A 57671-nucleotide genomic window follows, 5' to 3' on the forward strand; every position below is an offset into this window, starting at 1 on the left:
TGATAGATACCACTTAAAGTTAGTATAATTCCTAATTTTAAGTGGTGCTTTTTATTTTTATATTAAGTTTTGAACACTTATATGAAAGCGTTGTACTAATCGTATACATTTATAAAATAATAAAAATGTATTGGAAATAATTTGAGTTAGTGATAATATGTTTTAGTGTCATTTTCCACAAATTTAAAAAATATGTTTGGGATAAATTTCAGAATGATATAATTTTGATGAATATAAAACTTTGAATTTTGATGAAATATCTCAATGATAGATATTTCTGTAGTTATTTAATGCTAAAGTAAGTTAAATATTAGGGAATATGTTAATAAAAGCATGATTATTATAGTAATAGTCTAATTAATGGGAATAAGTATGTTATACATCGAAGTAACTGGGAAGTTATAAAAGTGAAATATAGATAATTAAAATTATGTCTCTTTGCAATTACGATATTTAAACTATTAAATACGAATAGGAGAGATGTTAATGGGGATACTATATAATGTGAAAAACTTATTGATTAAAAAGTTTGAATGTATAGATCTATATGACAAAGGTAATAAGATTGAAGTTGTTTTCAAGTATAAGAATTTTATATTACCAAAAGAACAAGGATTTGAGTTAAGAATACAAAATAAGAAAGCAGATGCAACGTTTAGAAAATCGAAATTAAATCATTTGATAATGGAAATAAATAAGCATGATTTAGTATTTCAAGAATATGAACCTTTTCTAAAACTAAATTTGTATTATAACAATGAAAAATTGTGGGTTAAAAATATATCGGAAAATGAACTTTACTTATCATTAGATAATGCATTGTGTAAATATCAAATTGGTAAAGATATGTTTATCAAAAAGGTGAATGAATCGTTTCAATTTAAGGATAAACATGTAAAGTGTCAAGCATATATTGAGGGCTCAAATTTAATATTTAAAACAAATAAGAAAATTGAATTTGAGCAACTATTATTAGTAAAAGAAGCGGAAAATAAATTAATTGATTTAAAGCAAATAGGAGATTCACAATTTACTATACCGATTGATAATATAGAATCTTTAGTTATGCAAGATTTTGATAGACTATTTTTAATAAAGAGTGATATTGCCCATAGAGTTAATTTTACAGGGAATTATGAATTTAATCTATATCATTATCATATTGAAATTAATGATAATAAATTTTATGTATTTCATAAAATTTTAAATGTTTCTAATATGATTATTAATGAAGCGCCAGATAAGACAGGATATCTAATTAAAATAGACAAATCGGCATCTAAAGTTATAAGTGAGTTTGAAAATTTAGTACTAATGAATAATGAGAATCATATTATTGAAAAATATCCACTGAAGCGGTTAGGTAACCAACTTACATCGAAGATACCTTTCAGTTCACTTACTAATACAGCTGAAAAAAAGAAGTTATATATTGAAGGAATTGAAGATGATGGTGAAACAAAAAGAAGCGTTATCTATAGTATAAGAGAACAAAACAATGATAGGGTCTTATATCAGTCTAATATCAGTATTAATAACCAATACTATTTATTGGATTTTAATTCAAAAAAAGGGATAGAGCTATTGTATAAAAAGCCATTTTTTAAAAATGGGATAAATTATATAAAAGATGAAAAAATTAATTTCTTTGTTAAAGCTGATGATTTATATTCACATTGTACTTTTACATTATCTTTTGAAGATAGATATACAAATGATTATATTGAATATCAAATTGATGTAGGCGAAACTGAGCTAAAGTTAGATTATGAAACAATTGATCAAGTTATTTCAAAATCTAAGACTGTTATTGATTTATTTATTAATGTTAAAGAAGACGATACTATTGTTAGAAAAGAAAAAATTCGATATAGAACTGTTAAATATAAGAAAGATGCATTTTTCTCTCAATATATTTTTGATACAAATAATGAACGTGTGTTTTATCTAAGCACAATTACACCTTTCAAAAATATAAAATTAGAAAGATTTTCAATTACAAATGAACAAATGAGTGTTATGGATAACGAAAGCAAAGACAATAATATTTGGTTAATATCTGAAAGGTTTGATACAGCACAAGATAACGGCATTGTATTCTTCAATTGGTTACAGCAAAATACATCAGTTGAAGCGTATTATGTTATTGATTCGTATTCAGCAGATTATACTAAAATAAAAAATAATAAAAACGTATTGGAATTCGGATCATTAAAACATTTTGAAATTGCTAATAAAGCTAAGGTGCTGATTTCTACACATGATTTAGAAAATGTTTTACCATATAAACCAGCAAAAGGATTTTATGGATATGAAAACACGATTAAAGTGTTTTTACAGCACGGTGTGTTAGGACGCAAAAATGTGGAATATCATAAAGCCTTTTATGACTTACCCTTTGATATGTTCAACGTAAGTAGTGAAAATGAAAAACAAGATGTTGTTATGAATCAAATGGGGTATCAAGCTGAAAACGTTTATGTTACAGGGCTTTCAAGATTTGATGAATTACCAATTCGTGAAAATGGTAAAAAAATTAAAAAGATATTAATTATGCCTACTTGGAGAGATTGGTTAAATAGTGATATAGCTTTTGAAAATAGTGAATATTTACAAAGATATCTCAATTTGACAAAAAATAGAGAATTGAATCAATTAATAGAAAATAATGATATTGAAGTTAATTTTTATCCACATTATAGAGCGCAGCACTTCTTTAAATTATTTTTAACGAATAATCATATAAAAGTTAAATATGTAGAATTAGGAGAACAAACAGTTCAGTCATTGTTGATTGAACATGATTTACTTATAACGGATTATAGTAGTGTAAGTTTTGATTTTACTTATATGAATAAACCTGTTATTTTCTATCACTTTGATGTTAAACGCTTTTTTAGAAAGGGTATTTTAAGACCTATTCATGAGACTTTCTTAGGAGAAATTGTAAGTGATGAAACAAGTCTCGTTAAATTAATAGGTGATTATATTAAATCGAATAATGAAATTAAAGCCGTCAATAAGCAGTCAATTTTTGAAAATATCGATCAAGATAATAATAAGAGAATTTATGAAAATATTATAGAGCGATTAACAAAATACTAATCTATTTAAATAAATAGCTTGAGTAGTTTATCTGTTAAAAGGGAGCACATCGAAATCGACAAATTTCAATGCGCTCCCTTTATTTTCAAATAATGAAAGAGGAAAATCTATTAAGTGATATTTCAGCGTTACAGCTATTATAAAAAACAATTTTTAGTAGAATGTTTGAACTTCATGTATTAATATCAATGGATAAATATACATAGTGAATTTTTGAATTCACTTTAATGATAAGTAAAATACAGCAATTGTAGTGACTCGAAAACTTGTTGAATTTAAAGTGATTTCATTGAAAATAAGTATTAACTTTTAAAAAATATAAAGTATGCGCTTTATTTCAAATTTCCAACAATATTTTCGTATCAAAATTAAGTATTATATAGTAAAACACCACAATTTATTAAATAGAAACAAATTGTGGTGTTTTATAAAAATTCATAAAAATATTACTATAAGTAAATTATTAAATTAAAATTGTGCTTGGATTGTATATTTGAATGTATAATTAAACAGTTGTCTAAGGTTTAATTATAATAATATTAAAGTCTATGAAAATACAATGGTTTTATTGCCTTCTGTTACAATAACTTTATGTTGTACATGTAGTTCTACAGCTTGTGCTAATACACGCGATTCAACATGGCGACCAATTTTGCGTAAATCCTTCACATTATATCTATGGTTGATACGTGTGACATCTTGATCAATAATTGGTCCTTCATCTAAGTCAGAAGTAACATAGTGACTCGTTGCACCTACAAGTTTAACACCACGATCCCATGCTTGTTTATATGGATTAGCACCGATAAAGGATGGTAAGAATGAATGGTGGATGTTAATAATTTGATTTGGATAGTGGCTTACAAAATTATCAGTTAAGATTTGCATATATTTTGCCAAAACAATAAGTTCAACTTCATGTTTAGCACAAATATCTAAGATGTTTTGTTCAACTTCAGATTTTGGATTCTTACTTGGAACATGATAAAAAGGAATATTAAACGCATTTGCAAAGTGTTTATTATTTTCATGATTACTTACAACACACACGATTTCAGCTGGAATTTCTCCACGTTGTATACGTAATAATACTTCGTTAAACGCATGGTCTTCTTTTGATACAAATAAAGCAATTTTAGTTTTTTTACTATTATCAAATAATTCAAACTCAATATTATTGTCTTCTAATTCTTTTTCTAGTGCATCTTTTACCGTATCAACTTTTTCAAATTCAAATCTTAAATATAATTTTCCTTCTGTATCTTGATCACTATCATATTCTGTAAAATGATCAAGGTGTAGGATATTAGAATTATGTTTAGCGATTATGTTAGTGATTAAAGATGTGATACCAACCTTATCAGAACATGTTGCTAGTAATATGTATTTATCTTTCATTTATATGGACACCTCAAATTTTAAAAGTAATTCAAATTATAATGAAGATTCTGAATAAAGTAAATCAATATAATTATATTTAACAATTTTTAAATTAAATAAGTTTTTAACTGTACGAAACAAGGTTAAATAAGCTATAATGATTATGCTCTTTTTACTTCAAAAAGGTAAAAAGTAACCAAGGATACTTTAATACATATATTATTGATACGCTTACACAACTATAATTCACAAAAGATTATGCCTTATTGCTAATATGATTGATTATTTTGATAATTTCGCCAATAATTAAAAACAATGAAAATTTCATTTCACTCTTTTATTTTATTAAAAATTGTATTAAGATGTAATTTGTGTTTCAAGAAGCGTGTATTTTTGCAATTTCTTGTGTCCGGATAAAATATTCTTTTTATGAAAGGTAGATTAAAGTAATGGATAGACAGACTTTTACAGATTTAATTCAAACAAAATTTAAAATGGTTCGTATCGAAGCAGGTTATACGCAAGATACAATGGCTCAAACTATAGGTCTTTCAAAGAAGACATTAGTTCAAATAGAAAAAGAGAGAGTATTACCTAACTGGACAACATGTGTGTCAATTTGTGCATTATTTAGAGATTCAGATGTATTAAATAGTACATTTGGTTGTGATCCATTAGAAATGGTACAAACAATTTCACGTAATCACTGTGCATATCCAAATCACTCAACTACTAGTGATATATATTGGAATACTATAGATAGTAGAAATGGCTTTATCTTACAAAGTAACAAAGTAAGTGATATTTATCGTGTACTAAATAAAGAAACGCAACCTATTTTTGGTACTTCAAAAATGAGAGAAGCGGAAACATATTTCGGTAGAATTTCTAAAGAAGAGTTAATGCACGTATAGATTGCATTGGAAAAGTGATAGAAGAATCATTATTTATATGATTTAGTTTTAATAAAAGTAAGTGTTTAAATTATATTTGAATGATTTAGTCACTATATTGTAAATTTGACCTAAACAATGATTTAGGTCTTTTTTATTTATTATAAAAATAAAAGCGGTGTTTTATTTCAGGAAATAGTATTATGCTACACAATTAGGTACGGTATGTTATACAATATGATAATAGTTTTAATATGAGTAATATTTTAAAAGTTAAATTAAAGGAGTTAATGTAAATGCATGCATTTTTGATCATAGTATTTATGATGGTTATAGGTGCGCTAATTGGTGGTGTAACTAATGTAATAGCAGTTAGAATGTTATTCCATCCATTTAAAACATACTATATATTTAAAAAAAGAGTTCCATTCACGCCAGGACTTATTCCTAAGCGAAGAGGGGAAATTGCTGATAAAATAGGACAAGTTGTTGAAGAACATTTACTTACTGAGTCAGTTTTCAAATCTAAATTGAACGAACCATCTTCAAAAGAAACAATAGAAGCGTTAATACAACAACAAATTGCAAAATTAAAGGAAGATTCAAGTACAATTCAATATTTTTCGAGCAAATTAGATATTGATGTAACAGGATTTACAAATGATAAATTGCAGCAACTCATTTCTAATAATTTAGATAAATTCTATGTAGAACATAAGGAACAATCAATTCAGAGTATTTTACCTTATGAAATAGAGCAATCATTAGATCATAAAGTTGGATTAGTTCCAGATTTATTATTTAAAAGAGCACGAGTATATTTACAATCAGACAAAGGTGCTACGGATATTGCATCGATGCTTGATACGTTTTTTCAAGAAAAAGGTAAAATAGTCGGCTTATTACAAATGTTTATGACTAAAGAAAGTATTGCTGAACGTATCCAACATGAATTGATTAGATTGACTGAACATCCAAAAGCCAAAAGTATAGCGACACAAGTTATTGAAAGTGAATATGAAACTATGAAAGCTAAATCATTATCTGAAGTCGTAAGTGAATCTCAGTTCAATACAATTAAGTCGTCAGTGAATGAACTTGCAGTTAGTTATCTAGCAATGGACCAAAAATCAAACCAACCTTTAAAACAATTAATGCCAGGGTTTATAACTTTTTTAGAAAATAAAGTTGCAAAAAAACTTACAAACATTATTATTGAAAATGCATCAGAGCATTTGTCGCCAATTATGAAGAAGATAAATTTGAGACAATTAGTCGAAGAACAAATTAATACATTTGATTTAGATTATATTGAGAAATTAATTATTGATATTGCAAATAAAGAATTAAAATTAATCATGTTATTAGGATTTTTATTAGGAGGAATTATAGGCTTATTACAAGGCGTAATTGCTATCTTTGTATAACATATTAAATTATGTTATTGTAGTACCGATGTGGTTTTAACACATAAACACAAAAGGAGTGAAGCAGAATGGCAGTAAATTTACACGATCATGCTAATCAATTAGAACAAGCTTTAAGAGAAAGTGATGAATACAAAGCAATTCAAAACGCTTATGCTAAAGTTAAAGAAAATCAAGAATCAAAAGACTTATTTGACGAGTTCCGTGAAACTCAATTAAGCTTCCAACAAAAACAAATGCAAGGTGAAGAAATCGGTGAAGAAGAGCTACAAAAAGCACAAGAACAAGCTCAAAAAATCGAAAATGATTCTAATATTTCTGAATTAATGGCTGCAGAACAAAATATGAGCCAAGTATTCCAAGAAATCAACCAAATCATTGTTAAACCTTTAGACGAAATCTACGCTGACTAATTTTTAGTCAATGTAGAAGTGATTTCTAAATTAAGGGTAGGAGATTTAATCTTCTGACTCAAGTATAAAACGGCAATTTCTATTTAAATAGAAATTGCCGTTTTGTACGTTAATTTAGAAGATTACTCTGTATATTAAGAATAAAGTTTGAACTAGTACCACCTTAGGACTAATCATGTTTTGTTTATGTAATGAAATAAGGTACGAAATAATAGTGATTTATGAATTTGAATAAGTATTTTTAAAGTGTATATATTTTTGTACCTTATGTGTTTTATCGACTGATGCTTTATCTATGTGGTAAAATATAAAGATACTAGGTGGTGCCATGTATGTATTTTAATAAAGCTATTTTTACTTATAAAATAGAAAAATAGTTATGCATACATAACTACAAATAACCTTTCGATAAAGGAGAACATATATCATATGGTTAAATTTATTCATTGTGCTGATTTACATTTAGATAGCCCTTTTAAATCTAGAAGTTATTTGAGTCAGTCTATATTTGAAGATATGCAAAATAGTGCTTACGAAAGCTTTAAAAAAATTATAGATTTAGCATTGAATGAAGAAGTTGATTTTCTGATTATATCTGGAGATTTGTTTGATCAAGAAAATCGTACGTTACGTGCGGAAGTTTTTCTTAAAGAACAATTTAATAGATTAGCAAAAGAGCAAATTTTTGTGTATATATGTCATGGTAATCATGATCCGTTGTCTGTAAATATCGGTACAGAATGGCCTGATAATGTATCTGTGTTTTCAGAGAATGTTGAAACATACCAAACGATTACAAAAGGCGGGGAAGAAATATTCCTACATGGGTTTAGTTATCAAAATGATGCAAGCTATGAAAATAAGATAGATGCATATCCTTCTAGCCAAGGACAAAAAGGTATACATATTGGTATCTTACATGGAACTTATAGTAAAACAGCTGCTAAAGATCGATATACAGAGTTTAGATTAGAAGATTTAAACAGTAAATTATATCATTACTGGGCGTTGGGACATATACATGAAAGACAAGAATTAAGTGATATGCCACAAATACATTATCCTGGTAATATTCAAGGAAGACACTTTAAAGAACTAGGAGAAAAAGGTTGTTTATTAGTAGAAGGAAACAATTTAAAATTAAATGTAAACTTCATACCTACACAATTTATCCGTTTTGAAAAAGCTACTATAGAAACTGATAAAACAACAAAACAAGGTATATTTGAAGCTATTCAAACATTTAAAGATAAAGTGCGGAAAAATGGCAAGTCCATTTATCAACTTACTGTTGAACTGACTACGGATCAAAACATAACTGATCAAGACTTAATTCAAGTTAAAGAGATGATTAGTGATTATGAAGAAAATGAACATCAATTTGTTTTTGTAGAAGATTTAATTGTCAGAAATAAATTTGATGAACAAAATACGTTAGTAAATGAATTTGCATCAGAGCTAATTGAGGATAATAGTATATTTGATCAAGCAATGAATGATTTATATCTAAATCCTAAAGCTTCAAAATACCTTGAAAATTATAGCGACTTTGATAGACGGAAATTGATTGAACACGCTGAGCTGTTATTAAAGTCAGATTTGAGGGGAGAATAATATGAAAATAAAATCGTTAGAAATATATGGATATGGTCGTTTTGTTGAAAGAAAAGTTGAATTTGATGAACATTTTACTGAGATTTATGGTGAAAATGAAACTGGTAAATCAACAATTCAAGCATTTATACATTCAATATTATTCGGATTCCCTACTAAAAAAGAAAATAAACCACGTTTAGAACCACGTTTAGGTAATCAGTACGGTGGAAAACTTACTTTAATACAAGATGATGGATCTCTAGTTGAAGTGGAACGTATTAAAGGTAGTGCTGTAGGTGATGTGAAGGTTTATTTACCTAATGGTATGATAAAAGATGAAGCATGGTTGAAAAAAGAATTAAATTATATATCTAAACGTACATATCAAGGTATTTTTTCATTTGATGTTCTTGGATTACAAGATATTCATAAAAAAATGGATGAAACACAATTGCAAAATTACTTATTGCAAGCTGGAGCCCTTGGTTCTACAGAATTCACGAGTATGAGAGAACTGGTAAATGAAAAAAAGGATATCTTATATAAGAAAAGTGGTCGCAACCCTATAATCAATCAACAGATTGAACAATTAAGGGAATTAGAAACTGAAATCAGAGAAGAAGAGTCTAAGTTGACGAATTATAAACGTTTTGTTGACGATAAAGATAAGTCGGAACGTAGACTAAATCATTTAAAACAAAATTTAACACAACTTTCAAAGATGCATGATCAAAAACAAAAAGAATTAGCTTTACATGACCAAACACAAGAGTGGAAATCTTTAGAATCCGATTTAAATATAGAGCCTATTCAATTTCCTGAACAAGGTATAGATAGATATGAGTCGGCTAAATTACAAACTCAAAATCTTAAAAGAGATATTGGGTTACGTAAGGAAAAATTAGCGCATTTGAAGGCAGAAAATGAAAATATACATTTGCCAAAGCAAAATGATTTAGATGCTTTTAATCATATTCAGCAACAAGAAAATGAAATTAAACAAAAGGAATATGAACTAAAAGCATTAGAAAAAGAAATTAAAGATAAAGAGCGAGAGAAATCTGGTCTAAAGTCAAATATTGGTTGGCAAGATGTACATCATCATGTAGATAGTTCTGAAGCTATGAAAAGTCATGTCAGCAATCAAATTAAGAACAAGCAAGAACAAACTGCCGTTCTTCAACAATTAGAACGCAATATTGAGGAAAATAAAATCGATAAGGACACAAATGATGCAGAGATGAATGCATTAGAAGCTGATATTGTCCCAGAAGAGAATTTTGAAAAAAAGAAACAATATAATAAAAGAGTATTTGAACTTCAAGAGAAAAATAATTTATATCAAAAAATGAAAGAAGCATTTGATATAGAGCAACGTGAAAATGAAAAAAGACAAAATATGTTCCGTGTGAGCTTAATTGTATTAGCAATTATAGGTGTCGCATTAACTATTTTTTCATTTATCTCATCCAGTATTATATTCGCAATTATATTTGCAATTTTATCAATAGTATTTATAATTGGTATTTTTATGGTTAGAACAAAAGAGGTAGGTCACAGCGAAACTTTCACTAAAGAAATTGATGATTTGCAACATAAAATTAAACATTTAGAAGACAATTATGATTTGGATTTTGATTTAGACGATCAATATAGAATTCGTGAACAATTTCAAAATGCAATAAAAACGAAAGAGGCATTAGACAAAAAGTCTAGTTATTTAACGAATAATCTACAACAAGCTAAACAAAACTATCAAATTGCTGACGATAATTTAAACAAAGTCAAAGCAGATTTATACTTGTCAGACAAAATGTCGGATGAATTAATAATTGATAGTATTGGTACGATGAATAAAATCAAAGACAACGATACACTTGTAAATGAATTGTCAGAACAAGCACGTCGACTTCATGAAGAAATCACAGCGTTTTATAATCATGCGAAAGAAGTTACTAAAAATCAATTTACCTATGCGAGTGATTTATCACTATTCCATGATGTACGTCAATGGTTAAAAGAAGCAACCAACAATTTAGATAAATGGAACAGAAATGATGAGCAAGTAAAATTGATTGAAAGTGAACTATCACAACTTCAAAATCGTTTAGCTGAAAATAACAATGTGATAGATCAGCTTTTTGATTTTGTTAAAGTCAATGATGAAGAATCTTACTACCAACATCATGTTCAATATCGAACATTCCAACAAAAAATGTCACGTTTCAATGATTTATCTAAATATCTTGAAAATCAAAACTATTCATATGACTTAAGTTCTAAGTTGAGTGAAAAGACAGCTGCACAATTACAAGAAGAAGATGAAATTTTATCAAAACAAGTAGATGATTATAATGATCAGTACTTAGAAATGCAGGCTGAAGTAAGTGACTTGAATGCAAAAATAACGGATATGGAAACAGATAAGACTTTAGCTGACTTACGTCATAAATTCCATATACTAAAAAATAAAGTGAATGATGAAGCGAAAGATTGGGCAAGCTTAAGCTACTTACAATCTTTAGTAGAAGGGCACATCAAACAAATAAAAGATAAACGTCTACCACAAGTGATAAATGAAGCGACCGATATTTTTAGCCACTTAACAAACGGTCATTATGTTCAGGTAACATATGCTAATGATGAATTAATGGTTAAACAATACAATGGACAAATGTACGAACCTGTCGAACTAAGTCAATCAACAAAAGAAATATTATACATCGCACTAAGACTTAGTTTGATAAAAATTTTAAAACCGTATTATCCATTTCCAATTATCATAGACGATGCATTTGTTCATTTTGATAAGCGAAGAAAAGAAATCATGATGAATTATTTAAGACAAATGCCTTCGAATTATCAAATGTTGTATTTTACTTGTGTCAAAGATACAAGTGTGCCTTCAAAACAAATAATTACATTAAATAAATATGAGGAAGGCGGTAAATAATGAGAAATGTTGAGAAATTAAATCCAGGTGATTCTGTTGATCACTTTTTTCTAATTCATAAAGCAACACAAGGTGTTACAGCACAAGGTAAAGATTACATGACACTGTATCTTCAAGATAAGAGTGGAGATATCGAAGCAAAATTATGGACAGTAACTAAAGAAGATATGCAAGTATTAGAACCAGAAAAAATTGTACATGTACAAGGCGATGTTATTAATTATCGCGGAAGAAAACAAATGAAAATAAATAAAATTAAACTTGCAACGCCAGAAGATAATTATAAGCCATATGATTTTATTGACGGCGCACCGCTTACTCCAGATGAGATTCAAGATGAAATTTCTCACTTTATGTTAGAAATTGAAAATGCCAGTCTACAACGCATTACGAGACATCTGATACGTAAATATCAAGAGGCATTTTTCACATTTCCAGCTGCAAGTACGCATCACCATAATTTCTCTAGTGGTTTGAGTTATCATGTCTTAACAATGTTACGCGTGGCAAAATCAATTTGTGATATTTATCCTTTACTAAACCGCAGTCTGTTATATAGTTCAATTATTTTACATGACTTGGGTAAAGTTAAAGAACTAAGTGGTCCTGTGGCAACATCTTATACAGTTGAAGGTAACTTGCTAGGTCATATTTCTATAGCTAGTGATGAAGTAGCTGAAGCTGCTAGGGAATTAAAAATTGATGGTGAAGAAGTTATGCTATTGAGACATATGATATTAGCACATCACGGCAAGATGGAATTTGGATCACCGAAATTACCACATTTAAAAGAAGCAGAAATTTTATTCTTTATAGATAATATCGATGCAAAAATGAATATGTTTGAAAAAGCATATAAAAAGACGGATAAAGGTCAATTTACTGAACGTATCTTTGGTTTAGAAGGGCGCCAGTTCTATAATCCGAAATCCGTAGATTAATTGCTAAATAAAGAATCTAAGACATAAAGTACTCGGACAAATATAAAAAGGCAATTTCTATTGAAATAATATAGAAATTGCCTTTTTCAATATTATTTTGAATATGGTTAGGTCGTTGAGCCATATTATTACTCTTTATACATTAGGCACCTCGTTAATTTAGTAGTGTTTATTAAATTATACGAAGGATCTTATTTTTGTATTTTAATGTAAAATTCCATATTTATATAATTTATTTTAGCGAGACTCTTGAGGAAATTGGACAAGCCGAAGACTACAAACTAAAGCTGTCCCATAAAAAAGCGAGATAACAATACGATGTAGTGAATAAAAAATCCCCAGATAAATTGAAATAATTCAATATATCTGAGGGATTTTTATCTGGCATATATGTCCTAGACGCATTTAGTTTATTAAATAAACTGCTAAATGTTCAACTATGATTAAAAAAAGAGTATGATCATATTTCCGTATGATAGAATAATTCTAGTTTATTGTTTAAATCAATTGTAGCGTTGTTCATAATTGTTTCTTCAGACAGTATAGCGGTGCCTTCAGCACGTACAATATCAAAATGGTTAAATGCCATTATTTCTTCAAACATAGCTTTTAAATAACTATAAGAAAACTCAAGTGCTGTATAGCGATCATTGTTTGTATAAACAGAACCACTCGATTGTAATAATAAAGCTTTATAATCATCATCCATTAACCCTACAGAGCCATCTTTAGTATATTTAAATGTTTCCCTAGCAATAAGAATATTGTCCATATAATCTTTTAACTTCGAAGTGATATTAAAGTTATGCATTGGCATAACGATTACGATTCGGTGATGGTCTTTAAACTGTGATATTAAACCTTTCCAAATTTTAAATAAACGTTGTTCATTTTCATTTAATAATTCTTGATTGTTATCTTTATTCCAAATATTGAACAATTGCTTTGTATTTAATTTTGGTATTTCAATTTCGTATAAATTGATTATATTAATTTCGGAGGAAGGGTGTAACCTGTTAACTTGATTTAAGAATAGAGATTGTAATTTAGAAGAATAAGTATCTCTATTTTCATAATTTGGATGTGCATTTACGATTAAAGTTTTCATTTTTGTGTGCTCCTTCAATATTTGATAAGCTTAGTATAATATTTATAGGTGTCATTTTGTGAAACCATTGAAGGAGAAATTTTATGAAAAAAGCAGAAAGACTAAATATGGAATTAATCTTTTTAAGAGATAAAACAACGTTCCATTTAAAAGATCTTATGAATGAATTTAATATATCAAAAAGCACGGCTATTCGAGATATTAAGGATTTAGAGTCAATGGGGTTAGCACTATATGTAGAAAGTGGCAGATTCGGTGGTTATAAAATACTTACACAAAATTTATTAACACCTGTCTACTTTAATGATAATGAAATACTTGCGATTTTTTATGCGCTTAAATCAATGAATGCCCTAACGACGACACCTTTTGAAAAAACATATACACAAATTAATGAAAAGTTATATGCTACAATTTCAGACCATTTAATGAAAGATATATCTCAAACTTTAAATTATATTCATTATCACAGTGTGTCACCTGTTAAACACACGCCATATCTATCATCTATTTTAAATGCTATAAAGAATAATCAAATCATCTCAATTACATATTCACAATATGAACGTGAATTATATGATAGTATACAAGTTTATGAACTATTTTACAGAAGCGGTATATGGTTTTTTAGTGGTATAAATTTAAATACGCAAGCGTGGGGAATATTCCGATCTGATTATATTGATGATTTACAAATTAATGATAATGCTGAAATTAAATATACACGACAACAATTATCAAAATTTGAAGAACATTACGAGTCAGAATATCACGATATTGCTTTTAAATGTGAATTGACAGCGTTTGGTGTTGAATTATTTTTGAAAAAATCGTATCCTAATATGACTTTGGAGTATATAGATAATAAACCCTATATTGTTGGTGGTTATAATCAGTCTGAATTTCAATATATGATTGATTATCTTATTTCTTTAGGAGAAAATGTGAAAATTATTTATCCTAATAAATTAATAAATGGTTATTTAAATAAGGTACGGTCGTTAATTAACAAGTATGAATAATAAACTTTTAAAATTATATTGTACCGATTTTGCAACGTAATGACACATGGAGCGTATGTGTACAGTATTACAGGATCGAACCATATTCTAGATCTAGACTGTACTACGTTCAACATTATAATATTGTAAATATAAAAGCGAGCTAATCATAATAGATTAGCTCGCTTATTTTGAATAGGCAAATTATTGTATTTAAACTTGAAACTAAAAACTACTGACCAGTCGACATGCTAGAACCACTTTGTTGCATAGCTTGTTGCTGTTGTTGCTGTTGTTGTTGCTGTTTAATCTTATCAGGGTCTAGAATTGAGTCTTCAATTGCTTTCTTAATATCTCTATCTTTATAATCTACTTTATATTCATCAAGTAACTCTTTATAAGCATCAGTTAATAATTTAGGCTCTTTTTGTACTTTTTGTTGGATGAATTGTGATTTTAATTTAGATTTTTGTTTATCGAAGTCTGATTCTTTATCAGCTTTAATGATGTGATAACCATAGTCGGTCTTAACTACATTAGATACTTTGCCTTCTTTCAATTTGAATAGGGCTTTTTCAAATGTACTATCCATTTGACCTTTAATAACATAACCTAGGCTACCATCTTTTTTAGCTGATGATGTATCTTTAGATTCTTTTTTCGCAATTTCACCAAATTTATCTGGATTTTTAGAAACTTCTTTTTGAATTTCTTCAGCTTTAGCTTTGGCTTTCTTATCTGAAAGACCTTCTTTATCATCTTTATTTTCTTTAACTTTTATTAAGATGTGAGAGGCTTTCTTAGTATCCTTTTTAATATCTTTATCAGAGATATCTACTTTGTCATTTAACAATGCTTTTTGATAAGCTTGCAGTTTCTTCTGCTCTTTGTAATCGTCAAGAGACATTTTTTGTTGTTTTAACATGCTTTCAAATTGGTCTTTACCACCATATTGCTTTTGTTCTTTTTCTACTTCTTTGTCAATATCTTTAGTATCAACTTTGTCTTTGTATTTGTCGGCTAATAATTTATTTAGCAATATAGAGAATGAACTGTTCGCAATTTGTTCATCACCTAATTTATTCATGACATCTTCGACTTTAACGTCACCAGCTTTAGAAGAAATAATTGTATCATCTTTAGAATCTGTAGCACTATTACCACAAGCACCCAGTAGCAATGCACTTGCTGTAATTGGAAGTAAAACTTTTTTAAATGATTTCATAGTTGGAAACTCCTTTTGTAATAATAACAACGTAAATATAACATATTATCTATTATACACCAATTAGAAACATCAATTATAGGACTATAGTACTAGGTAAGAGGATGAATAAAAAAGCGGGGAACAAATATATTTGAATATGAATCATTTTTACAATAAATAAAATGGAATAAGATAACATAATAATTATCATATTAGGTTGCTCAGATAGGATGTATAATAATTTATTTTGCAAGTTGAGATAAAAAAGAACAGGCTAGGAGAATAAAATATCTCGGCCTGTTCCATCATACCCTTAATAGGTAGAAAAATAATTTTAGAAAAAATAAAAATCTGTCTCACTTTTTAATAAATGATATTAAATGCTCATTAGCTAACGTAAAAAATTATTGTAAATTCTGATTGATTTCAACTTTATTTAATATATTTATGCCAGTTTGGTGTTCTTCGATAAATTTACCTTCATTTGAAAATAAAATAATTTTTAAATATAGAAAATCCATTACAGAATACCCCATGTTTAAAGCTATAATGAACATCAGATAATGTCCATATTGTGGAAATATAGAACTGATATATGCGCAAGTAGGGGTTACTAGTAGTACTGGTGTCATTAAATCAAAACAAAAATAATACTTATTAACCGGAGTGCTGACATACGTATTATAAAAAGGAATATACTTCCCTCTAACAAGTTTATATTTACGAAATGATTTATAATAAGGGAACAAAAAGGCTAAATGAATGGCCTTATGAATTGGATATAAAAATAACACGAAAATTAAGAATACAATAAAGTGATTATCAGTTAATTTTGTATCTGAAAAAAAGTACAAAATTTCATAAGCGATTAAAAATGTGATAATTGTAGTTACAATACTTAGAAAAGCAATTCTAGGTAATCCAAAACGTGCATTTATATCAATTTGTCTAGAGCACAAATACATAAAACACCATACTCCTTTTAATTAATAAGAACTGTTAATATACTTCCGTATTATCTATCTTAATATTCTAAACGTCAAGCTAAATTTTCACTGTTTAATTCATTAATTAACCTAAATAATTGCTTGTATAAAAGTAACTAAATTTAAAAAAACTTACTCCATAAAAAAGAGTAAGTTTTTTAATAATTATTATTTACAGGTAAGCCTAAAATAAGAGTTATTTATCGCTTTCAAATGTCTTGCTAATTTCTTCACCACGATTTTGAAGGTTTTCAATGTGGGATTGTAGACGTTTAATATTAGGATCAATGTCTGATTTGAAATCACCAATCATTGTTTTTACTTCATCGCCGATAGAGCTACCAAATTCTGTACTTTCTGATTTGATTTGAGAAACATAATTCATAATATCATTGACACTTTGTTTGATAGAATTTACTTCTCTATTTAGTTCCGATTCAGCGCCAGTTGGTTTTCTAGTTTGGGCATTTAATTCAATCGACTCTTTTTTATCACGATTCATTAATGCAACACCAAGACCAGTTGCAACACCAGCACTAATTCCTAATAAAATTTGAGCTGTTTTCATAAAAATTCTCCTCATTTCTAAATATCTCTTATTCATTATCATTTTTTATATACCCATTATACTATGCGGTAAGCATGTTTAGTTGAATTGAGCAGTGATTTCTTGTGCAATTTTTGCTTTCTGCTGATCATCGATACTATCTTCATGTGTTGTCCACTTATAGCCAAAACCATCAACATCATTTTCATACCTAGGTAATAGATGGAAATGAAGGTGAAAAACAGATTGATCGGCAAATTCACCATTATTTTGTATAATATTTAATCCATCAGGGTTAAATGCATTTTTGATTGCATTTGCAACTTTAGGGAGTGCCACTCCTATATGTTTCATAGTTTCTTCATCTGTTTCGAAAATATTTGCAGATACCTTTTTGGGTACTAATAAAGTGTGACCTTTAGTTACTTGTGAAATATCTAAAAAAGCATAAACATAATCATCTTCATATACTTTATGGCTAGGAATTTCGCCATTTATAATTTTGCTAAAGATTGTTTCTGACATAAATCTTCACTCCTTCAACGATAGTTAATGCCTATTATAGCATTAGTAGTTTCTTTCCGTCATTTAACATTAGTAAATTTATGAAGAAGACGTATTTTTTGATACAATATAATTATTGGAGGTGCCTCATGACTGTAAAAGTGAAAAATTTAACGGGTGGCTATGGAAAAAGACCTGTAATTAAAAATATGAATTTTGAATTAAAAAAAGGGGAAATTGTAGGCCTTATAGGACTTAATGGTGCGGGCAAAAGTACTACGATTAAACATATGCTCGGCTTATTAACACCAATGGAAGGTGAACTGTCGATTTCTGATATAGATATTAATGAAGATGTTGAAAACTATAGACGTAAATTATCATATATTCCTGAATCACCAGTTATATATGAAGAATTAACACTACAAGAACATATTAATATGACCGCAATGGCATATGATATTGATAGAGAAGTAGCGATGGAACGCGCGACACCACTCTTAAGAACATTTCGTCTTGAAAATGAATTGAACATTTTCCCGAGCCATTTTTCTAAAGGGATGAAGCAAAAAGTAATGATAATTTGTGCTTTTATAGTTGATCCTGAATTATATATTATAGATGAACCGTTCTTAGGGTTAGATCCACTTGGGATTCAATCTATGTTAGATTTAATGGTTGATAAAAAAGAAGAGGGTAGAACCGTTTTAATGAGTACACATATCTTAGCAACTGCTGAGCGCTATTGTGATAGATTTTTAATTATGGATAAAGGTGAACGTGTAGCTTTTGGAAATTTAGAAGAGTTAAGAGAACAAACAGGTCTTTATGGTAAGACTTTAGACGAAATATATATTCATGTTACACAAGGTGGTCAAGATAGATGACCTCAAATGCAAAACAATTATTTATACAACGTAAACGAGAAATAACGAAAGAAAAACAATATTATAATAAATTTATTTTCAATGGTCACTTTTCTGTTTTTCTTGTTATATTACTTGGTGCTTTTATAATGGGATATGCTGGTTGGTTACAACAGATTCCAAAGGGTATAAATTATGCCTTGATTGCTAGTATAGTTATGGCAATTATTTCTATATTTCCTATTCGAACATTGTTAAAAGATGCAGATAGATTATTTTTATTACCATTCGAAAAACATATGACAGAATATATGAAACAAAGTTTACGATATAGCTATTTTTCGAGAATTATTTTACAAATTTTGATGATAATCGTTTTGTTTCCTTTATTCTACGTGTTGAATAATCAAAAAATTGGTTATTATATCTTATTTACGATATTGGCAATATTATTGCCAATGCTTGGACTTATTTTAAAATGGTTGTGGTATAAATATAAACTTGAAAGTTGGTCTTTATACTTATTGCTATTTATAATATTTAGTTCAAGTTATTATGTTGCGTTAGGAGCGAAACATTTTTCTAGCATCACTTCTGTCTTTATACTTGTTGGTTTGATTATATTACTACGGTCTATTAGTGATAAACAATTATTCCCATGGGAGAAGTTAATACAATTAGAAAAACAACATCACATGAATTATTATAAGTTTGTAAATATGTTTACAGATGTTAAACACCTGAAAGAAACAGCTGTGAGACGAAGCTATTTAGATCCTGTATTACGTACTCCGAAAAAGAAAAAATTTAATGCACATTATATGTATTTATATTTATTTGTGCGAAGTTTTGCGAGAGGAAAAGATGCGTTTCACATTATACTTCGGTTGGTAGTTATTGCGGCAATATTAATTGTATGGCTACAACAACCAATTGTTACCTTAATTATAGGAAGTCTGTTTATGTATATTATATTACTGCAAATGGCACAGTTTTATACTCAACAAGCATACGGACTATGGCCGCAAGTTTGGCCAGTTTCAGATAGCAAAGTGATAAAAGGGTATGAACAATTCTTACATCGATTAATGTTTATTGTAGGTATTGTATTATTAGTAATCTATTTAATAGTTAATCCAGCTTTTGGCTTTGCTGGTATATTGTTTTTCCTAGTTGGTTGGTTAACTGTAAATAATGTTATTAAGAAACTAAAATATCAAGAATCGCTTCTAAGAGACTAAAAAAAGAGAAACAACAATACAAAGTATTATAAATAAATAACCAGTAAATGAAATAAAACTCATTTACTGGTTATTTTTCTAGGATTTATGACCCAGATTTACTTTCATTTTAAAATTTAATTATCTTCAATAGGAAATAAATAACGTTCAAAGTAACTTGAATGTTGGCCGCTAGAGCCAAAAAATTGACTTAAAGCAAGTTTGTCGAAGTTATCCTTAAATACTGAAGACTCTTTGAAATCTTCATAAGCAATTCTACTTTCAAACCCAAAATAGATTTTATAAGTCAATCCTTGCTCAGGCTTTAAGAAACGATAACTACGATAACCAGCGTATTGGTTGAAATCTGTAGAAATATTTTCTAATTTTTTCTCCAATTGATATGCATGATCGTCAGAAGTTGGTACAAATATAACTGAAAAGAAATGGTCTTTGTCTAGTTCGCCTTCTGATTTCAACACATCATATACTAATGGTTGCTTTAACACTGATTGTTCTTCTGTTTCTTCTATTATTACGGAAGAATCAGATGCTGAAAATTGTAATAACTTGTGATCAGGATTGTTAAGTCTTATTTGATTTAAATAACCAAACGTACCATATGATGCATAAACTTTCATGAGATTTTCCCCCTTGCTTTGTTTTACAATATAATAGGAATACAATAGTTTTTATATACTTCTATCTATTTTCCCAAATAATTATAAAATATGCTTAGATAACATTATAATTGATTTTCAATAGAAAACAATAGTCAAATGATTGATACTTAGTTTAGCGTTGATTTGAATTTTTTATGACATTTAAGCACAAAGAAATACTTACCATAATTCAATATGGTATTATAGATAAGAATGATTACAATGTAGGAGGGCATTAAGGTGCATAACAAAAACAATACAATATTAAATATGATAAATGGTGAAAATGTCACTCATACACCAGTGTGGTTTATGCGTCAAGCAGGAAGGTCACAACCTGAATACCGAAAATTGAAAGAGAAATACTCCTTGTTCGAGATAACGCACCAACCAGAACTATGTGCATACGTTACGCACTTACCTGTAGATAATTATAATACAGATGCTGCAGTACTATATAAAGATATAATGACTCCTTTACAACCTATCGGGGTAGATGTAGAAATACAATCAGGAATTGGCCCAGTCATTCATAATCCTATTAAAAATATTCAAGATGTTGAAAAATTAGGTATGATTGATCCGAAACGTGATGTACCTTATGTTTTGGACACAATTAAATTACTTACTGAAGAAAAGTTGAATGTACCGTTAATAGGTTTTACAGGTGCACCCTTTACACTTGCAAGTTATATGATTGAAGGTGGTCCATCAAAAAATTATAACTTTACCAAAGCAATGATGTATCGAGATGAAGCAACGTGGTTTGCGCTTATGGATCATTTAGTATCAATGTCAATCACCTATGTATCTGCTCAGATTGAAGCGGGAGCAGAGTTGATACAAGTATTTGATTCATGGGTTGGCGCATTGAATGTCCAAGATTATCGTTATTATATCAAACCAGCAATGGAAAAATTAATCACTGGCATTAAGGCACAACACAATGTGCCTGTTATATTATTTGGCGTAGGAGCAAGCCATTTAATTAATGAATGGAATGATCTTCCTATTGACGTTTTGGGATTAGATTGGAGACTTTCAATTAATGAAGCACATCAAATGAATATTAATAAGACATTACAAGGTAATCTAGATCCTTCAATTTTACTAGCGCCATGGCATGTAATCGAAGAAAGATTAAAACCGATTTTAGATCAAGGTCTAAGCCACGGAAAGCATATATTTAATTTAGGGCATGGTGTATTCCCGCAAGTTGAACCTGAGACATTGAAAAAGGTTACTCAATTTGTTCATCGATATACACAAAGATAGTACGACATAAAATAATACTAGCAAGAGAAACAATTAATTATGTCATGACCATCTATAAATATAATACAAAAGGATGATTTTAAAATGGCAAAAAGAATAGGCTTATTAGTTATGGCGTATGGTACTCCATATCAAGAAAGTGATATTGAAGCTTATTATACTGATATTAGACATGGTAAAAAGCCAACCGATGAAGAGCTACAGGACTTGAAAGATAGATATAAATTTATCGGTGGGTTATCACCATTAGCGGGAACAACTAATAGACAAGCTGAAGCGCTGTGTGAAGCCTTAAATGAAGCTTGTACAGATGTGGAATTTAAATTATATATTGGGTTGAAGCATATACATCCATTTATTGAGGATGCAGTCCAAACAATGCATGAAGATGGAATTGAAGAAGCTGTAACCGTAGTGCTAGCACCACATTATTCTAGTTTCTCAGTAGGTTCATATAACAAACGTGCAGAAGCTGCAGCAGAACATTTGGATATTACGTTCAAGCATGTTGAACATTATTATGAACAACCTAAATTCATTCAATATTGGACTGAAAAAATCAATCAAACCCTTAATGAAATACCGGAAACAGAACATAAAGAAACAGTACTTGTAGTTTCTGCGCATAGTTTACCTAAGGGTTTAATTGAAAGAAATAATGATCCATACCCTCAAGAATTACACCATACTGCAGAATTATTACAAAGAAATTCTAATATTATAAATGTTGCAGAAGGTTGGCAGTCTGAAGGGAATACAGGTACACCTTGGTTAGGACCAGATGTTCAAGACTTAACGCGTTCATTATATAATGAATATGGCTATAAACATTTTATATACACACCAGTAGGTTTTGTATGTGAACATTTAGAAGTACTTTACGATAATGATTATGAATGTAAGGTTGTATGTGATGAGTTAGGTGTTGGTTATTATCGTCCAACTATGCCAAATACAGATCCATTATTTATTGGAGCGATTGTAGACGAAATTAAAAAAGTTTTTTAAAGGAAGCGTGAAATACTGTGAGTAAAAATATTGCAATTATTGGTGCTGGTATCACGGGTTTATCTAGTGCATACTTTATCAAAAAACAACATCCAGAATGTTCTGTGACAATATACGAATCATCAAATCGAGCAGGAGGTAAGATTCAAACTTATCGTAAAGATGGTTATACAATTGAATTAGGTCCTGAATCTTATCTAGGAAGAAAACAAATAATGACTGATATTGCAATTGATATAGGTTTAGGTGATGAACTTGTAACTAACCAAACAGGCCAGTCTTATATTTATGCTAAAAACAAGTTATATCCGATTCCTGGGGGTTCAATATTAGGTATTCCTACAGATATAAAGCCCTTTTTAAAAACTAAATTAATTTCTCCACTAGGCAAGTTACGCGCTGGTAAAGATTTATTTAAACCTTCAATAGAAATAGAAAATGATATTTCTGTAGGAAAGTTCTTCCGCGAACGTTTGGGCGATGAAATACTAGAAAATTTAATAGAACCTTTAATGGGTGGTATTTATGGTACCAATATTGATGATTTGAGTTTAATGAGTACTTTCCCTGAGTTTAAGCAAAGAGAAGAAGAATTTGGTAGTCTCATTAAAGGAATGCGATATGAAAAGGAACAACGTCAAAAGCAACGACAATTGTACCCTGGTTCACCCAAAGGTCAATTTAAACAGTTTAGACATGGCTTAAATTCATTTATAGAAAATCTAACAGATTATGTAACCAAGCAAGGTGTTGAAATTAAATATAATACGCCAATATCTGAGATTAGAAAAAAACAAAAATCTTATGAGTTAATCAATGATGATAGTAATATATATCGACATGACGGTTTATTAATTACAACACCACATGAAACATTTACCAAGTGGTTTGAAAAAGACCCAGCATTTAATTACTTCAAATCAATGGATTCGACTTCTGTCGCTACTGTTGTATTAGCTTTTGACCAACATAATATAGAAAATATTTATGACGGTACTGGTTTTGTAATTGCGCGAACAAGCAATACAGATATTACTGCATGTACATGGACTACTAAGAAATGGCCATTTACAACTCCTGATGGAAAGGTATTAATCAGAGCATATATTGGGAAGCCTGGGGATACCGTAGTACAAGACCATACAGATGAAGAAATTGTATCTATAGTTAGAAAAGACTTAAGTCAAATGATGAAATTTAAAGGTGATCCAGATTTCAGTATTGTAAATCGATTGCCAAAGAGCATGCCGCAATATAAAGTAGGGCATATAGATAAAATCAAATCTATTCAAGCACATGTTAGAGAAACCTATCCACGATTACGAATTACAGGTGCCTCTTTTGAAGCGGTTGGTTTACCTGATTGCATTAGACAAGGTAAAGATGCAGTTGATGAATTGATTGATGAACTAGAATTATAATAATAAAAGTCATTTTTACTCTTTATTTTTAGAGTTTAAATGGCTTTTTAATTTCAAAATTTAAAAAAATATATAAATTATGAGATAATAGTAATTAAATAAAGTGTCTATTAGGATAATGTTTAAATAGAAACCTAAAAATATACCTTATAGAAATAGAAGTAGGGGGACTTTAGATGACAGATATTATAATAGTCCATTCACAATATGGAGATGCAACGAATCACTGGTATGAATGGTTGGCCAACAACTTAATATTAGAAGGGTATAAGGTGACATTGTTTAATATACCAATAGAAGAGCGGGATACTATAGATACATGGGTAAAAAGAATGAAAGAGCAAATCAATGTATGTAAATATGAGACATATTTTGTGACGCATGGTTTTGGTACATTAGCTACTTTAAAATACATTGAACAAACTCAATTGAATAAAATTGAAGGATTATTTAGCATCTCAGGGTTTAAAGAAGATGCACAAGATATTGATGAAAATATAGATTTAGATGTAACAATTGATTACGATCAAGTAAAGTCAAAAGTACAAGATTTTTATGGGTTATGTGCAGTTGATGATAAATATGTGAATTATAATGAAACAAAACGATTAATGGATACTTTAGGTGGTAAGTGCATGGTTTCTAATTATGGAGGTCATTTTTTAGAAACAGATGGATTTAACACATTTAATGCACTTCAATTGAAAATGCAGGCGATTATGTCGAAATAAAACATTATAAACTTAATTCAATTTATTTCATTTCAATCTATATATTACTTTATTGTATGATTTTTACGCAGTTGATATAAACAAAATTTACGATTTTGTTTGTGAAGAAAGCAGATTTTAATATAAATGCCTATAAAAATTGTATAAATAAGGAACTAAAATTAAAATTTTATCGTTATATTCCTTTTTTACACAAAATACTTTCTAGAAGTTGTTGACTATATGGCAAAAACTTTATATACTAAGAAAGTCTTAAGAGATAGGCGATGTCCAAACAACAATTATCGCATTTAATATTGAAGTTGTGATTAAGAAATTGTAAATTATTTTTAAAAAAGTATTGACAATAACTTAACAAACATGATATATTAGTTGGGTAGGCGTTATAAATAATATTAACGCGGGATGGAGCAGTTCGGTAGCTCGTCGGGCTCATAACCCGAAGGTCGGTGGTTCAAATCCGCCTCCCGCAATTACATAGTTTTTTGGTCCCGTAGTGTAGCGGTTAACACGCCTGCCTGTCACGCAGGAGATCGCGGGTTCGATTCCCGTCGGGACCGCCATTACATATATTATGGTTCAGTAGCTCAGTTGGTAGAGCAATGGATTGAAGCTCCATGTGTCGGCAGTTCGACTCTGTCCTGAACCATTACTGATTTTTGTGGCGGGTGTGGCGAAGTGGTTAACGCATCGGATTGTGGTTCCGACACCCGTGGGTTCGATTCCCATCATCCGCCCCTTAATAATTTAATATGCGGGTGTAGTTTAATGGCAAAACCTCAGCCTTCCAAGCTGATGTTGTGGGTTCGATTCCCATCACCCGCTCCAATAATATTTATCCACAGTAGCTCAGTGGTAGAGCTATCGGCTGTTAACCGATCGGTCGTAGGTTCGAGTCCTACCTGTGGAGCCATGGCCCCGTGGTCAAGCGGTTAAGACACCGCCCTTTCACGGCGGTAACACGGGTTCGAGTCCCGTCGGGGTCATACAAACAGAAGTGAAATATCGCTTCTGTTTTTTTAATACAATGATATGGAGAGTTGTCCGAGTTGGCCGAAGGAGCACGCCTGGAAAGTGTGTAGGCGCCACAAGCGTCTCGAGGGTTCGAATCCCTCACTCTCCGTTAATTACATATTTTGAGCTTTTATGAAGCACCGTAATCCTTGGTATAATAGGGTTTCGGTGTTTTTTTATTTTTTAATAAGTACGCTTTGTTTTATCACAAAGTACAACATTATTAAAATGTTTAAAATCACTTTGGACTTAATGATAATAGACTTAACAAAACGAGTGATGCAGTGAATAATATGTAATCCCGGTTAGTGCTATCTTTACTGTTTAATGCCTATTAATGTAGAGAATAACTTTATGAGAAATAGGTAATATATTAAAGTATTGTGTCATGGAAATGTATTAGATTCTTAAAGACTAAGTGATCTATCTGAACAACTTACAAAATATATCTTAATCAAAATCTTCAAGCTTACCTTAGCCACCATCGCATAAATAATTGAGTGTCTATTATTTATACATAAAAGTTATGTGCGTGTTAAAAAAGTATATCATTTGTATATTTGAATATGGTATTATGTGAAAGTTATTTTAACAATGAGGAGGAATGAACTTTGAAAACTCTGATAGAAAACCATTATAAAAATATTATTATATGTTTAATAGGAACTTTTATAAATGCAATTGGAGTAAACGGCTTTTTGTTAGGGTCTGATTTAGGGGATGGTGGCACTGTTGGTATATCATTGGCACTAAAATACTCACTTGGTTTATCACCAGCATTAACATCATTAATTATAAATGTAATCCTTATTATTATTGGTTGGAAATACCTAAGTAAAACAGTTGCAATTTATACAGTTATATCCAACACAGCATTATCATTGTTTTTAGAATTAACTAAAAATGTTAATTTGGGTATTGATGATTTCGTAATTAATTCAGTATTTGGTGGAGCAATTATTGGTATAAGTGTTGGTTTTGTATTGTCTACAGGAAGTACAGTAGGCGGTCCCGCTGTTGTTGCTAGAATATTTAATAAATACTTTGGTTTTAAAACGTCTAAAACTATTTTTTTATTAGATAGTTTAATTGTTTTGTCATTCCTTATTGTTTTGCCTTTAAGAAATGTACTATTTACGATTATCATGTTATTTATTACTGAAAGAGCAACATCTTTTATAATTGAAGGATTTAATCCTAAGAAAGCTGTAACTATTATTTCTGAAAAAAATGAAGTGATAGCAGATAAAATTAATAGTTTTACTGGCAGAGGAACTACCATATTACCAAGTAAGGGTGGATACTCTAAAAATGAGTCAGGCATGCTTTATGTGGTAGTGCATCAATCTCAAGTGACTAAAATTAAAAATTTAGTTTATCAAGAAGATGAAAAAGCATTTTTAGTAATACATGATGTTCGAGATGTATTGGGCAGCACATTCATAAATAACGTAACATAAGTGAAAATATTAAGGTACAAACAGATATCCTCAGAATTGAATATTTAATCCAAAGCATAATATTTTAATTTTATAACTTAACTTCACAGTTAGTGTATTGATATGTTTCTTTTCTAGTTTTTGTATTAAGTCTTTATCAATTTATTTTTGGTTACAACTATATGCATATAAGTGTGCATGTTGTACACCGAACTAAATTAAAAATTTGATATAACAAATGAGAAAGGGGAGTGTATGATGTTACGAAAAATATATGGAATAAATGAAGTTCCGTTTGAATTATTGTTAACGGCTGATCCTTCTGAGAAACATTTGAAAAAAAGCTTAGAAGAAGGTAATTGTTATGTGCTAACTGATAAAGATAATGTTATAGGTAGTTTTATTATTAAACCATTATCAATAGATAGTTTGGAAATCACAAATATTGCAATTGTTGAAAGTAAACAAAATCAAGGGATAGGAAAATATCTAATTGATAAAATTTGTAAAATATCTTTAGAAATGGGATATAGCACTGTAATCGTTGCAACAGGCAATTCTAGTATTGGTCAATTGGCATTTTATCAAAAGGTAGGATTTCGTATAGTTGATATTGAATTTGATTATTTTACAAGAAATTATAGTAAGCCTATTTATGAAAATGACATTCTTTGTAGAGATTTTATTAAATTAGTTAAATTTCTTTAACCCCTAAATTATATACAGTATTATTTTAAAAAATAGCTGATGATAAATTTAAGTATAAAACAGCTTTCTATAAATAATATTGTATGCTAAATTAAATAAATAAAATCAATTCGTTAGGATGTTGTATGTTCAATGAATAACATGAATTATAAATATATTAAGATTATATCAGATATCATTGGTTGGATATCTTGTATGGGTATTTTGGTAACGCTAATTTTAAACTTTTATTATGAAACCAGTGAAACAGTCCTGTTTAATGTTGGTTTTAAAATAACTGATACATCATTAGTGTATTTCTCAATTTTTGTAGTGATCTTGTTTTTAAGTGTTACTATCTCACATTTTGCTAAAAAATTTGTATCAAACCACTAATCTTAAAAGAAAAATGCCAAATATACATAATTTGGCATTTTTTTGTATAGTCAAAACGAGATAACTATAAATGATTTTTTATTAAATAAATTATCAGTAATAGAACGACAAATGAAAGTATTAGTAAACAAATTGAAAATATTTTCATCCTTAAATGTTGTTTTTTAAAGGCTCTTATTTCAAAACTTTCCATTGAATCAAAATTAAGTGAATGTTTATAATGATGCTGATTAATAAAACTATAGCAACTCGTAGTAATTAAAAATAAGCTTACACAACTCATAATTATAATGAAATAAATCATGACAAAATCCCCTGACATCTAACTTTAGGTAAATACATAAAGTGCTATTTTACTGATTATACCTATAATTTTATATTGTTCTTCACAATTTATTATAATTAAAATGTTGTGCAAAATCAAAATGAATGTTATGATTCATTGGATTCACAATTTAAACTTAGGAGTGAAATGATATGGGATTCATAATAATGATTATTGTTGGTGGGCTAATAGGTTGGCTAGCTGGCGTAATTCTTGGTAAAGATATTCCTGGTGGAATTATTGGAAATATCATTGCTGGTTTAATTGGTTCAGCGATTGGTAGTAAATTATTAGGTACATGGGGTCCTGTATTAGGAGGAGTTCCAATTTTACCTGCTTTAATCGGTGCAATTGTTTTAATTTTAATCGTGTCACTGATTATAAAGGCGCTCAAAAAATAAATTTAGAAATTTATAATTAAAAAAGGCATCGGCTCAAAAAATTGAGTCGGTGTCTTTTAATTTATTATCTGTTTAACGATTTAAATGATTACTGGTATATTGCAATCTACAATTTTATATAAACTATATTATTTGATATGTTTTGTTGTTCTGTATGTTCTGTTATTTTTTGATGATACTTTTATTAAAACTTCCATTCAAATGGTTGGTAAATAAAACCATTATTTTTATTTACGTTCAGTTCTTTCGACACTTAAGTTTTGTTACTTATTATGCCTTGAAAGTACATAATCGTGATGAATATATTTCAATATAGAAAAATGAATTTGATATCCTGTCAAATAGAATAAAACAAGTTATAATAATGAATGAGATGGAGGAATGTTAACGTGGAATTTTGGTTGAAAAAGCAGGCAGAAATTAATGGAGATGGGATATTTTTAGATGATGGCAACGTACGATATAACTTTTATGATACGTATCAATATGCCTCAAAATTGGCATTTGTTTTATCAAAACTTAATCGAAATCGTATAGGGTTATATATTGATAATACGATTAAATCTGCTTTGCTTATTAATGCATGCTGGGTGGCAGGTATAGAAATTGCATTATTAAATACAAGGCTAACAAAGCGTGAAATGCAGGATCAAATGGCATCTGTAGAAATCGATACGATTATAACGATAAATGATTTGAAAATTGATGGTTTTCATATTGCAAAGTTTGAAAGTCTTGAAGCTGAAATAGCTGAACAGTATTTTGAGACAACATTTTCTTTAGAAAATATCGCATCAATTATGTTTACATCTGGTACAACTGGTCCGCAAAAAGCAGTGCCACAAACATTTTCAAATCATTATGCAAGTGCATTAGGGTGTAAAGAAAGTTTAGGTTTTAATGGACAGACTAAATGGTTGTCGGTATTGCCTATATATCATATTTCTGGATTAAGTGTGCTCCTAAGAGGATTGATTGAAGGTTTTACAGTTCGTTTAGAAAAAAAATTCGACACGATCTATATGCTCAAAATCATAAAAGATGAACATCCTACACATGTTTCACTTGTTCCACAAACTTTAAAATGGTTAATGGAAGGTGGATTAACTGAACCTTATCAAATTGAAAAAATATTGCTAGGAGGAGCGAAATTATCTAGTTCGCTAATTGAACAGGCATTAAGTTACAATTTACCTATATACAATTCCTTTGGAATGACGGAAACATGTTCACAGTTTTTAACAGCTTCACCAGACATGTTAAAAGACCGTTTTGATACTGTAGGAAAACCAAGTGGAAATATTGCTGTGAAGATTAAAAATCCAAATGATCAAGGTCATGGAGAGTTGTTAATTAAAGGGGATAATGTAATGAAGGGTTATTTATATCCTAAGCATATATCTAATACGTTTGATGAAGAAGGTTATTTCAAAACTGGCGATATTGCCGAAATTAATCATGAAGGATATGTTATGGTTTATGATCGTCGCAAGGATTTAATTATAAGTGGCGGAGAAAATATTTACCCTTACCAAATAGAAACGATTGCTAAACAGTATCCGGGTATTGAAGATGCATTATGTATAGGAATGAAAGATGATGAATGGGGAGAGGTTCCTATGCTTTATTATGTTTCGAATTATGAAGTGTCAAACGAAGATTTAATGCGTCATTTTGAAAATAATGTAGCGAAGTTTAAAGTACCTAAACAATTTAATCATGTAAAATCATTACCCTATACATCAACTGGAAAATTGCAACGGAATCGTTTTAAAAAATAAACAGGAGTGCATATGAAATTACTCAAATTAGAACTTTATGAATATGAACAGGAGTTTAAGCATCCTATCAAAACACCGAAAATAAACTTGGATTACCGAAAATCGTTATTCATAGGGCTTTATATGAGCAATGGGAATTGGTATTTTGGTGAATCTAATGCGTTTGAAACAAATTGGTATGCCAATGAAACAATTGAGGACGTAAAAGGTAAAGCAATACAATGGTTTGAATTGAATCATAATAAAGATTTTTATGATTTGAAATCTGTGCAAAAAGCGTTAAATATGCTTGAACAATATCCGGCTACACGAAGTATGTTGGTTATGGCATTTTATCAAATGTTCAATCAATTAAACACATTTAACGTTCCATATGGTGCAACGATTAGTGGAATGTCTGAAGCTAATTTGAAACAACTAATAGATACAAAACCACAAAGAGTTAAATTGAAATGGTCAGATAATATTTTAGAGGATGTACAAAAAATTCAAAATTTACCGATAAATTTACAAATTGCTATTGATGCTAATGAAAGTTTAACGGATAATGAACAGAATAAATTAGCTCGATTAAGTGAGGAAAATATTCTTTATATAGAAGAACCTTTTTATAGCATGGAAAAGTTACAGAACTATTATGCATCGAATCTTCCTCCAATTGCATTGGATGAAAAAGCATCTTCTGAGAAAAATATCATTTCTGCTATTAAAGATTTTAATATTAAAGTTATTATTATTAAGCCATTTAGATTAGGTGGCATTGATCGAGCGTTGTATTTAATTCAGTTAATTAGAGAATTAGGTGCAAAAGTTGTAATCGGTGGAATGTATGAGTTTGGATTAAGTAGATACTTTACTGCGATGTTAGCGCAGTATGCAGATTATCCAAGTGATATTACACCTGAAGGTTATTATTTCAATCAAGATATTGTTGCAAATTCAGGTATATTAAAAGGAGGCTCAATAGAATTTGAACCTCCAAATGTACTTGTATCAAACATGAAACGGATATATTAATCTTTGGATGATTTCTTCTTTTTTAGTGGGACCGGATCGAATCCACCTTTGTGTAAAGGGTGGCATTTAAGTATACGTTTGATACCTAACCAAGTACCTTTAAAAGGACCATAGACTACGATTGCTTCACGTGTATATTCTGAACACGTAGGATAAAACCGGCAAGTCGCAGGCGTGACTGGTGAAATATAATGTTGATAAATATAAATAAGTCCTAGGAAAAATTTTTTCATATAGTTTGCCTCCAACTAATAACTTAGCAGTGTTAGTTTAACATAGAAATAGGAAGAGTGATGAGCGTGAAGTTTATAGATAAAGAAAATGATAATGTATATTTAACATATAAAAATGATAACGATAAGGCTGATGGGGAACACGTTCTAATTATTCCAAATTTTCAAGGGAAATTGTTATTTACGCAGCATAGTCAAAGAGGGATTGAGTTTCCAGGTGGTAAGATTGAACCGGGTGAAACAAGTGTAGAAGCTGCAAAAAGAGAATTGCATGAGGAAACAGGTGGAAATGCCAAAACATTTCATTATGTTGCGCAGTATTATGTAGAAAGAACTTGCGGCAAACGATTTACTAAGGATGTATTTATGGCGATTGTAGATAGTTTAGAAGAACAACAAGATTATTTTGAAACGAAGGGACCGCTATGTTTCGAGCGAGTGTCCGACATTCCTATTGAAGAAAAAAGTTTTCTATTGGAAGATGCTGCGATTTTACAATGTTTAGAAAGAGTGATGGAGATTGGTTTTTATAAAAAATAAACGCATGCCAGTTGAATCGTCAGAACATATATTTGAAGAGGTAACATATGTAGTGGACCATTTGAAAGTAAGAGGATTATTGATGAAACCAAAATTATCTGTAAAGCGCATAGTCATATACTTGCGTGGCGGTAAAGGTCAAGTTGGTAAGGTTAGAACTGGTCGACTAATGCAATTTGCAGATACAAATACCTTAGTGTTTGGACCATATTATCGAGGTAATAATGGTAGTGAAGGTAAAGATGAGTTTTATGGTGGTGATTTGAATGATGTTCGAGAAGCAATACATATATTACATAAATCTTATCCAAATGCAGCCATCCATATGATAGGTTTCTCTCGCGGTGGATTGCAAGGCTTGTTAACATTTCAGGACTTACCTGTATCTAGTTTGATTTTATGGGGAGGGGTATCAAATATACATTTAATGTATGAGGAACGTGTTGATTTACGAGGTATGCTACGTCGAATGATTGGACACCCCAAAAAGCAAGCAGAAGCATATGAAAAGCGAGATGCTATTGCTCAAATTCATGAAAATAGCCCTCCAATATTTATTGTCCATGGTGGTAAAGATAAACAAGTTGGTATTCATCAAGCTAAATTTTTAGAAAATGAGTTGAAACGTATTGGCACTACATACCGAACATATTATCAAATGAGTGAAGGCCATGTACCTCGACCAGCGGCAATGAAATTAACATTAAATATAGTGAAGCAATGGATGACTGATGTCGAAAACAATCAGATAAAGCAAACTTATATGAATTGAGAATAAAAATAATAATATAAGCAATAAAAAACAGTTGAACTATAAAGGGAGCATAGTTCAACCGTTTTTAGTTAGTATACAAAGCGGACTATTATTAAATGGTTGTCTAAGTTAATTAAACAAATGATAGTTTTTACGTTTAACTTAGCTTTTCCAAAATGTTGTTATTTAAAACCGCCATTTTTTGCTATATCGGAAACATCTTCGCCAAATTTTTCAAAATTATGCTTGAAGCGATCAATTAAATCTTGTGCTTGTGCTTTATATTCATCAGATTTACTCCAAGCATTAATTGGATTTAATAATGTTTGTGGTACATCTTCAATGTGAATTGGAATGTTTAATCCGAACATATCATCTTTTATATATTCAGCATCTTTTAATTTACCTGTAATTGCTTGGTTAACCATTTGTCTCGTATAGTTTAAGCTAATTCGTCTACCAACGCCATATTTACCACCAGTCCAACCAGTGTTTACTAGATATACATCAACTTCGTGTTTATCAATTAAGTCACCGAGTAAATCAGCATATACTTTAGCGTTTAATGGTAAGAATGGAGAACTGAAACATGTTGAAAATGATGGTTCAGGTTCAGTTACACCGCGTTCTGTTCCAGCTAGTTTAGCAGTGAAGCCACTTAAAAAATGATACATAGCTTGATCTTTTGTCAATTTTGAAATTGGAGGTAATACGCCAAATGCATCAGCAGTTAAAAAGATAATTGTATTTGGATGCGCAGCTTTTGAAGGTGTGACAATATTTTCAATGTGATTGATAGGGTAGGCAGCACGAGTGTTTTCAGTATAAGTATTGTCATCAAAGTCAACATCGCCATCTTCATCAACTACAACATTTTCAAGAATAGTTCCATATTGTATTGCATTATAGATTTGAGGTTCTTTTTTATATGAAAGATTAATTGCTTTTGCGTAGCAACCACCTTCGATGTTAAAGATGCCATTATCATTCCAACCATGTTCATCATCACCGATTAATTTACGTGTTGGATCAGCTGATAATGTTGTTTTACCTGTTCCTGAAAGACCGAAAAATAATGCAACATCGCCTTTTTCGCCAACATTTGCAGAACAATGTATGCTCATAATATCATCTTTCGGCAAAAGGTAATTCATTACTGAAAAAATACCTTTTTTCATTTCACCTGCATATTCAGTACCACCTATTAAAATAACTTTGTGTTTAAATGAAGTGATGATAAATGTTTCAGAATTTGTACCATCTATTTCAGGATTTGCTTTAAAATGTGGTGCTGAAACAATTGTGAAATTTGCTTTGATTTCTTGAGCTTCTTCTTTAGATTTTGGACGTATAAACATGTTTTGGGCGAATAAATTATGCCAAGCAAGTTCATTGATAACAGTTAATTTGAGTTGTGATGCTTCATCGCTACCTGCATAACCATTGAATACATAAAGTTCGTCCTTTTTATCTAAATAGGCAAGAACTTTATCATATAAATTTAGAAAAGTTTCTTCTTCGATTGGTTGATTAATATTGCCCCAATCAATTGCATCTCTATAAGATGGTTCTGTTACTATAAATTTGTCCTTAGGTGAACGCCCAGTATACTTACCGGTCTTTGCATTAATTGCACCTAGTTCAGTTAGTTCACCTTCACCATTATTCAAAATTTTGTTATACAACTGTGTTGTTGAGAGTTGAAATAATGATGATGTTTTGCCCAAAATGTTTTCGATTTTATTAGTGTATGTGTATGTATCTACAGCCATACTCAATCCCTCCAAAGTTATTTATTTTGTAAGCCTTTACAATTAAAAAGTATAACACATATGATTTATTAGTACACATCATTTTAAAGGGAATTTAAAATAAATATTAATAAATGTTAAATTGACAATATATCTCATATTCGGTACTATAGTGATTAACGGATTCTCTTATCCTGAGAGGCGGAGGGACATGGACCCAATGAAGCCCAGCAACCTCTTCTTAATACGAAGAAAGGTGCCAAACCGTTTGCAGACATATATCGTCTGAACGATAAGAGCGAATGGACGTATTAGGGCCTTCTCTCTATTTAATATAGTGATAAGGTCCTTTTTTAATGAGCTCAACAGTATAGAGAATATTCGTAATTTAAAACTAAAGGAGCAAATTATGACTTACAATAGAAGATTATTCACTTCAGAATCTGTTACAGAAGGACATCCAGATAAAATTGCTGACCAGGTTTCGGATGCAATATTAGATGAGATACTTAAAGATGATCCAAATGCTAGAGTAGCTTGTGAGACAACAGTTACAACTGGTATGGCTTTGATTTCAGGAGAAATATCAACAACGACTTATGTTGATATCCCTAAAGTAGTGAGAGAAACAATCAAAGAAATTGGTTATACACGCGCGAAATTTGGCTACGATAGCCAAACGATGGCGGTGTTAACTGCAATTGATGAACAGTCACCAGATATTGCTCAAGGTGTGGATACTGCATTAGAATATCGAGATGACTTAACAGAGGCTGAGATTGAATCCACAGGTGCAGGTGATCAAGGATTAATGTTCGGATATGCTACAAATGAAACAGATACGTATATGCCATTACCAATTTTCTTATCACATCAATTAGCTAAAAGGTTATCAGATGTCAGAAAGGATGGTATTTTAAACTATCTTAGACCAGATGGTAAAGTTCAAGTTACAGTTGAATATGATGAAAATGATGAGCCAAGTCGCATCGATACAATTGTTGTTTCAACACAACATGCTGAAGATATTGAATTGGACCAAATTCAAAATGATGTTAAAGAACATGTCATTTATCCTACAGTACAAAAAGATTTATTAGATGATAATACGAAGTTTTACATTAATCCTACTGGACGTTTTGTTATTGGTGGACCTCAGGGTGATGCTGGTTTAACTGGACGTAAAATTATTGTAGATACGTATGGTGGTTATGCACGACATGGCGGTGGTTGTTTCAGTGGTAAGGATCCAACAAAAGTGGATCGTTCAGCTGCATACGCAGCACGTTATGTAGCAAAAAATATCGTTGCAGCAGGTTTAGCTGAAAAATGTGAAGTACAACTTGCTTATGCTATAGGTGTTGCAGAACCAGTATCAATTTCAATTGACACATTTAATACTGGCAAAGTAAGTGAAAGTGTATTAGTCGAAGCAGTTAGAACACATTTCGATTTAAGACCAGCAGGTATTATTAAAATGCTTGACCTTAAACATCCAATATACAAACAAACAGCAGCATATGGTCACTTTGGACGTACCGATGTATTGTTACCTTGGGAAAAGCTTGATAAAGTCAACTTGCTGAAAGATTCTGTTCAGGCATAATAATTTAATGTCAGTGTAGAGTTTACACTCGAATAAACAGGCGATTTCCATTATAATTAAGTTAGCGAACACATAAAGGAGCGTTATTGTTATGAACTCATTGGGACCTTTAGAAATTGGTTTAATCGTGGCAATTATCGTAGCAATTATCGTAGCAGTTATTTGTTTAATATTATTTATTGCTGCTTTAAACAGTAAGAAGAAGGCACAAAAAAAGGTTGAAGAACAATATCAATCGAAAGAACAAAAATTAAAAGAATCACATGAAGAAGAATTAGAAAAAGAACGTATTGAAAATAAAAAAACAGTAACAAAACAAAAAGAAGAGTATGATGCTGCGGTTAGTACTAAAGACAGAGAAATTGATGCATTAAAGCTATTCTCTAAAAATCATAGTGAATATGTAACAGATATGCGATTAATAGGTATACGTGAACGATTAGTTAACGAAAAGAGAATAAGACCAGAAGACATGCACATTATGGCAAATATCTTTTTACCTAGAAATGAATTTAGCGACGTTCAGCATATTAGTCATTTAGTATTAACGCGAACTGGATTATATATCATTGATTCACAATTGTTAAAGGGTCATGTTTATAACGGTATTAGTGCAAATCAATTTAAAGATCAACCAGTAATTGAACAAGTATTTGAAACTTTAGATCTTGATAAACAAAAAGCACAAACTTTAGTACTCGATCAAAATGATGACAAAAAATCATTGAATTTTGTAAATTATACAGAGCATATAAATGAAATTGAAAAACTTGCTGGAGATATTCAAACTGAATTAAATCTTAAGTTTACTCCAACTACAATTCTGTACTTTAATCCGAAAAATGAAGGTGCAGTGACGATTACCAACTATGCTCAAAGTTCAAATTCTAAGGTCCTAGTTGGACCTGAACAATTAGATGAATTCTTTAATAAATTTGTTTTCCATGGTCGAATTCAATATACAGTTGAAGATTTACAGCGTATTATGGATGAAATTGAATCATTTAATTAAATGTACTTACTGAAAGCGGCTTGAAAATAGAATATAATAATAAGCTTATATACGGCGATTTCTTTTGATAGTAAATAGAAATCGCCGTTTTGTTTGGTTAATGTAAAATTTAAGTTTAAAATATTGTTTTTTCGTGTAAATCTAAAGTTATATAGACACAAAACAAAGCATATTTATAAATATATCAAATTACAAGATGTATTAATTTAACTTATCTTAGATATTGTATATGATATTAAGTAAGTAAAACAAAAAGGGTGAATTAAATTGGAAAATATTAAATTTTATAATGGAAATGAAATGCCAATTTTAGGTTTAGGAACATTTAGAGTGGATAACAGTGATCAATGTAAAGAGGCAGTAAAACATGCGATTGAAAATGGTTATAGACACATAGATACAGCAATGATTTACGAAAATGAAGAAAAAGTAGGCGAGGGTATTGCGGAAGCTTTAGAATCTACTGGAATTGACCGTAGTGAATTATTTATAACTTCGAAATTATGGTTAACAGATTATGGTAGAAGTAATGTAGCTCAAGCTTATGAGACAAGTATTAAAAAATTAGGTTTAGATTACCTTGATTTATATTTAATGCATTGGCCTGGCACTGACGAAGCCTTAATGATTGATACTTGGAAAGGGATGGAAGATTTATACAAAAATGACAAAGTTAAAAATATTGGAGTAAGTAACTTTGAACCTAATCATTTAGATGCGTTATTAGCACAAGTTTCAATCAAACCTGTAATTAATCAGGTTGAATTCCATCCATACCTATTACAAGAAAAATTAAGAAGTTATTTAGAAGTACAAAATATTCATGCTGAATCATGGTCTCCTTTAATGAATGCGCAAATTTTAGAAGATGAAACTGTAAAAGCAGTAGCTAAAGAAGTTGGTAAATCTGCTGCGCAAGTTGTAATTCGATGGAATATAGAGCATGGTGTTGTTGTCATTCCTAAATCCGTTACACCTTCAAGAATTGAAGAGAATTTAAATGTGTTTGACTTTAAATTATCTGATTCACAAATTGAGCAATTAGATAATTTAAATGAAGACAAAAGAATTGGACCGAATCCGCTAGAAGTTACTGGAGAATAAATCAATGCCCCTACACTAGTTATTTTTTTACTAGTGTAGGGGCATTTTTTTATGTATGTGATTGATAGAAATGTTTTAATTATTAACAGACTAAACTAAATTGTATCCGAGCAAACATGCAATTAACGAACCAAGATATTGTATGATTGAATAGACAAAAAATCGTATGAAAGCATACTCATTTCTTAAAATGTGTACTAATTCAGAAGATAATGTAGAAAATGTTGTTAAGCCGCCTAATACGCCTATGACAAAGAATGGATTTACCCATTCTGTATGTATTGACATCCCCATTATACAACCAATTAATAAACTACCAATGATATTAACGATAGGCGTTGCAATTGGTAATTTTGAGTTGAAGTTATGTGTGAAATAGTTTGTGAGGAAACCTCTAATTACCGCACCTACGCCTCCACCAAACATTATTAAGAAAATAGTTATCATGTTATATTTTCCCCCAATTTTATACCTATATAGCATACAATTATACCAACTAAATAAGATGTGACAGCATACAATAATAGCAAAAGATACAGATGATGTTCTAACATTTTTATTAGTTCAAATTGAAATGTAGAAAATGTTGTAAATGCGCCAATAAAGCCAGTGGTAAGTCCTTTTTTTAACAAAGCATTATTTGCAAAATATCGTATTGCTAAACTTCCTAGCAAGCCCATTAGGAAAGAACCAATGATATTTGCTATAAATGTGCCAATAGGAAAGCCATGTTCTGGGTTTAAAAAAGAAATCCAATATCTTAATAATGCACCAAACGCACCACCAAGAAATATATAAAGATATTGCAATAGTTTCACACATCCTTTCCAAAAATAAAATACTACAAAAGTATTTTACCTTTTGTAGTATAATTTAGAAAATAATACCGAATGTTGAAAGAGAAGACAAGATGTGTATGATTATCACGATTAATATAATAAATGGTAATATCTTACTTGCTTTTCTAATCCAATCTGAATCTTCGTGTAAATGTTTTATGGATTTATCTGCAAAAATAATTGAAATTATTAAAATAATAGCGTTTATAATACTACAAACAAAAATAAGTTTAATTATAGAATTAAAGTGCATATTTAGTAGAGGGTTTCTAGTATTAAAATAAAAACTAATAATAATCAATAAACTAGATAAATAAAAATAAAGTTTTGAACGTGCCATATTTACCTCCTAGTGCAATTCATCTAATAATAATACCATATTTTTACATAAAATTAACTAAATTTACAATTAAAACAAAAGCATGCCTTTTTAAAAGAACGAAATAAACTGTTATTAAGCTAAGTTGTTAGCCAAAATAGGTATTATTTACTCAAAAAATTTTGACAATTCAAGCAAAAAATTAGAATTTCATCATAATTGGTGGTATAAATGAGTTGAATGGTTAATAACCGTTATAAAAATAATTCTTTATAGAATTATTTATTTTAGTCAGGAGGAATTTTTAATGGCAAAATTAAATGTTGAAGTGTTTGCAGATGGTGCAGATATTGAAGAAATGAAAGCTGCTTATAAAAATAAACAAGTGGACGGTTTTACGACTAATCCAAGTTTAATGGCAAAAGCAGGCGTAACAGACTATAAAGCATTTGCTGAAGAAGCTGTACGTGAAATTCCAGATGCTTCTATTTCATTTGAAGTATTTGCAGATGACTTAGAAACAATGGAGAAAGAAGCTGAAATTTTAAAACAATATGGTGAAAATGTTTTTGTTAAAATTCCAGTTGTAAACACTAAAGGTGAATCAACAATTTCTCTAATTAAAAAATTATCAGCAGATAATGTACGTTTAAATGTAACTGCTGTTTATACTTTAGATCAAGTAAAAGAAATTACTGAAGCTGTTACAGAGGGTGTACCTACTTATGTTTCTGTATTCGCTGGTAGAATTGCAGATACAGGTGTAGATCCACTTCCATTAATGAAAGAGTCAGCAGAAATTACACACAGTAAAGATGGTGTGAAATTATTATGGGCAAGTTGTCGTGAAGTGATTAACGTTATCCAAGCTGACGAAATTGGTGCAGACATTATTACATGTCCAGCAGACGTAGTGAAAAAAGTTAATACGAACCTTGGAAGAGATATCGAAGAACTATCTGTAGATACAGTTAAAGGCTTCGCTAAAGATATTCAATCTTCAGGTTTATCAATTTTATAATCAAGTTCCCCTATAAACTCAATGTTTATAGGGGTTTTTTATGTTTGTATTTATGCTCAATTTTGTAAGTGTTATTAAATGATGCTTCTTTTAACCTATCTATCCATATCATATAATTTAAAATGTAAGTTGATAAATGAGTGAAATGATTGGACTTTAAAACGTCTGTTTTTATAATTTTTGAAATTATACTATGCAAATGTAATATTTAATATATAATTAATGATTGTAGCTTTATATTAATGAGGAACTGTAGATAAGAGTTAGGTAAGGGTGCTAAAGGAGTACAAAGAATGAAAGTAAATATTTTTAAACAAAAAGTAAAAAAACAATTGTGGTTTTTAAATAAAAAAGAAAAAGAGAAATTAGATTCGGTTTTAAATTCAAGTATAGAAAGTGAAGCAACAGGTGAATTGAATCGTCCGATAGCATTTTCAAATCAATTTTTAAAAGAACATATTTTTAAAGAGAAAATTACATCAACATCATATTTATTCATGATGTTAATTGGTATTTTAATAACTTATATTATATTATTAGGATTGTTTTTGTTTGGCTTTCTTGCAAGTCTATCTTCTGTTCAATACTTTATTAAGCCAGAAGTTCATCTATCCAATACAGTAGTGATCTTGACTTTAATAGGATCAATTTTATTGATTATTTTGTGTTTGTATACCATTAAGCAAGTGACTGCATATTTTACTAAAAAATTGTTAGAATATAAACATAATAAAGATTTGTAAATAACGTATTAAATAGAATGGTGGGAAAGTGATATACTTTCTTGCCATTTTTTATATACAAAAGTATATGGAACTTTGACTTCTATGCACGTGTTATTTTCAAAATAAATAATAGTATTATATTGTAATGATTTTAAACCAATGATTGCCATTGCATTAATATAATATTGAATGGGTGCTCTTTTAGAATTTAATGGAAATAAAATCAATTCATTATTGATATACAATGGCAAAAATTTCCGTATTTTAAGTGTTTGTTTAGCTTGTTTTATTTGAAGGTTTAATGATAAATGTTGTATTTCAAAGATGTAATTTAAGGCTTTATCCATTGTAGTAGGATAAAGAACATAGTAATTCGAAAAATGACAAGCAGTATATATTTGAGAAGTAATATATGTTTTGAAATATAATAATTTTGTATTCATTTTCATGTTTTAATAACCTCTTTATTTGGTATAGTAAGTTAAATATTTAAATTTGATATTTTTTTGATAGGTTTTCAAAGTTGAAATGGAACAATTTAATAATTTTGCTAACTCTTTTTGTTTATATCCAGCCAGTTTGAGTTCTAACCAATTCAGTTCTTTATGTGTTAAGCTTGAAAGAAATGATTTGTATAGTAAGTTTTGTTCAGGAGATATAGATAGGCTTTGGTTGGGTAATTCTAACAAATCGGATTCAAGAGGTTGGAACGTTTTAAGTGAACGAAAAAGGTCTATAAGATAAAATTGTAATCGTGTATAAAGGTAGGATATTAAGGGGACATGGTAATTGGGATTATAATCACGGAGTAATTCCCACATTCGAATAGATAATAGTTGTGAAAATTCATCATAATTGTACTTTATATGGTACTTATTTAACAATGTAGATATAATATAATTATACTGAGTAAGTTTTGATTCATTCATGATATTTTGCTCCATAGTTATATATATAACTGTTATTTCCGGATGTAATCATTTTATTAAAAAAAACAAAAATTTTCATTTGCTAAATTGTAATAATAGGTGTTAAATAGTAGTCATAGATAGATAAAGTTTAAGTTTAATGACATTAAAGCGTATTCAACTTAAATATACTGCATTTTTAGTATAATGTTATCTTCGGACTATTTTCAGGAGGTTTATATGGACTACGCACATTTGAATTTAGAGCATTTTTTTGCAAAGCATAATGATTTAGATACGATAAAGGATAAATCAGATTTTGTAATGATTAATAATGTAACTAAAGAAATGAAATATCGAGATGGTGAAATTGAGGGAACAATTGATCTTAACAGATATTTTTATAAAAATAGATCACAAGCAATGAGTTTTATAATGATGGAATATAAAAGTCAAGAGTAATGAAATTAAAATTTCATTACTTTTTTTATGAATATGTAACAACCTATGTATTAAATTGTCTGTTCAACTAAATAGTGTTAAAATCTAATATCGGATAGCCTTAACTTATTTGGTTTTTGCACGATGATAGGGCTAAATTTTTAATTATTACCTATGAGGTGTGAACATGACGAAGCATAAAAAAGGGTCTTTGTTATCAATAGTAGGATTGTTGATAGTGTTAGGCGTGGCTGCAGTCATTGTTTTTTCAATGATTTCAGATCAAATATTTTTCAAATCTGTTAATAAGCAAGAAAGTGTTGAAAATCTTAAAGTGACATTAGATAAAGCATCTAAAAAACAAATTGATAATTATACGAGTCAACAAATCTCTAGTAAAGATAATAAAACATGGAGAGATGCATCATCAACTGAAATAAAAGATGCTATGGATAGTAATAAATTTATAGATAGTGATACTCAAAAATATCAATTTTTAGAATTAGATCGCTATCAAGGAATAGATAAAAATAGAATTAAACGTATGTTATTTGATAATCCAACATTATTAAAACATACAAATGCATTTATTAATGCTGCGAAAGAAAAACATGTAAACGAGGTTTACTTGATTTCACATGCACTATTAGAAACAGGCTCTGCGAAAAGTGAATTAGCAAGTGGTGTTGAAATAGATGGCAAGAAATATTATAACTTCTTTGGTGTTGGTGCATTAGATGAAGATCCAATCAAAACGGGTTCAGAATATGCTAAAAAGCATGGTTGGGATACGCCAGAAAAAGCAATTAGTGGCGGCGCAGATTTCATTCATGGTCACTTTTTATCTAATAAAAATCAAAATACATTATATAGCATGAGATGGAACCCTAAAAATCCGGGTGAACATCAGTATGCTACAGATATCAAATGGGCAGAAAGTAATGCAAGCATTATGGCAAACTTCTATAAAGATATGAAAACAGAAGGAAAATACTTTAAATATTTTGTGTACAAAGATGATAATAAACACAAAAATAAATAATTAATATTCAAACAAAATGAGTCAGGGGCATAAATACCCAATCTTAAAAAAAGAGGGCTAATCCTTTATGGATTAGTCCTCTTTTGATATAAAATCTTACGATTTTGACCGTGCATGCTTGCCTGGGGTATGGTTCGAGCCTGTAGTCTCTCACTCATACGATTCCCCTAGGCGTCAGCACAGTACAAAATCGGTACAATATATCGTTTGTTATTCAAAAAAATAAGCTCCTTTCTTAACCAGAAACTAAAAAACTAGATTTAAAGAAAAATTGACGTAGAATCAGTTTTTGGATTTATGAAGGCTATTTTGAGTGTCATTCGTATGTCTATTCTAGGGATAAATAAGGTTAAACGAGAACTCGGTTTTATCTTAATGTCACTAAACATTAGAAAAATAGTAGCTCACCAAGCTACAAAATCTTATAAAAACAAAGAAAACGTCAAGTTCTATATAATTTCAATAGAAATTGACGTTTATTCTTTAATCAGAGATGCTTATGCTTAAGACGCTTCTTTATCGAATGAAATAAGGGTAGTAGTTTGTAGTCTGGGTTTGTATTGGAAATTTAGATTAAAACATTACTGCGCTTTGTTTTTCTGACTAATTAATAAAAATAACATCAATGAAGAAATAAAAACTTTTAAGGTTAATTTCATATTCTCACTCCTTAAATCTATAAATGATAAATTAAGTTCTGTAATATACAAATAATAAATGGAAATCTATTTTTTATCAAAATAATTATGCTGTTTTAAGAAATCCTGTGCAACGACTGCTGGTTCTTTACCTTCGCCATCTGCCTCATAATTCAGTTTTTGCATCTCTTTTGTATTTATTTTATTATCTAATTTATGAATTGTATGTTTGATTTCTGGATGTTTATTTAACAGTTTATTTGGTGCAACTGCACTGGCATCATAAGGTGGAAAGAAATTTTTATCGTCTTTTAATACGACTAAATCATATGCTGCTATTCTGCCATCTGTAGTGTAACCTAAAGCAACATCTAACTTTTTATTTTTTAAAGCATCGTAAACTAACCCGATTTGCATTGGCTTAAGGTTGTTGAACCCAAAACCATAATGTGATTTGAATGGCGCGTAACCATCACCACCGCGTTTGATCCACGTTGTATCAGTACCTACTTTCACTTGATTCTTCACTTTTTTTAAATCAGATACATTATGTAAATTATATTTTTTTGCTGTTTCTTTTGTGACCATAAAGGCAAATGTATTTTCAAAACCATAAGAGTTGAAAAATGTCTGGTTAAATTTTTTGTCAAAACCATGTTGTGTCAGTTGCATCGCTTTGTTTGAGTTTGTGATGGGCTTTTGCTTTAATACACCAGTTAAGTCGGTCCCAGTATAACGGGTGCTTGATATATCAGCATCACCTTTAAGCAATGCATTATGTTGGATTGTAGCTGAACCTAAATTGTTAATTATCGAACCATTAATTTTTCCTTTAGTATCATGCTCAATAAGTTCTTTCAACATATACGCCATAATTTGAGATTCACTTGTGGCTAACGCTGAAATTTTCACAGTTTTATTTGTTTGACTACCACCTAATCCTGGCAAGGCACAGCTTGAAAGAAAAACAGTGCAAGCAATAGATAAAATTAAAATATATTTAGTAAAATTCATGATTTTCCCCTTTGAATTTAAAATATCAAAAATTAAATTAGTTATTAATTTAAGATTAACACATTTGGGTAAATTGAGTAACTTAGTCTTTTCATTATTTGCAATACAATAAAATGTAATTACATTCAGTTGATTGATATAATATATATAATTATTAGATGAGGTGGAGGTAATTATGAAAATAGCAATAATAGGAATGGGAACTGCCGGTGTCACCGTTTTAAAGGAGTTAGCAAAATCAGATAAATTTCAAGAAATGCATATTGATGCATATGATAATCCGATAAATATGGGGCAAGGTGTGCCTTTTCAAAATGATAGTGACCAATTACTTATCAATTTACCGGCAGCTCAAATGTCGTTGAATTTGGAAAATAGACATGAATTTGTAGATTGGTACCAACAGCAATCTACATTTAAATTTTCAAATCCAGAATACTTACCGAGATTTATCTTTGGACATTACATGAAGGCGTATTTAGATGAAATTAATAACAGAAATAGAAATGTAACATTAATTAAAGAGGCAGTTTCTGAAGTGTTTATTGAATCAAAGATAGGTCAAACAGATGTGACATACCATGTTTGTACATCTTATGATATGGAGCGATGTAAATCATATGACGTTGTCTTTTTAACGATAGGTACTTTATCTTATCATGATCCTTATCAATTGAAAGGTACTCCAGGTTATATTCATACACCTTATCCAACGTATAATACATTAAATAATGTTAAAGACACAGATCAAATTGCCATTATGGGAACAGGATTAGCGAGTTTAGATGTTATAAGGTATGTTACTGACCATCATAATAATTTTCCTATAGTAGTAACTAGTAGAAAAGGACATTTACCAAGTGTAAGAGGTGAAATGCCTGATATTACATTTAAATATATAACGCCAGAGCGATTTAATAAAATTAAAGAGAAAAATTTTGGTAATGTTCCATTAGATGATGCAATAGCTTTATTTTTAAAAGAATGTGCGTTGTTCGAATTGCCTGTGGAGAACTTGGTAAATAGAAAAAAAGGAAATCCAATCGAAGATTTAAAATATGATCTTGAACATTCTGAAACATTAGGAAAATTTCAAAGCATATTAGAATTAATTAAAGAAAATTTAAATTGGATTTGGAATAGTTTTAATAGAAATGATCAAAAAGTATTTTTACAAAAATATCAGCCAATTCTTAAAGCAAATTCTAATCCTATGCCACCGAGAACAGCAAAATTATTGATTGAATATATAGAACAAGGATTAGTACAAATACGTGATGGTTTAGAAAATGTTAACTATGAAAATAATAAGTATCATTTTGTGTTTGAAAATCAGACACTTGATACGTTTGATATAGTAATAAACGCGACTGGATCTAAAACACAACTGAAAGATTTAGATAGTGATGATCAACTAGTTGTAAATATGGAGAATAGACAGGTAGTACAAGCACACCCTTTAGGTGGTATACAAATAATTGCAGAAACGAATCAAGTCATTAGTCCGAGATATGGTACGCTAGATAACATGTTTGCATTAGGTCAATTAACAAATGGTATAAACCAATCAAGAAACGGTGTGACAATGATTGTTAAACAAGCAACAGACATCGTAAATAGACTGTTAGAAAAATAATTCAAGATAAAAATTAACCGATACTATACTTTAATTTAATAAATGAAAGTATAAAATTTCAAATAAATTCTCTTTATCATATAAATAGAGGGAAACGTTGTTGCGAAAGGATTTATTAAAGGTTTAAAAAGAAAAAATAATAAAAAATAAAACCGACTTAAGTAATAAGAATTGTTATTTCTAAATGATTGTAGTATTATATTCTTGTAACTTAATTAAGGTTACTTGACTCAAACATCAATTTACAATTTCATATATTCTTTCGGGGCAGGGTGAAATTCCCAACCGGCAGTAAATTAAGCCTGCGACCTACATTTGTAATCAAATGTAGCTGATCTAGTGAAAATCTAGAGCCGACAGTAAAGTCTGGATGGGAGAAAGAATAACGTATAACTATAAAGGCACTAAAATTAGTGTTTATTTAGCATTCACTTATATCATTAATTGGATAAGTGTATTTAAAACTAAGTATATAATGTTATAACGCATAAATCCCACACCTGAAATTTATTTATTTCAGGTGTTTTTTTATTTTTTAGAGGTGATTATATTGAGTCAATATTTAAATTATGCTATTGAATTAGCGAAAATGGTAGATGGACAAACTGGTTTAAATCCACCTGTTGGAGCTGTTGTTGTAAACCGTGGACGTATTGTAGGATTAGGTGCTCATTTGAAAAAAGGTGATAAACATGCTGAAGTGCAAGCTTTAGATATGGCGAAAGATGCAGCCAAAGGCGGTACAATTTATATTTCCTTAGAACCATGTACACATTTTGGTTCAACACCACCATGTGTGAATAAAATCATTGAACATGGTTTGAAGAAAGTAGTATATGCTGTTAAAGATACAACATTACCTTCAAATGGGGATGAAATTTTAAATAGTCATGGTATTGAAGTAGAATTCAGACCACACAATGAAGCTGAGGCGTTATATAAAGATTTCTTTATTGCCAAAAATGAAGCGATACCGCAAGTTACTGTCAAAGTATCATGTAGTTTAGATGGTAAACAAGCAACTGATATGGGTGAAAGTAAATGGATAACAAATAAATCAGTTAAACAAGATGTATTTAAATTACGACATCAACACGATGCAGTTTTGACAGGTAAAGGCACACTTGAAGCTGATAATCCTCAATATACAACACGTATAGAACAAGGAAGAAATCCAATACGAGTAATATTATCTAAATCTGGTCAAATTAACTTCGATTTAGATATGTTTAACCATCCATCTGAACAGATTTGGATTTATACAGAAAATGACAATTTAGTTAGTAATATTGATCGAGTAACTGTTATAGCATTAACAGACTGTTCAATTAAAAATATTTTAGAAGATTTGTATGAAAAAGGTATTGGTCGATTACTAGTGGAAGCTGGTCCGACTGTAACTTCTTTATTCTTACAATCAAATTATATAAATGAACTCATCATATATTATGCCCCGAAATTAATAGGTGGTTCAGGTCGTAATCAATTTTTCCATACCGAAACAGTGGTGGAATTGGCCGAAGTACCACAATTTGAAGTTGTTAATTCCGATATGCTTGAGCAAAATATTAAATTAGAATTGCGAAAGAAGTGAAATCAATATGTTTACTGGAATCGTTGAAGAAGTAGGAACAATAAATAAAATAACGACACAACAATCCATAGTTAACTTAACAATTGGTTGTCAGACAATATTATCAGATATGCATATCGGTGATTCTATAAGCGTAAATGGTGCGTGTTTGACAGTAGTTGAATTTGATAGTCATTCATTTTCAGTGCAAGTTATAAAAGGAACTGAAAATAAAACGTATTTAAATCAATTAAAGCAATCTCAGGAAGTTAACTTAGAAAGAGCGATGAGTGGGCAAGGTCGATTTGGTGGACATTTTGTTTTAGGCCATGTCGATGAAGTTGCTAAAATAACGAGAATAAAGGCTTCTGATAATTCTAAAATTGTTACTATCAAACCTAACTCGACACATTTAATAAAGCAAATGGTTCAGCAGGGTTCAATTACAATTGATGGTGTTAGTTTGACAATTTTTAAATTAAAAGACTCTGAATTTGATATTCATCTTATTCCTGAGACTAGAAAATCAACGATATTGAATGATAAACGTGTTGGTGATCCAGTACACATAGAGACGGACATGCTATTTAAATATGTTGAAAGAATTATAGAAACAACTGATTCAGGTTTAACATCCGATAAACTCAAAGCGTTTGGATTCTAGGAGGGGCTTATATATGAAATTAGATAAAATAGATGATGCACTTAAAGCGTTGAAAAATGGTGAAAGTATCATAGTTGTCGATGATGAGAATAGAGAGAATGAAGGCGACTTGGTTGCTGTTACACAGTGGATGGATGATAATACCGTTAATTTTATGGCAACGTATGGTAGAGGTTTAATTTGTGCACCAATCAGCAAACAAATTGCCGATAAATTACATTTAATGCCAATGGTTAATCACAATTCGGATATTTATGGTACGCAATTTACAGTAAGTGTTGATCATATCTCTACAACAACAGGAATTAGTGCAGCTGAAAGAATGCTAACTGCTAGAGCATTAATAGATGATGATGCACAGCCATCTGATTTTAATCAACCGGGTCATTTATTCCCATTGATTGCACAAGATAATGGTGTATTAGCTAGAAGAGGTCATACTGAAGCTTCGGTAGATCTTGCGAAACTTACAGGTGCAAAACCAGCAGCATTAATCTGTGAAATAATGAACGATGACGGTACAATGGCAAAAGGTAGTGAGTTAGAAGCATTTAAAGCACAACATCAACTTGTAATGATTTCGATTGAAGACTTAGAAAATTACCGTAAAAAGAGTGATGCTTCAATTGAAGCAAAAGCAAAAGTTAAAATGCCTACACCATTTGGTGATTTTGATATGTATGGGTTTACTACGAATCACAATGATGAAGAACTCGTTGCAATCGTAAGTGGTGAAATTAGATCAACAGAGAATGTTCGTATTCACTCTTCATGTGTGACGGGAGATATTTTTCATAGTCAGAGATGTGATTGTGGAGAGCAACTTGAAGCTTCTATGAAATATATAAACGAACACGGTGGAGTAATCTTGTATTTACCTCAAGAAGGTAGAGGAATAGGATTGATTAATAAATTAAAAGCTTATGAATTAATAGAACAAGGTTATGATACTGTAACAGCCAATATTGCGTTAGGATTTGAAGAAGATTTAAGAGATTATCAAGACGCTGCACATATATTGAAATACTTTGGAATTGATGAAGTCAATTTATTGAGCAATAATCCTAAGAAGTTTGAAAGTTTACAAAATTATGGTGTGAATATTGCGAAGCGAATTGAACTAGTTGTTCCAACGAATAAATATAATAAAGATTATATGGATACAAAAAAAATAAAAATGGGTCATTTAATATAGGAGGAAAAAATCATGAATTTTGAAGGTAAATTAATAGGTTCGGATTTAAAAGTTGCTGTAGTGGTAAGTAGATTTAATGATTTTATTACAAACCGTTTATTAGATGGTGCGAAGGATACATTAGTGCGACATGAAGTTCCTGAAGAAAATATCGATGTTGCATATGTACCAGGTGCATTTGAAATACCTCTTGTTGCTAAAAAATTAGCTCAAAAAAATGAATACGATGCTGTAATTACATTAGGATGCGTTATTAGAGGAGCAACTACTCATTATGATTATGTATGTAATGAAGTTGCAAAAGGTGTATCAAAGGCAAATGATGCATCTGATACGCCAGTTATTTTTGGTATTGTAACAACAGAAAATATTGAACAAGCAGTTGAGCGTGCCGGCACTAAAGCAGGTAATAAAGGTTCAGAAGCGGCTGTTAGTGCAATCGAAATGGCCAACTTATTAAAAGAGTTAAAATAGGCTTCAATCGGTAGTAAAGTATTTTAAGAACTAACAAATGTGTATATAAGTGATAGTATTCTGTGATTGATATAAATTACTGTCTTATAAAATATTAAAAAGGATTAAACGGATGTATATCCGTTTAATCCTTTTTTTACTCGATACGATTATTATAATTTATTTAGATGAAAATTTTTTAATCAAAGCAACTGTCGTACCTAGAGCTGCAACACATGCAGTAACCAAACCGGCTTTTTTAAGCATAGCAGGCTTCGTGAATTCTTTAAACATCAAATTAAGGTTTTGAGGTCTTTCTGCCAAACGTCTCATAAAATAACCAAACCAGTCATTGCCATATGGTACATATATACAGAAATTATAACCATCTTTTGTAATTTCTTCAGCCAAGTCAGTTCTAAATCCATAAAGCATTTGGAATTCATATCTATGTTTTGGTATATTATTATCTTTTATAAATTGTAGGATATGTGTAATAACACGATCATCATGTGTCGCAATTGATGTAACATTCTTAGCCGTCAACAATCTTTTCTTGATTAGACGTATGTAGTTCTCATCAATTTCTTCTTTCGTTTGAAATGCAATGTTATCTGCTTCTTTATAAGCACCTTTTACCATTCTTAATCTCAGTTCTGGATATTTATCTACAAGTGCATCAGCTTTATATAAATATGCCTGGATAACAGTACCAACATTTTTAAATTCGCCCTTTAATCTGTCTAACACTTGTGTGATATCGAATAGACTATCATACTTTTCAGTATCAATATTAATATGCATATTATTAAACTCATTTGCTTTTAATAATATTTCACGTAAATTACGATAAGCTAAATCTATATCAAACTCTGAACCTAATTGGCTCAATTTAATAGACATATGTCCATTTAAGTTATGATTATTAATTGCATACATAACTTCTAATATTTGATCTTTAGCTTGTATCGCTTCGCCTTCGGTGTCGACAAATTCACCTAAACAATCAACAGTTACTGTAATTCCTTTACCGTTTAAACGTTCAATTGTGTCCAACAAAGCAGGTATTGTATTACCAGCTACAACTTTATTAGCTCCTAACATTGGTCCGATTTCTTTTGCTGCATTATTTAATAAAGTATTGTTAGATAGTCCTATAAAAAAATTTTTCACAATTGGCATATTAATTCCTCCCATTCTGCTAATAGCTTACCTTTCTATAATAGTGTAGCATGAATCAATAGTGAAAGAAATCGTTTACAATAAAATATATTACACTTTATATTTCTTATTGCACTCATAGATTCACAATAGAAGTATTTTTAAATATATAATGAGACAAAAATTAAATCTTTCACGACAAAGCATAGGTTTAAAATGGAAATAGGGCATATAATTTTGATACAATAAATGTAATGATTTGAAATTTATGTAGAAGGGGAAGTAGCAATTATGTGGAAATGGGAAACAGAAAATGAAGCCAAAGGCGTCATCGTCATCGCTCACAATATGCTTGAACATACAGGTCGATATGCATATGTTATTACAATGCTTCGACGTAATGGATACCATGTGATTATGGGTGATTTACCTGGTCAAGGCCAAACTTCTCGTTCTAACAAAGGCCAAATAGAAAACTTTGATGTATACCATGAGCATATACTCGAGTGGATTAGAATTGCGAATGAATATAAGATTCCTACATATGTTTTAGGGGTTGGCTTAGGTGGTTTAATCATGCTGAATTTACTTGAAAAGGTAGAAGTCCCGATAGAAGGCCTCATGTTGATTTCGCCATTATTAGAATTTAAAAAAGGTAATAAAACTAGAAAAGATAAAATTATATCAAATGTAGGTAAAATGGCTAAAGATAAGCGTTTTAAAATTGGCATTAAACTTGAAGATTTAACAAGAAATAGTGAAGTCATTGAAGAAACCGAAAAAGATCAACTAATGTTACAAAAAGTGACATATAATTGGTATAAACAGATTGTTGATATTATGAAAGAAACTGTGTCACATTTAAAAGATATTGATCCATTGCCATTATTATTAATGTATGGAGAAGCTGATAAAGTAGCAGATGTATCTGCAATGGAACTTGTCAAGGACAATGTTGCAACGAAAGAGTTGTATTATAAAGCATGGAAAGGTTTATACCATGAGGTACATAATGAGCCTGAAAGAGATGAAGTTATGAGGTATATCCTAGCTTTTTTAAATAATAGTGCTAGTAATAATGGTTTTGTAATTCAGGATGAAAATGAACCTTCATAGTATATAGAAAGACACAGAGGACGATTTGTTCTTTGTGTCTTTTTTAATTATAAAATACTTGGAATATAACTTTAACTAAGGGTATAAAATTATAATAACTATATTGTGATTGTTTTCACAAAAAACTATTGCAAAAATTAAAAGTGTTTGATATATTTATTTTGTGAAAAATATCACATAAAAAATATGAGCTTTTGAGGGAGGCAGTATTATTATGGAAATGTTTAAAGGTAATAAAGTGGTATTAGTAGGTGACGGTGCAGTAGGTTCAAGCTATGCATTTGCAATGGTTGCACAAGGTGTTGCAGATGAATTGGTTATAATAGATTTGGCAGAAGAAAAAGTAAGAGGGGATGTATTGGATTTAAATCACGGTGCGCCTTATGGAGATTCTCCAGTAAAAGTTAAAGCAGGTAATTACAGTGATTGTAGTGATGCTGATTTGGTTGTTATTACAGCAGGAGCAGCTCAAAAACCAGGTGAAACTAGATTAGATTTGGTTGAAAAAAACACTAAAATATTTAAATCTATCGTTAGTGAGATAATGGCGTCAGGATTTGATGGAATCTTTTTAATTGCAAGTAATCCTGTTGATGTCTTAACTTATGTGACACAAAAAGTTTCAGGTTTACCTAAAGAACGCGTTATAGGTTCTGGTACAATTCTTGATACTGCACGTTTCAAATATGAATTAGCACAAGAATTTGGTGTATCTCCAAATAGCGTAGAAGGATCAATTATAGGTGAACACGGCGATTCTGAATTAGCAGTTTGGTCTCAAGCACATGTGGCAGGTCAACCTTTATATAAAATCTTGAAAGACGATGTGAATAAACAACATAGAATTGAAGAAATATTTATCAATACACGTGATGCTGCTTATGACATCATTCAAGCAAAAGGAGCTACGTATTATGGGATAGCTATGGGACTATTGCATATTACAAAAGCTATTTTGAAAAATCAAAATGTAGTGTTAACTGTATCTAGTTATTTAGATGGTGAATATGGTCAAGAAGATTTATATATTGGTGTTCCAACTTTAGTAAATAGAAATGGTGCTGTGAAAGTATATGAAACACCATTAAGTGAAGAAGAAACTAAATTATTTGAACATTCTTCACAAGTTTTAAAAGAAATGCAAAATAAAATCACGGATATAATTGCATAATTCACCGTTTATATTTAAACTGTAAATAAGATTAATTTTGTTTTAAAATCAATTATTTATATAGAGTAGATTTACTATTCTAGGGGAATGTGATTTTTCAAGTTAATCTAATATATATCATTTACTATGATTGGGGGAGTACTCTATGGGAAAGACACTTGCCGATAATGTTGATGGTGTATTGAGATTAGAATTCGTATTGCAAGACATCAATGATATCTTTAGCAAAGTTCAAAAGCAGTACAAAATGTCTAAAGAAGAAATCTTAATACTTCTTACTTTATGGAAAGAGGGATCTATGACTTTAAAAGAAATGGATGGATTCGTTCAAATTAAATCATATAAACGTACACGAACATATAATGATTTAGTTGAAAAAGCGTGGATTATTAAAGAAAGACCACAAAACGATGAACGAACTGTTATCATTCATTTTAACGAGGACCTAAAAGATCAAAGGGAAGATCTTTTAGCATTCTTTAAAGAAGAAATTGATTCAAAATCATCAAGCATGCAAAACAGTCTTAAATCTATTTTAAATTTATAGGGAACGTTAAAGCTTTGTGAAAATATTTTACTTATGCTTTATCCTGAAAGTATGATTAGAATTTAAAATGCTTGTATTTATGAGCTAATTCAATTCGGTCGATACTACCTAAAAAGAAGCAGGCTAAGTCACATTTATGACTTAGCCTGCTTCTTTATTATAATCGGAAATGACTACTGTCTATCTTTTTTCTATGGCACAAATAAAAGGTGGATCATTTTGTTGATTAATAAATTGATATTGTAATACATGTGCTTTATTTTGATCGAAATTTGTTAAAAAATCATGCAGAGCATCTTTTTCAACTTTGCCTTCTGGATGCCCATGATAAATAACTAAAATAATTATACCTTCAGTTGATAATAAATCGAATATATTATTAATTGCAGCAATTGTTGTTTCAGCTTTTGTAACAATTGACTTATCTCCTTTAGGTAAATAACCTAGATTAAAAATGGCAACATCGATATGACCATAGTCATCATTTGAGATGTATTCTTTCACGCGTTCATGGCCATCTTGAATTAAACTAACATTATTGAGGTGGTTTGTTTTCTCAGATGTGTTTTGTAGTGCAGTTGACTGGATGTCAAAGCCGTAAACCTTACCGTTTGGTACTTGTTCAGCTAAAAATAATGTGTCATGACCATTGCCACACGTCGCATCTATAACGATACTATCTTCATGTGTGTGACTAGTAATTAAAGATTTTGCGAAAGGTAAAATTCTTTCTATTTTCATGATTGCACGGTACTTTCAAAATATTTACCTTGATAAGAGTTTCTTTTTTCTAATTCACTATCAATTTCGTTAAGCACTTCCCATTTATTTACGCTCCACATTGGTCCAACCATCAAGTCTATAGGACCATCTCCAGTAATTCGGTGTACAATCATTTCTTGAGGTATGATTTCTAATTGGTCACAAACGAGATTTGTATATGCTTCTTGTGACATGAATTCTAACATGCCTTTATCATATTGTTTAACCATAGGCGTACCTTTTAATAGATGCAATAAGTGAATTTTAATGCCTTGAACATCCATTTTTGCTACTTCACGTGCAGTTTCCATCATCATATTGTAATCTTCACCCGGTAATCCATTGATGATATGTGTGCAAATGTTGATATTGTGCTTTCTTAATTTAGCGACGCCGTCATGATATGTTTGCATATCATGAGCTCTGTTAATTAAGTCAGAAGTTTCTTGATGTACAGTTTGCAAACCGAGCTCTACCCATAAATAAGTGCGTTCATTTAATTCTGCTAGGTACTCTACAACATCATCTGGTAAACAATCTGGTCGTGTAGCAATTGAAAGTCCAACAACACCAGGTTCTTTTAATACTGCCTCATATTTTTCACGCAATACTTCTACAGGTGCATGGGTATTTGTGAACGCTTGGAAATATGCGATATATTGACCCTCATGCCATTTTTCATGCATACGTTCTTTAATTTGCTGAAATTGTACTTCCACAGGATCAACTCGATTCCCTGCGAAATCACCACTACCTGCGGCTGAACAAAACGTACATCCACCATGAGCTACTGTGCCATCTCTATTGGGGCAGTCAAATCCGCCATCAATTGCGACCTTGAATATTTTTTGTCCAAATTTATTTTTCAAGTGGTAATTCCATGTATGATATCTTTTGTTTTCAAATGCGTAAGGGAAAAATTGACCCATAAGACATTTTCCTTTCTAAATTCATTCTAGTTAAAGATTTTAACATATTTTAATGCTATAGTGTTTAGAGTGAATTGAGAAAATTTAAAAGAGAGGAGCCTTTTAAATGAAAATGCCTAAATCAGTTTGGTGGTTAGTTATAGGAATGGCATTAAATATAACTGGCTCAAGTTTCCTTTGGCCTTTAAATACGATATATATGAATGATGTGTT

General features: G+C 30.1%; 55 protein-coding genes, 8 tRNA genes, 1 pseudogene and 2 riboswitches (1 of these 66 running past the window's edge). Of the genes and pseudogenes, 46 read left to right on the plus strand and 18 right to left on the minus strand.

What is annotated here, in order from left to right:
- Window positions 1-486: 486 nt before the first annotated feature.
- A complete protein-coding gene (locus MHZ36_RS03505; RefSeq protein ID WP_239229648.1) occupies window positions 487-3105 on the plus strand; it encodes a CDP-glycerol glycerophosphotransferase family protein in 2619 nt (872 codons plus the stop codon).
- Window positions 3106-3651: 546 nt separating this feature from the next.
- Here the strand turns inward: MHZ36_RS03505 and purU are convergent.
- Complete coding sequence (purU, locus tag MHZ36_RS03510; RefSeq protein WP_239229649.1) at window positions 3652-4503, minus strand: formyltetrahydrofolate deformylase; 852 nt, start codon at window positions 4501-4503, stop codon at window positions 3652-3654.
- Window positions 4504-4934: 431 nt separating this feature from the next.
- Between purU and xdrA the strand changes: the two genes are divergently transcribed.
- From xdrA to yhaM, 6 genes are all read left to right on the plus strand, one after another.
- Entirely contained in the window at window positions 4935-5399 is a 465-nt protein-coding gene (xdrA, locus tag MHZ36_RS03515) for an XRE family transcriptional regulator XdrA (RefSeq protein ID WP_239229651.1), read from the plus strand.
- A 275-nt stretch (window positions 5400-5674) separates the two neighbouring features.
- Entirely contained in the window at window positions 5675-6805 is a 1131-nt protein-coding gene (locus MHZ36_RS03520) for a DUF445 domain-containing protein (protein ID WP_239229652.1), read from the plus strand.
- Window positions 6806-6873: 68 nt separating this feature from the next.
- A complete protein-coding gene (locus tag MHZ36_RS03525; protein ID WP_239229654.1) occupies window positions 6874-7218 on the plus strand; it encodes a YlbF/YmcA family competence regulator in 345 nt (114 codons plus the stop codon).
- Window positions 7219-7647: 429 nt separating this feature from the next.
- Complete coding sequence (locus MHZ36_RS03530; protein WP_239229655.1) at window positions 7648-8832, plus strand: metallophosphoesterase family protein; 1185 nt, start codon at window positions 7648-7650, stop codon at window positions 8830-8832.
- A gap of 1 nt (window position 8833) precedes the next feature.
- Complete coding sequence (locus MHZ36_RS03535; protein ID WP_239229657.1) at window positions 8834-11767, plus strand: ATP-binding protein; 2934 nt, start codon at window positions 8834-8836, stop codon at window positions 11765-11767.
- Window positions 11767-12708 (plus strand): 3'-5' exoribonuclease YhaM, encoded by a 942-nt coding sequence (yhaM, locus tag MHZ36_RS03540; RefSeq protein WP_239229659.1) that lies wholly within the window; start codon window positions 11767-11769, stop codon window positions 12706-12708. The genes MHZ36_RS03535 and yhaM overlap by 1 nt, the downstream gene beginning before the upstream one ends.
- Window positions 12709-13168: 460 nt before the next feature.
- On the opposite strand, the gene MHZ36_RS03545 is transcribed toward yhaM, so the two are convergent.
- Complete coding sequence (locus MHZ36_RS03545) at window positions 13169-13816, minus strand: FMN-dependent NADH-azoreductase (RefSeq protein ID WP_239229661.1); 648 nt, start codon at window positions 13814-13816, stop codon at window positions 13169-13171.
- A gap of 83 nt (window positions 13817-13899) precedes the next feature.
- On the opposite strand from MHZ36_RS03545, the gene MHZ36_RS03550 reads away from it, so the two are divergent.
- Window positions 13900-14838, plus strand: coding sequence for a helix-turn-helix transcriptional regulator (locus MHZ36_RS03550; protein ID WP_239229663.1), 939 nt, complete (start codon window positions 13900-13902; stop codon window positions 14836-14838).
- A 211-nt stretch (window positions 14839-15049) separates the two neighbouring features.
- On the opposite strand, the gene prsA is transcribed toward MHZ36_RS03550, so the two are convergent.
- From prsA to MHZ36_RS03570, 4 genes are all read right to left on the minus strand, one after another.
- Window positions 15050-16042: a peptidylprolyl isomerase PrsA gene (gene prsA, locus MHZ36_RS03555; RefSeq protein ID WP_239229665.1), complete on the minus strand. Its 993-nt coding sequence runs from the start codon at window positions 16040-16042 to the stop codon at window positions 15050-15052.
- A 386-nt stretch (window positions 16043-16428) separates the two neighbouring features.
- Complete coding sequence (locus tag MHZ36_RS03560) at window positions 16429-16989, minus strand: DUF3267 domain-containing protein (RefSeq protein WP_239229667.1); 561 nt, start codon at window positions 16987-16989, stop codon at window positions 16429-16431.
- Between the two features lie 217 nt (window positions 16990-17206).
- Window positions 17207-17578 (minus strand): YtxH domain-containing protein, encoded by a 372-nt coding sequence (locus MHZ36_RS03565; RefSeq protein ID WP_239229668.1) that lies wholly within the window; start codon window positions 17576-17578, stop codon window positions 17207-17209.
- A 78-nt stretch (window positions 17579-17656) separates the two neighbouring features.
- On the minus strand, window positions 17657-18082 hold the full coding sequence (locus MHZ36_RS03570) for an HIT family protein (protein ID WP_239229670.1): 426 nt from the start codon (window positions 18080-18082) through the stop codon (window positions 17657-17659).
- Between the two features lie 128 nt (window positions 18083-18210).
- Here MHZ36_RS03570 and ecsA point away from each other — a divergent pair, with 128 nt between their 5' ends.
- Both ecsA and ecsB read left to right on the plus strand, forming a co-directional pair.
- Complete coding sequence (ecsA, locus tag MHZ36_RS03575; RefSeq protein ID WP_239229671.1) at window positions 18211-18948, plus strand: ABC transporter ATP-binding protein EcsA; 738 nt, start codon at window positions 18211-18213, stop codon at window positions 18946-18948.
- Complete coding sequence (gene ecsB, locus MHZ36_RS03580; protein WP_239229672.1) at window positions 18945-20168, plus strand: ABC transporter permease EcsB; 1224 nt, start codon at window positions 18945-18947, stop codon at window positions 20166-20168. Before ecsA ends, ecsB begins: the two co-directional genes overlap by 4 nt.
- 116 nt (window positions 20169-20284) lie before the next feature.
- Here the strand turns inward: ecsB and MHZ36_RS03585 are convergent, their stop codons facing one another.
- A complete protein-coding gene (locus MHZ36_RS03585) occupies window positions 20285-20788 on the minus strand; it encodes a signal transduction protein TRAP (RefSeq protein ID WP_239229673.1) in 504 nt (167 codons plus the stop codon).
- A 261-nt stretch (window positions 20789-21049) separates the two neighbouring features.
- On the opposite strand from MHZ36_RS03585, the gene hemE reads away from it, so the two are divergent.
- From hemE to menC, 17 genes are all read left to right on the plus strand, one after another.
- Entirely contained in the window at window positions 21050-22084 is a 1035-nt protein-coding gene (hemE, locus tag MHZ36_RS03590) for a uroporphyrinogen decarboxylase (RefSeq protein ID WP_343237198.1), read from the plus strand.
- Between the two features lie 84 nt (window positions 22085-22168).
- Window positions 22169-23092 (plus strand): ferrochelatase, encoded by a 924-nt coding sequence (gene hemH, locus MHZ36_RS03595; RefSeq protein ID WP_239229674.1) that lies wholly within the window; start codon window positions 22169-22171, stop codon window positions 23090-23092.
- 17 nt (window positions 23093-23109) lie between these two features.
- Window positions 23110-24513, plus strand: coding sequence for a protoporphyrinogen oxidase (gene hemY / locus MHZ36_RS03600; RefSeq protein WP_239229675.1), 1404 nt, complete (start codon window positions 23110-23112; stop codon window positions 24511-24513).
- A gap of 176 nt (window positions 24514-24689) precedes the next feature.
- Window positions 24690-25244 carry an alpha/beta hydrolase gene (locus tag MHZ36_RS03605; RefSeq protein WP_239229676.1) on the plus strand — a complete coding sequence of 185 codons (555 nt, stop codon included), beginning with the start codon at window positions 24690-24692 and terminating at the stop codon, window positions 25242-25244.
- A 399-nt stretch (window positions 25245-25643) separates the two neighbouring features.
- Window positions 25644-25717: transfer RNA gene (locus MHZ36_RS03610), tRNA-Met, on the plus strand.
- A 14-nt stretch (window positions 25718-25731) separates the two neighbouring features.
- A tRNA-Asp gene (locus MHZ36_RS03615) sits at window positions 25732-25807 on the plus strand.
- A 13-nt stretch (window positions 25808-25820) separates the two neighbouring features.
- A tRNA-Phe gene (locus tag MHZ36_RS03620) sits at window positions 25821-25893 on the plus strand.
- Window positions 25894-25908: 15 nt separating this feature from the next.
- Window positions 25909-25981 (plus strand) — tRNA-His (locus MHZ36_RS03625).
- A 17-nt stretch (window positions 25982-25998) separates the two neighbouring features.
- Window positions 25999-26072 (plus strand) — tRNA-Gly (locus tag MHZ36_RS03630).
- Window positions 26073-26082: 10 nt separating this feature from the next.
- Window positions 26083-26157, plus strand: a tRNA-Asn gene (locus MHZ36_RS03635).
- Between the two features lies 1 nt (window position 26158).
- A tRNA-Glu gene (locus MHZ36_RS03640) sits at window positions 26159-26230 on the plus strand.
- A gap of 48 nt (window positions 26231-26278) precedes the next feature.
- A tRNA-Ser gene (locus MHZ36_RS03645) sits at window positions 26279-26367 on the plus strand.
- 502 nt (window positions 26368-26869) lie between these two features.
- On the plus strand, window positions 26870-27718 hold the full coding sequence (locus MHZ36_RS03650) for a YitT family protein (protein WP_239229677.1): 849 nt from the start codon (window positions 26870-26872) through the stop codon (window positions 27716-27718).
- Between the two features lie 237 nt (window positions 27719-27955).
- On the plus strand, window positions 27956-28405 hold the full coding sequence (locus tag MHZ36_RS03655; protein WP_239229678.1) for a GNAT family N-acetyltransferase: 450 nt from the start codon (window positions 27956-27958) through the stop codon (window positions 28403-28405).
- Between the two features lie 852 nt (window positions 28406-29257).
- The gene (locus MHZ36_RS03660; RefSeq protein ID WP_239229679.1) at window positions 29258-29506 is read left to right on the plus strand and encodes a GlsB/YeaQ/YmgE family stress response membrane protein; all 249 of its coding nucleotides are present in this window, start codon (window positions 29258-29260) and stop codon (window positions 29504-29506) included.
- Window positions 29507-29895: 389 nt separating this feature from the next.
- Complete coding sequence (gene menE, locus MHZ36_RS03665) at window positions 29896-31287, plus strand: o-succinylbenzoate--CoA ligase (RefSeq protein WP_239229681.1); 1392 nt, start codon at window positions 29896-29898, stop codon at window positions 31285-31287.
- Window positions 31288-31299: 12 nt separating this feature from the next.
- On the plus strand, window positions 31300-32304 hold the full coding sequence (gene menC / locus MHZ36_RS03670) for an o-succinylbenzoate synthase (protein WP_239229683.1): 1005 nt from the start codon (window positions 31300-31302) through the stop codon (window positions 32302-32304).
- Here menC and yidD read toward each other — a convergent pair.
- Window positions 32301-32537 (minus strand): membrane protein insertion efficiency factor YidD, encoded by a 237-nt coding sequence (gene yidD / locus MHZ36_RS03675; protein ID WP_239229685.1) that lies wholly within the window; start codon window positions 32535-32537, stop codon window positions 32301-32303. The two genes, menC and yidD, sit on opposite strands and share 4 nt — an antisense overlap.
- Window positions 32538-32597: 60 nt before the next feature.
- On the opposite strand from yidD, the gene ytkD reads away from it, so the two are divergent.
- Together ytkD and MHZ36_RS03685 are read left to right on the plus strand one after the other, a co-directional pair.
- A complete protein-coding gene (gene ytkD / locus MHZ36_RS03680; protein ID WP_239229687.1) occupies window positions 32598-33077 on the plus strand; it encodes an RNA deprotection pyrophosphohydrolase in 480 nt (159 codons plus the stop codon).
- Complete coding sequence (locus tag MHZ36_RS03685) at window positions 33058-33849, plus strand: alpha/beta hydrolase family protein (protein ID WP_239229689.1); 792 nt, start codon at window positions 33058-33060, stop codon at window positions 33847-33849. The genes ytkD and MHZ36_RS03685 overlap by 20 nt, the downstream gene beginning before the upstream one ends.
- Before the next feature lie 164 nt (window positions 33850-34013).
- Here the strand turns inward: MHZ36_RS03685 and pckA are convergent, their stop codons facing one another.
- Window positions 34014-35603 carry a phosphoenolpyruvate carboxykinase (ATP) gene (gene pckA, locus MHZ36_RS03690; RefSeq protein WP_239229691.1) on the minus strand — a complete coding sequence of 530 codons (1590 nt, stop codon included), beginning with the start codon at window positions 35601-35603 and terminating at the stop codon, window positions 34014-34016.
- 165 nt (window positions 35604-35768) lie between these two features.
- Window positions 35769-35881, plus strand: a riboswitch (SAM riboswitch).
- Window positions 35882-35991: 110 nt separating this feature from the next.
- On the opposite strand from pckA, the gene metK reads away from it, so the two are divergent.
- From metK to MHZ36_RS03705, 3 genes are all read left to right on the plus strand, one after another.
- Window positions 35992-37188 (plus strand): methionine adenosyltransferase, encoded by a 1197-nt coding sequence (metK, locus tag MHZ36_RS03695; RefSeq protein WP_239229693.1) that lies wholly within the window; start codon window positions 35992-35994, stop codon window positions 37186-37188.
- A 91-nt stretch (window positions 37189-37279) separates the two neighbouring features.
- A complete protein-coding gene (locus MHZ36_RS03700; protein ID WP_239229695.1) occupies window positions 37280-38200 on the plus strand; it encodes an NERD domain-containing protein in 921 nt (306 codons plus the stop codon).
- A 267-nt stretch (window positions 38201-38467) separates the two neighbouring features.
- Window positions 38468-39304: an aldo/keto reductase gene (locus MHZ36_RS03705; RefSeq protein WP_275432136.1), complete on the plus strand. Its 837-nt coding sequence runs from the start codon at window positions 38468-38470 to the stop codon at window positions 39302-39304.
- A 90-nt stretch (window positions 39305-39394) separates the two neighbouring features.
- Here the strand turns inward: MHZ36_RS03705 and MHZ36_RS03710 are convergent, their stop codons facing one another.
- The 3 genes from MHZ36_RS03710 to MHZ36_RS03720 all read right to left on the minus strand — a co-directional run bounded on the left by MHZ36_RS03710 (window position 39395) and on the right by MHZ36_RS03720 (window position 40483).
- Window positions 39395-39751: a fluoride efflux transporter FluC gene (locus tag MHZ36_RS03710; protein WP_239229697.1), complete on the minus strand. Its 357-nt coding sequence runs from the start codon at window positions 39749-39751 to the stop codon at window positions 39395-39397.
- Window positions 39748-40113 carry a fluoride efflux transporter CrcB gene (gene crcB / locus MHZ36_RS03715; protein WP_239229698.1) on the minus strand — a complete coding sequence of 122 codons (366 nt, stop codon included), beginning with the start codon at window positions 40111-40113 and terminating at the stop codon, window positions 39748-39750. The genes MHZ36_RS03710 and crcB overlap by 4 nt, the downstream gene beginning before the upstream one ends.
- Window positions 40114-40177: 64 nt before the next feature.
- On the minus strand, window positions 40178-40483 hold the full coding sequence (locus MHZ36_RS03720) for a hypothetical protein (RefSeq protein ID WP_239229699.1): 306 nt from the start codon (window positions 40481-40483) through the stop codon (window positions 40178-40180).
- 286 nt (window positions 40484-40769) lie between these two features.
- Here MHZ36_RS03720 and MHZ36_RS03725 point away from each other — a divergent pair, with 286 nt between their 5' ends.
- Window positions 40770-41483 carry a transaldolase gene (locus MHZ36_RS03725; RefSeq protein ID WP_239229700.1) on the plus strand — a complete coding sequence of 238 codons (714 nt, stop codon included), beginning with the start codon at window positions 40770-40772 and terminating at the stop codon, window positions 41481-41483.
- Between the two features lie 293 nt (window positions 41484-41776).
- Complete coding sequence (locus MHZ36_RS03730) at window positions 41777-42226, plus strand: hypothetical protein (RefSeq protein WP_239229701.1); 450 nt, start codon at window positions 41777-41779, stop codon at window positions 42224-42226.
- An 8-nt stretch (window positions 42227-42234) separates the two neighbouring features.
- Here the strand turns inward: MHZ36_RS03730 and MHZ36_RS03735 are convergent, their stop codons facing one another.
- A complete protein-coding gene (locus MHZ36_RS03735; RefSeq protein WP_239229702.1) occupies window positions 42235-42657 on the minus strand; it encodes a competence protein ComK in 423 nt (140 codons plus the stop codon).
- A 15-nt stretch (window positions 42658-42672) separates the two neighbouring features.
- Window positions 42673-43152, minus strand: a complete 480-nt coding sequence (locus MHZ36_RS03740) for a sigma-70 family RNA polymerase sigma factor (protein WP_343237199.1) — start codon at window positions 43150-43152, stop codon at window positions 42673-42675.
- A gap of 204 nt (window positions 43153-43356) precedes the next feature.
- On the opposite strand from MHZ36_RS03740, the gene MHZ36_RS03745 reads away from it, so the two are divergent.
- The 3 genes and pseudogenes from MHZ36_RS03745 to MHZ36_RS03755 form a co-directional block, all read left to right on the plus strand.
- Window positions 43357-43578 (plus strand): hypothetical protein, encoded by a 222-nt coding sequence (locus tag MHZ36_RS03745; protein WP_239229703.1) that lies wholly within the window; start codon window positions 43357-43359, stop codon window positions 43576-43578.
- A gap of 166 nt (window positions 43579-43744) precedes the next feature.
- Window positions 43745-44599, plus strand: a complete 855-nt coding sequence (sagB, locus tag MHZ36_RS03750; protein ID WP_239229704.1) for a peptidoglycan release complex glucosaminidase SagB — start codon at window positions 43745-43747, stop codon at window positions 44597-44599.
- Between the two features lie 264 nt (window positions 44600-44863).
- Window positions 44864-45106 (plus strand): annotated as a pseudogene (locus MHZ36_RS03755) (IS5/IS1182 family transposase); the annotation flags it as partial.
- Between the two features lie 218 nt (window positions 45107-45324).
- Here the strand turns inward: MHZ36_RS03755 and MHZ36_RS03760 are convergent.
- A complete protein-coding gene (locus MHZ36_RS03760) occupies window positions 45325-46251 on the minus strand; it encodes an osmoprotectant ABC transporter substrate-binding protein (RefSeq protein ID WP_239229705.1) in 927 nt (308 codons plus the stop codon).
- Window positions 46252-46426: 175 nt separating this feature from the next.
- Between MHZ36_RS03760 and MHZ36_RS03765 the strand changes: the two genes are divergently transcribed.
- The 5 genes from MHZ36_RS03765 (at window position 46427) to ribH (ending at window position 51793) form a co-directional block, all read left to right on the plus strand.
- Window positions 46427-47887: an FAD/NAD(P)-binding protein gene (locus MHZ36_RS03765; protein ID WP_239229706.1), complete on the plus strand. Its 1461-nt coding sequence runs from the start codon at window positions 46427-46429 to the stop codon at window positions 47885-47887.
- A gap of 254 nt (window positions 47888-48141) precedes the next feature.
- A riboswitch (FMN riboswitch) is annotated at window positions 48142-48273 on the plus strand.
- Between the two features lie 164 nt (window positions 48274-48437).
- Entirely contained in the window at window positions 48438-49481 is a 1044-nt protein-coding gene (gene ribD, locus MHZ36_RS03770) for a bifunctional diaminohydroxyphosphoribosylaminopyrimidine deaminase/5-amino-6-(5-phosphoribosylamino)uracil reductase RibD (protein ID WP_239229708.1), read from the plus strand.
- Between the two features lie 7 nt (window positions 49482-49488).
- On the plus strand, window positions 49489-50124 hold the full coding sequence (ribE, locus tag MHZ36_RS03775; protein ID WP_239229710.1) for a riboflavin synthase: 636 nt from the start codon (window positions 49489-49491) through the stop codon (window positions 50122-50124).
- A 13-nt stretch (window positions 50125-50137) separates the two neighbouring features.
- Entirely contained in the window at window positions 50138-51319 is a 1182-nt protein-coding gene (gene ribB / locus MHZ36_RS03780; protein ID WP_239229712.1) for a 3,4-dihydroxy-2-butanone-4-phosphate synthase, read from the plus strand.
- Window positions 51320-51331: 12 nt separating this feature from the next.
- A complete protein-coding gene (gene ribH, locus MHZ36_RS03785) occupies window positions 51332-51793 on the plus strand; it encodes a 6,7-dimethyl-8-ribityllumazine synthase (RefSeq protein WP_239229714.1) in 462 nt (153 codons plus the stop codon).
- Between the two features lie 159 nt (window positions 51794-51952).
- Here the strand turns inward: ribH and MHZ36_RS03790 are convergent, their stop codons facing one another.
- Window positions 51953-52954: a proline dehydrogenase family protein gene (locus MHZ36_RS03790; protein ID WP_239229715.1), complete on the minus strand. Its 1002-nt coding sequence runs from the start codon at window positions 52952-52954 to the stop codon at window positions 51953-51955.
- Between the two features lie 270 nt (window positions 52955-53224).
- Here MHZ36_RS03790 and MHZ36_RS03795 point away from each other — a divergent pair, with 270 nt between their 5' ends.
- The 3 genes from MHZ36_RS03795 (at window position 53225) to MHZ36_RS03805 (ending at window position 55767) form a co-directional block, all read left to right on the plus strand.
- The gene (locus tag MHZ36_RS03795) at window positions 53225-54049 is read left to right on the plus strand and encodes an alpha/beta fold hydrolase (RefSeq protein WP_239229717.1); all 825 of its coding nucleotides are present in this window, start codon (window positions 53225-53227) and stop codon (window positions 54047-54049) included.
- A gap of 214 nt (window positions 54050-54263) precedes the next feature.
- Entirely contained in the window at window positions 54264-55220 is a 957-nt protein-coding gene (locus tag MHZ36_RS03800; protein ID WP_239229718.1) for an L-lactate dehydrogenase, read from the plus strand.
- Between the two features lie 145 nt (window positions 55221-55365).
- Window positions 55366-55767 (plus strand): transcriptional regulator, SarA/Rot family, encoded by a 402-nt coding sequence (locus MHZ36_RS03805; RefSeq protein ID WP_239229720.1) that lies wholly within the window; start codon window positions 55366-55368, stop codon window positions 55765-55767.
- A 180-nt stretch (window positions 55768-55947) separates the two neighbouring features.
- Here the strand turns inward: MHZ36_RS03805 and mnmM are convergent, their stop codons facing one another.
- Complete coding sequence (mnmM, locus tag MHZ36_RS03810; protein ID WP_239229721.1) at window positions 55948-56508, minus strand: tRNA 5-(aminomethyl)-2-thiouridylate-methyltransferase MnmM; 561 nt, start codon at window positions 56506-56508, stop codon at window positions 55948-55950.
- Window positions 56505-57458 carry a tRNA modification radical SAM protein MnmL/YtqA gene (mnmL, locus tag MHZ36_RS03815; RefSeq protein ID WP_239229722.1) on the minus strand — a complete coding sequence of 318 codons (954 nt, stop codon included), beginning with the start codon at window positions 57456-57458 and terminating at the stop codon, window positions 56505-56507. Before mnmL ends, mnmM begins: the two co-directional genes overlap by 4 nt.
- A gap of 106 nt (window positions 57459-57564) precedes the next feature.
- On the opposite strand from mnmL, the gene MHZ36_RS03820 reads away from it, so the two are divergent.
- Window positions 57565-57671: the beginning of an MDR family MFS transporter gene (locus MHZ36_RS03820; protein WP_239229723.1), read on the plus strand. 1069 nt of this gene lie beyond the right edge of the window; only the first 107 of its 1176 coding nucleotides appear in the window; its start codon is at window positions 57565-57567; its stop codon lies beyond the right edge, outside the window.

Origin of the sequence: Staphylococcus sp. ACRSN (assembly GCF_022346615.1) — a bacterium.
Lineage (GTDB): Bacteria > Bacillota > Bacilli > Staphylococcales > Staphylococcaceae > Staphylococcus.

Excerpts from the sequence above, each read along its gene's own strand:
- MHZ36_RS03505 (WP_239229648.1), top strand. The coding sequence starts at position 487 with ATGGGGATACTATATAATGTGAAAAACTTATTGATTAAAAAGTTTGAA.
- purU (WP_239229649.1), bottom strand. The coding sequence starts at position 4,503 with ATGAAAGATAAATACATATTACTAGCAACATGTTCTGATAAGGTTGGT.
- xdrA (WP_239229651.1), top strand. The coding sequence starts at position 4,935 with ATGGATAGACAGACTTTTACAGATTTAATTCAAACAAAATTTAAAATG.
- MHZ36_RS03520 (WP_239229652.1), top strand. The coding sequence starts at position 5,675 with ATGCATGCATTTTTGATCATAGTATTTATGATGGTTATAGGTGCGCTA.
- MHZ36_RS03525 (WP_239229654.1), top strand. The coding sequence starts at position 6,874 with ATGGCAGTAAATTTACACGATCATGCTAATCAATTAGAACAAGCTTTA.
- MHZ36_RS03530 (WP_239229655.1), top strand. The coding sequence starts at position 7,648 with ATGGTTAAATTTATTCATTGTGCTGATTTACATTTAGATAGCCCTTTT.
- MHZ36_RS03535 (WP_239229657.1), top strand. The coding sequence starts at position 8,834 with ATGAAAATAAAATCGTTAGAAATATATGGATATGGTCGTTTTGTTGAA.
- yhaM (WP_239229659.1), top strand. The coding sequence starts at position 11,767 with ATGAGAAATGTTGAGAAATTAAATCCAGGTGATTCTGTTGATCACTTT.
- MHZ36_RS03545 (WP_239229661.1), bottom strand. The coding sequence starts at position 13,816 with ATGAAAACTTTAATCGTAAATGCACATCCAAATTATGAAAATAGAGAT.
- MHZ36_RS03550 (WP_239229663.1), top strand. The coding sequence starts at position 13,900 with ATGAAAAAAGCAGAAAGACTAAATATGGAATTAATCTTTTTAAGAGAT.
- prsA (WP_239229665.1), bottom strand. The coding sequence starts at position 16,042 with ATGAAATCATTTAAAAAAGTTTTACTTCCAATTACAGCAAGTGCATTG.
- MHZ36_RS03560 (WP_239229667.1), bottom strand. The coding sequence starts at position 16,989 with ATGTATTTGTGCTCTAGACAAATTGATATAAATGCACGTTTTGGATTA.
- MHZ36_RS03565 (WP_239229668.1), bottom strand. The coding sequence starts at position 17,578 with ATGAAAACAGCTCAAATTTTATTAGGAATTAGTGCTGGTGTTGCAACT.
- MHZ36_RS03570 (WP_239229670.1), bottom strand. The coding sequence starts at position 18,082 with ATGTCAGAAACAATCTTTAGCAAAATTATAAATGGCGAAATTCCTAGC.
- ecsA (WP_239229671.1), top strand. The coding sequence starts at position 18,211 with ATGACTGTAAAAGTGAAAAATTTAACGGGTGGCTATGGAAAAAGACCT.
- ecsB (WP_239229672.1), top strand. The coding sequence starts at position 18,945 with ATGACCTCAAATGCAAAACAATTATTTATACAACGTAAACGAGAAATA.
- MHZ36_RS03585 (WP_239229673.1), bottom strand. The coding sequence starts at position 20,788 with ATGAAAGTTTATGCATCATATGGTACGTTTGGTTATTTAAATCAAATA.
- hemH (WP_239229674.1), top strand. The coding sequence starts at position 22,169 with ATGGCAAAAAGAATAGGCTTATTAGTTATGGCGTATGGTACTCCATAT.
- MHZ36_RS03605 (WP_239229676.1), top strand. The coding sequence starts at position 24,690 with ATGACAGATATTATAATAGTCCATTCACAATATGGAGATGCAACGAAT.
- MHZ36_RS03655 (WP_239229678.1), top strand. The coding sequence starts at position 27,956 with ATGTTACGAAAAATATATGGAATAAATGAAGTTCCGTTTGAATTATTG.
- MHZ36_RS03660 (WP_239229679.1), top strand. The coding sequence starts at position 29,258 with ATGGGATTCATAATAATGATTATTGTTGGTGGGCTAATAGGTTGGCTA.
- menC (WP_239229683.1), top strand. The coding sequence starts at position 31,300 with ATGAAATTACTCAAATTAGAACTTTATGAATATGAACAGGAGTTTAAG.
- yidD (WP_239229685.1), bottom strand. The coding sequence starts at position 32,537 with ATGAAAAAATTTTTCCTAGGACTTATTTATATTTATCAACATTATATT.
- ytkD (WP_239229687.1), top strand. The coding sequence starts at position 32,598 with ATGAGCGTGAAGTTTATAGATAAAGAAAATGATAATGTATATTTAACA.
- pckA (WP_239229691.1), bottom strand. The coding sequence starts at position 35,603 with ATGGCTGTAGATACATACACATACACTAATAAAATCGAAAACATTTTG.
- metK (WP_239229693.1), top strand. The coding sequence starts at position 35,992 with ATGACTTACAATAGAAGATTATTCACTTCAGAATCTGTTACAGAAGGA.
- MHZ36_RS03700 (WP_239229695.1), top strand. The coding sequence starts at position 37,280 with ATGAACTCATTGGGACCTTTAGAAATTGGTTTAATCGTGGCAATTATC.
- MHZ36_RS03710 (WP_239229697.1), bottom strand. The coding sequence starts at position 39,751 with ATGATAACTATTTTCTTAATAATGTTTGGTGGAGGCGTAGGTGCGGTA.
- MHZ36_RS03720 (WP_239229699.1), bottom strand. The coding sequence starts at position 40,483 with ATGGCACGTTCAAAACTTTATTTTTATTTATCTAGTTTATTGATTATT.
- MHZ36_RS03725 (WP_239229700.1), top strand. The coding sequence starts at position 40,770 with ATGGCAAAATTAAATGTTGAAGTGTTTGCAGATGGTGCAGATATTGAA.
- MHZ36_RS03730 (WP_239229701.1), top strand. The coding sequence starts at position 41,777 with ATGAAAGTAAATATTTTTAAACAAAAAGTAAAAAAACAATTGTGGTTT.
- MHZ36_RS03735 (WP_239229702.1), bottom strand. The coding sequence starts at position 42,657 with ATGAAAATGAATACAAAATTATTATATTTCAAAACATATATTACTTCT.
- MHZ36_RS03740 (WP_343237199.1), bottom strand. The coding sequence starts at position 43,152 with ATGGAGCAAAATATCATGAATGAATCAAAACTTACTCAGTATAATTAT.
- MHZ36_RS03745 (WP_239229703.1), top strand. The coding sequence starts at position 43,357 with ATGGACTACGCACATTTGAATTTAGAGCATTTTTTTGCAAAGCATAAT.
- sagB (WP_239229704.1), top strand. The coding sequence starts at position 43,745 with ATGACGAAGCATAAAAAAGGGTCTTTGTTATCAATAGTAGGATTGTTG.
- MHZ36_RS03760 (WP_239229705.1), bottom strand. The coding sequence starts at position 46,251 with ATGAATTTTACTAAATATATTTTAATTTTATCTATTGCTTGCACTGTT.
- MHZ36_RS03765 (WP_239229706.1), top strand. The coding sequence starts at position 46,427 with ATGAAAATAGCAATAATAGGAATGGGAACTGCCGGTGTCACCGTTTTA.
- ribE (WP_239229710.1), top strand. The coding sequence starts at position 49,489 with ATGTTTACTGGAATCGTTGAAGAAGTAGGAACAATAAATAAAATAACG.
- ribB (WP_239229712.1), top strand. The coding sequence starts at position 50,138 with ATGAAATTAGATAAAATAGATGATGCACTTAAAGCGTTGAAAAATGGT.
- ribH (WP_239229714.1), top strand. The coding sequence starts at position 51,332 with ATGAATTTTGAAGGTAAATTAATAGGTTCGGATTTAAAAGTTGCTGTA.
- MHZ36_RS03790 (WP_239229715.1), bottom strand. The coding sequence starts at position 52,954 with ATGCCAATTGTGAAAAATTTTTTTATAGGACTATCTAACAATACTTTA.
- MHZ36_RS03795 (WP_239229717.1), top strand. The coding sequence starts at position 53,225 with ATGTGGAAATGGGAAACAGAAAATGAAGCCAAAGGCGTCATCGTCATC.
- MHZ36_RS03800 (WP_239229718.1), top strand. The coding sequence starts at position 54,264 with ATGGAAATGTTTAAAGGTAATAAAGTGGTATTAGTAGGTGACGGTGCA.
- MHZ36_RS03805 (WP_239229720.1), top strand. The coding sequence starts at position 55,366 with ATGGGAAAGACACTTGCCGATAATGTTGATGGTGTATTGAGATTAGAA.
- mnmM (WP_239229721.1), bottom strand. The coding sequence starts at position 56,508 with ATGAAAATAGAAAGAATTTTACCTTTCGCAAAATCTTTAATTACTAGT.
- mnmL (WP_239229722.1), bottom strand. The coding sequence starts at position 57,458 with ATGGGTCAATTTTTCCCTTACGCATTTGAAAACAAAAGATATCATACA.